Source organism: Halalkalibacter oceani, from assembly GCF_023715705.1.
GTDB lineage: Bacteria > Bacillota > Bacilli > Bacillales > Bacillaceae_D > Halalkalibacter > Halalkalibacter oceani_A.
Genome location: NZ_JAMBOS010000003.1, coordinates 1 through 57,671, shown reverse-complemented (window position 1 = coordinate 57,671; position 57,671 = coordinate 1). Strand labels below are relative to the sequence as shown.

The following is a 57,671-nucleotide window of genomic DNA, read 5'->3' as shown; positions in this document are numbered from 1 at the left end:
GATCGGCTTAAAGTGATCATACGCTTCATGGAGGAAATACAAGGCGTCCTTAATAAACGAGCGGTCGACCTTGTCACCTCCGACCAGATAAAGTGCATCGAACATTAGCGACTCCCCGGTCAAGAATGTATGATCCACTTCCAGCTCACTGCCGTCCGAGCCTGTTTTCTTTCCAAGCCGGTCACTGACAATCTCCGGCTTCGCACCCGCCTGCTTTAAGCGGTCAAGCACAGCCGTTACTGCCTGGCCATTAAAGCCATCATTAATAATGACGCCGACTTTACGTGTATCGACCTTTTTTCTCGTGTTCTCCTGGCTTAAAGCCGGTGATGACTTCGTGACAGAGGAGCCTCCGCCTTGCGGAGCTTCGACTCCAATCGCGGCGGCAAAGCCTTTTGCCAGATCAAGGCTGACATTGGCAAACATCTCGACGACCTGCCGCTGGATCGATTTGCTCTTCACTTTTCCAAGCTCAAAGCTGAACGCCTCAATAATATGCTGCTTCTCCGGCTCGCTCATGCTGTTCCAAAATAACGTCGCCTGTGAGAAATGATCCTTAAAGCTTTCGCTGCGCGCCCGGATTTTGCGCCCATCTATCTTTTCCTGATAGTGAACATAGCCACCCTCTTCCTCGCTTGCCGGCGCCGGCGTGTTCCCGGCGAGAGAATTTTTATGGTAGCTGACCTGTCCCTTGTTGATCGTCTGTCGGCCATAGCCATCACGCTGATTATTATGGAACGGACAGACCGGGCGGTTGATCGGCAGCTCATGGAAATTCGGCCCACCTAACCGGATAAGCTGCGTATCCGTATAGGAAAATAATCGTCCCTGCAACAGCGGATCATTTGTGAAATCAATGCCTGGCACGACATGGCCTGGATGGAAGGCGACCTGCTCCGTTTCCGCAAAGACATTATCAACGTTGCGGTTCAATGTCAGCTTGCCGATGATTTTGACGGGGATGTCCTCTTCCGGCCAGATCTTCGTTGGATCAAGAATGTCGAAGTCGAAAGAGAATTCGTCCTTTTCCTCGACAATTTGGACGCCCAGCTCATATTCCGGGTAATCGCCATTTTCAATCGACTCCCATAAATCACGGCGGTGAAAATCCGGGTCCTTCCCTGAAATTTTTTGAGCTTCATCCCAGACAAGCGAATGCGTACCGAGTACCGGCTTCCAATGGAACTTCACAAAAAACGCCTCGCCCTCCTCGTTCACAAAACGGAAGGTGTGGACACCGAAGCCTTCCATCATCCGAAAACTGCGCGGAATGGCGCGGTCCGACATCGCCCACATCACCATATGCGCCGACTCCTGATTGTTGGCGACGAAATCCCAAAAGGTATCATGCGCCGAAGCGGCCTGCGGCATCTCGTTATGCGGCTCCGGCTTCACGGCGTGAATCAAATCAGGAAACTTCATCGCATCCTGGATGAAGAAAACCGGAATGTTATTTCCGACTAAATCATAATTTCCTTCCTCGGTATAAAATTTTGTCGCAAAGCCGCGCGCGTCACGGACCGTTTCCGCAGAGCCCTTGGAACCGGCAACGGTCGAAAACCGGACGAAAACCGGTGTCTTCACTGCTGGGTCCTGCAGGAATTTCGCTTTCGTATATTTTTTCATTGATTCATATACTTGAAACTCCCCGTGAGCCGCAAAGCCGCGGGCGTGTACGATCCGCTCCGGAATGCGCTCATGGTCGAAGTGTGTCATCTTTTCACGGAAATGAAAGTCCTCCATTAATGTCGGTCCCCGTTCTCCCGCTTTCAGAGAGAATTCGTCTTCAGCCACTTTCAACCCCTGATTCGTCGTCAGCTTTTTGCCTTCATCTTCAACGCGAAACTGCTCCAGCTGTTCATCTTTTTTGTTCCGTTTGTTACTCATCACTTTTCCTCCTTTAGCACGCTTTGCAGGTTGAGTACCCGTTTTGCCAGCTGCTAAAACAAAGAGGAGATGTCAAAAAAGGTGAAAACCTTTTTATGACATCTCCCCATACACAAGACCCGAAACGGTCGCACCGCTAGGCGGTTCGCTTATTCAGTTCCGCCTTCTCCCGCTTCGTCTCGATTTTTCGGGCTATGAACGTTCCAACAAGCAACGACCAGACCGGAGCGCTAATATTAAACAATGTAATGCCGGAGGCTGCGATAATAAAAGCAAAAGCAGCGCTCATTTTCAGCTGCGGCTTCGAAAAGCTGGTGTGCAGGCTGTTTGCGAATACACCGAGCAGTGAAAGACCAACTAATATCGCGACAAAATTAGCAGGTAAAGCTTGAATAAACGGAACAAGCTTCCAGGAAAGAAGACCGAAGGCAATCAAAATCAGACCCGAGATGACAGCACCGATATACCTCTTCTCAAAAGGTCCCGCCTCCTCATCAGAACAAATCGCCGACATCATTCCGGCTACATTGGCACTGATTCCACCGAAGAAGCCGGCGAAAATCGTAAATACACCGCCAAGTGAGACCAATTGATTAACCGGTGGACGGTAGTCATTCTGTTCAACCGCGCCAATTCCGACAGCAGCATCGTTACTTAAAATTAGTAAAGCCAGCGGAATCGCCACTGATAAAAATCCTAAGACGCTGAAAACCGGCATTTGAACAGTTGGTAAAACAAAAGCCGAGGCTCCTCCGCTCACTTGGAGCGGATAGGTTACGAGCAGCAGAATAAAGGCCGTCGCCACGGCGGCGATTAAAGGCGGAACCTTCATCTTCTTATAACTGAAAACAAAAAACACAAGCAGTGAGAGAATTCCGATAAGCGCCATCTGGCTAATCGAAACAATGAAATTTGTCATGTACTTCATAATCATACCGGCAAGCATCGCGGCAATAATTTCCTTCGGCACATAATCAATCAGCTTTTTAAAAAAGCCGAAATAACCGACAATAAGCATTAAGAGGCCGGTCAGGACATAAGCTCCAACAAGCTGGTGATACGAAAATTGCGACGTGACCGTAGCTAAAAAGGCGACTCCCGTGATGGAACTGGCCCCGACAATCGGTATCCGGTAATAAAGAGGAATTAACACGCTGAACAGTCCGCCAAAAATGTACATCGTCAGCATCCATGAAATCGTTTGCGCATTTGTGAAGCCACCGTTTTCAGCCGCCTGGAGGATAATAACAGGCACACTGATAATCGCCAGCAGTCCGGACACACAGCCCGCTGTTATATTTTTTCCGTTAAAATCTGTAAATGGATTCGTGTTATTCTTACGTCCAAAAAAAGCATTCAATCCAGCCATAAAAACCCTTCCCTACTCTGTTGAAAGTTCGACTTTCTATCCCATTATCATGTTTCACATGAAACATTAGGAAACCGAAATATCGTCTGTTACACAGCATCCTTTTTCAAATAATTGTGTTAATTATATGCCGATCGACTGGTTGCGTCAACATCGTGATCAAACAGCTTTTTTCCATTTCTCTCTTGACTTATGATAATGATAATTGTTATCATTTGTTTATGGTCGTTTTCTGTTTAGTCAGCAAACTTATTGGATCACGCCAGGTTTTAAATTATGCTACATAATTTAAAAATAGATAAACTATATAATTAGGAGTGAGATGACATGAAGAAATACTTATCCTTTCTTATTCTTCTTCTCGTTCTGCTTGTCACATTAGCCGCATGCGGAACAGACGCATCGAATGACGCAGATACAGGCGAAGAGGAAAGTCCAGCTACAACTGAAGAAGCGACTGAAGAGGACGGCAGCGGAGCAGAAGCAGAGTCCGAAGCAGCTGAAATTACAGTTACTCATGATCTTGGCGAAACGATCGTCCAGAAAGAACCGGAAACGGTTGTTGTCTTTGATTACGGGGCTCTTGAGACTTTAGATACACTCGGAGTCGAAGTGGCGGGTGTCGCTAAAGGAAGCTCTTTGCCGGATTATTTATCAAAATATGAAGGTGATGAATATACAAATGTCGGAAGCTTAAAAGAGCTAGACTTCGAAACAATTTATGGGTTAAGCCCGGATCTGATTATCATCTCCGGCAGACAGTCTGAAGCTTATGAGGAACTAAGTGAAATCGCTCCTACCATTTTTGTCGGAGTGGATACGACGAACTACATGGAATCGTTCACCCAGAACGTTGAATTGTTAGGAGAAATTTTCAACAAAGAGGAAGAAGCACAAGCGGAGTTAACAAAAATTAATGATGCGATTGCAGCTTTAAATGAAGATGTTGCAGAGTTGGATGGAACTGGACTTATCGTCTTAACGACAAGCGGAAATATTAGTGCATACGGCAACGGCTCAAGATTCGGAATTCTCCACGATGTATTCGGCATCCCGGCAGCTGATGAAAATATCGAGGCTTCGACTCACGGAATGAGCGTTTCGTTTGAATACATTGCCGAAACAAATCCTGATTATCTATTCGTAATCGACCGTGATCAGGCGCTTGATGAGGCAGGCAACGAAAATCCGTTAATCAATAATGAAATTGTCAACAGCACAAATGCTGCGCAAAACGACAACATTATCTTCCTGAACCCAAGTGTCTGGTATATGTCCGGCGGTGGTTTAATCTCCGTAGCGGAAATGGTGAAAGAAATTCACGAAGGCATTCAATAAGAAAAGGCGCTTTTGGCTATCTCAGCCTGTCGACAAAGTCTCGTTTTACGGGACAGTCGACAGGCTTTTTGTTTACAGTCCGAGCGTTTTTATCCTCGCTCTATTTTGTCTCATTCTCATTGCATTGCGCATAAAAGGCGCCCCGAAAGTTGGGACGCCCTCATTTTAAAACAAACTACGCTTTCTGCTTCTGTTTTTTCTTCATTTGCTTACTGCGCAGCTGACCGCAGGCGGCATCAATGTCAGTGCCGTGCTCCATCCGGACAACGCAGTTGATCCCCTTTTTCTTCAACGTATCATAAAAGGTCCGGATCGCTTCCTTCGTGCTTCGCTGATATTGACTGTGCTCACTGACCGGGTTATACGGAATTAAATTGACGTACGCCAGCTTTCGTTTATCAGCAATCAGCTCAGCAAGCTCAAGGGCATGCTCCTTATGATCATTTACATCCTTCAGCAAAATATACTCCAACGTAATGCGCCGATTTGTCTTCTCGATATAATAATCGATAGCCTCCATCAGCTTCTTAATCGGATAAGCCCGGTTAATCTTCATAATCCGGGTGCGCAGCTCATCATTTGGCGCATGCAGGGACACCGCCAAATTGACCTGTGACTGTAAATCAGCAAACTCATAAATTTTGTTGACGAGACCACTTGTCGAAACGGTAATATGTCTCGCACCGATTGCCAGCCCCTTCTGATCCTTCATAATATCCAGGAAATCCACCATGTTCTCAAAATTATCAAATGGTTCGCCGATTCCCATGATGACAATGTGACTGACCCGTTCGCCTTTGCCGACCGAATCCAGATAAAGCTGAACTTTCATAATCTGCTCGACAATTTCTCCACTAGACAGATCACGATCCTTCGTCAACAGTCCGCTCGCACAGAAGCTGCAGCCAATGTTACAGCCAACCTGCGTAGTGACACAGACCGACAGGCCGTACTTTTGACGCATCAATACCGTCTCAATTAAGTTGCCGTCATTCAGCTTAAAGAGAAACTTAATCGTCCCGTCTGCCGACTCCTGCTTAATATGCTCGGCCAGCGTCTGGAATTCAAAATTCTCTTCCAGCAGTTGCAGGCATTCTTTATTAATATTCGTCATCTCAGAAAACGTCGTTACCCGCTTTTGATAAAGCCAGTCCCATACTTGAGAAGCGCGAAATTTTTTATGTCCATGTTCCATAAGCCAAGACGTCAATTGTTCAAAGGTTAATCCATAAATGGATTGTTTACTCATGTAATACCCTCTTTTCAAGCTTGAAATGTATCCCTTTATTCTACCCAAAGAAAGCAAAACAAGCAAACGGTTTGTTTCCCCAGTGTTTCCAGCCCGGTTGACCTTTAAACGCTCTCAGCTCTCTGTCCTGCTAAACGATCGATTCCATCACGACAACGGACCAGCCTTTTCCTTTATACGCATTGTAGCCTTCCGTTAAACAATAGGCGTAAATATGATCCTGCTCAATCGTATAGCCGCGTGTTTCTCGTCCTGAAAGCAGCAGCTCGACTGCCTTCAGATGGTTCAGCTTCGTGTTTAGCACTTCAGAGCGGTCCTTTGAGGCAATGACATAGCCCTCTGAATTAATGACATAAAGCTTGCTCGTTTCGTCAATCTTGACCCGGTCAATGATGTCATAAATAAATTCCCAGTTGAACCTCGTCGTAAAGACACCAATGATGTTGCCCTGATCATCATGAACAGGACTCGAATAGCTCATCGTATGTCCTTCCACGACATCCGAATAATACATGTCCGTTACATAAACCTGATTGGTGCGAACCGTTTCCTTAAACCATGTACGCTTTGACATATCCTTGCCTACCTGATTCGGGTGCTGTGCCGAGGCAACAATTTTGCCTGACAGATCCACGACAAATAGATCAAAATACACCTCATAAATCTTATGAATATTTTTCAGGAAGGCTTCAGCATTTTGGACAGTTTCTGAAGAGGGCGAGAGCAAGCATTGCTTAATCGCGTCAAACGTTGCCCATGCCTGGACATCACAGTTACGCTCAAATAAATTGCGGTCAATTTTATCGATCGTATCATAAGCAATGTCAACCGTCCGGACGGCAATAATTTCGTTTGCTTTGTTCTGGATGCTGGTAATGATCGCCTCACTTTGTCTGCTCGCCTGCAAGCTTTCCTCGGCAAACTTTTTTATTTCAGTCGCCACGACAGAAAAGCCGCGGCCCGCTTCTCCGGCCCGGGCTGCCTCAATCCCTGAATTCAACGCCAGAATATTTGACTTCGTCGAAATGTCCTGAATTTGTTTCATCACAACCTGCATTTCATCGTTATCTTTTTTTAACTCATTCATCAATACCGAAACATTCAGACTTTTTTCAGCTGTTTCCTCCACTAGTACAACCCCTTTTCTATAATATGACCCATAGGAATTATATCATAGATATTTGCCAGAAAAGCACAACCCGACCGACTCTTTCGTATTTTATTTTTGCAAGTCCTTTTCTTACAATTGACGAAAAAGCTGATACGCTAAGAAAACGGCCATCCCCCACATAAAAAAAGCTGACGCCTGATTCAATCTCCTTATTTTCCGTCCATCTTTATCGTAACGGCCAAGCTTTCGGCCCGCCCCGGCCAGCATGAAAAACCAAAAGAAGGAAACCGCTACGCATGCTCCAGCGAACATCAGCTTGTCGATCCCTTGATACGCGAGGGAACTTGTACCGACTATCCCAACCGTATCTAGGATGGCATGAGGATTAAGTAAGGAGACGGATACAGCAAAAAGGATTTGCTGCTTCGGTGATAACGGGCCGCTCGGCTTCTGCTCGCTAGTAGCCGGGACACTCTTCCATATCGACCAGCCCATATAGAGTAAAAACAAACAGCCAAACGCCAGTAATAATTGACTCATCCACGTAAATTGCAGAACGATCACCGATAGCCCGGCTATCGCCAGCACGATCAAAATCGCGTCACATACCGACGCCGTAATCACGACTGGCAAAGCCGCCCTGAAGCTGTGCTGTGTCACTCCCTGATTGAAAATAAAAATATTTTGAGCCCCCAACGGTAAAATTAATCCAAAAGATAAAAGCAGTCCGTGAATAATTGCTTCTAACATTGTCTCTCCTCCCTTAATAAAGATAGCATAATGGGTGGACAAAAATTTGTCTTCAACCAATTGGTTCGCTGACTGACCAACCAATTTACGGTATACTTTATCTGCAGCATAAATGAAGGAGGGAAGACCATTTGTCAGAAGTCAATTGGAAGCCTGTGAAATCATCCTCAACCCCTTTATATTTGCAAATTGTCAATTACATCAGAAATAAAATTATGAGCGGGGAATGGACGATTGGAACAAAGCTTCCCTCCCAGCGCCAGTTAGCTGCCTGTTTTGAAGTGAATAGAAGCACAGTCATTACCGCCCTACAAGAGCTGATCGCGGAAGGACTGCTTGAAGCAAAAACCGGCAGCAGCACATTTGTAGCCAATAATACGTGGAATGTCCTCGCCACATCATCGCCAAATTGGCCGGAATACGTCCAGGCCGGCATTCATCAGCCAAACAGGTCGCTTATCCAGCAAATCAATAAGGCAGAAGCGGAGCCTGCAACGCTGCGGCTCGGTACCGGAGAACTCGGCTCCGAGCTGATTCCGACTGATGAAATGAAGCAGATGCTGATCTCGAAGCAACACCAGTCGCTTTCCCTCGGCTATGAAGAACCGAAAGGAAATGCCCAATTGAGGGAAACACTATCCAGATATTTGCGCAAAAAGGGAATCCAGGCTTCCCCGTCATCGATTTTAATCGTATCCGGCGGACTTCAGGCACTGCAACTAATTGCCTGGGGTCTTTTACGAAAGGGCTCCGTTATCTTGCACGAAGCGCCGTCTTATCTTAATTCTCTTTCTATGTTTGAATCGGTCGGAATACGGGGAGTCGGCATTCCTCTTGATAGGCACGGATTGCAAATGGAAAGCCTTGTCCGACTGAAGCGCCAGCATGACGCTGCATTGCTTTATACGATCCCTTCTTTCCATAATCCTACAGGGGCGGTCATGTCAGAGGAACGACGCAAACAGCTAACCGAAATAGCCCACCGTGAAACGCTGCCTCTTATCGAGGATGACGTCTACGGCGATCTTTGGTTCGAGGATGCACCTCCGCCACCGTTAAAGGCTGATGACAGGGGTGGTAACGTTCTCTATTTAGGAAGTGTGTCGAAGGCATTAAGCCCGGGCTTGCGGATTGGCTGGCTCGTTGGCCCGGAGCAGGTGATTGACCGGTTAGCCGATATTAAGATGCAGACTGACTACGGCTCAAGCTCGCTCTCGCAGGCCGTCGTCAATCAGTGGATACAGAGCGGAAAATATGATGACCACCTGTCGCAGCTTAGAGTAAGCCTTCTAAAGAGGCGTAATCTTACTCTCGACATCCTGCGGCACTGCTTGTCTGATTGTTGCACGTGGAACATTCCGGCAGGAGGCTTTTATATTTGGCTGCGGTTGCAGAAAAGGTTCTCCGCGCGCAAGTTGTTTCAGCTCGCGCTTCAGAAAGGAATCCTGCTTAATCCGGGATCGGTCTATGATAAAATGGACGACAGCCATATCCGCCTTTCTTACGCCTATCCTTCAGAATCGGAGCTTGTCCAGGGTTTGCAAAGGCTGGCCCAGCTGATCAAAGAGGATTTTTGTCAATAAAGCTTCAAAAAATTTAAAACAATTCGCCACATTCTTGCTCACAATTTCACAAGAACCATGAGATAATAGGAGTATAAACAGCAAACGCTTTCTTTCGTTGTTAATCTTGGCTGTTTAAAGGAGAGGATCGGATGTATAAGCATATTTTAGTCGCAGTCGATGGTTCACAGCAATCAGAGCAAGCCTTGGCAAAGGCGATTCAAGTCGCGGAGTTTCACAAGTCCTCCTTGGTGATCGCCCATATTATTGACCTTCGCAATGTAACCGGAGCGGTCGGCTTCCACGATTCCTGGTTCGTCCGAATTGAAAATGACGCGAAAGAAATGCTGGCGCGCTACAAAGAGCTCGCGGAAGCAAAAGGACTGACCAAAGTTGAAACCGTACTAAAATCAGGCAACCCCCGTTTTTTAATTGCGGAAGAGCTGCCAAAGACTTATCATATTGATCTGCTCGTCACCGCGGCAACCGGCCGCAACAGAGTCGAGCGACTGTTAATCGGCAGCGTCGCAGAAGCCTCCGTCCGTCAGGCCCCTTGTGACGTCATGATTGTGAAGAATGCCGCTTCCGAATAAGCAACCGTCCCTTTAACACAGCAAGAGCTTGAGATCAAAGGTTGGCTTTCCCTTTATCTCAAGCTCCAAACCACTTTCACTGTTTCCAGGTTCAATCCCGTCCGTGCCGCTTACTCGACCAAACTAGTTAACACATGCTCAATAATCTGCTCATTGGCGATTGGTCCGCCATACAGCCAGCTCGTCGTACTGTCGAACTCATACAAATGATCATTTTTCACAGCCGGAATGCTTTGCCATAAAGGCTCCTGCAGCATCTCTCTGCCTTCATCGCCATCACTGTTGACCAAAAACAGGTGATCAACATCCATATTCGCCAATTCCTCCAGCGAAACAGGGTTCCAGTTTCCCGATCCTGTAGCCGACACTTCCTTGACTAAATCAGGAGCTGTCAATCCAAGATCCTCATACAAGACCGCCCCGCTGGAAAGGTCTTCACTTACAATATAAAATTGCTTCGAGACAAGCCAGATCGCCGCTACGGATTCCTCACCAATCGCTTCCTGCAGCGTCTGTTGCGCTTCTTCGGCGACCTCCGTATATTCAGTAAGAATCTGTTCCGCTTCCTCTTCTTTATTTAACACTTTTCCGACTGCCCGCAGCGCCTCGCGCCAGTCATCATTGACCTCATCGCCGAGTACATAAGTCGGGGCGATTTTCTCATACTGACTGTACTTGCCTTCTCCTACCGTGGACTCTGAACCAATAATCAATAAGTCCGGTTCATACTCCAGCACTGTTTCAAACGGTAAATCCCATGGAATCGTTGGTATCCCATCCAAATAATCCTGTAAATAATGCTGGATTCTGCCCTCTCCTACCGTCCACTGCGCGACGGGAGTATACCCAAGTGCGACAAGAGGGTCCTCCAAATAGGAGGCGATGATCCGCTGAGGATTCGCCGGTACTGTCACTTCATGACCCATTCCGTCTGTCAAAGTGAACGCTTCGTCGCCCTGCTCCTCCGCCGGAGTTTCGTCGGCAGGAGCTTCGTCGCTTTGCTCTTCTTCCGGTGCTCCACCTCCGCAAGCGCTCAAAGCCACTATCATAATTAGTAGGAAAACAAAAAGCAATCCGCCTTGCTTCCATTTACTCTGTCTTACATATGTTTTCATCTTCTTTTCTCCTTCGCGGTTAACAAACACCTAATTAAAGTTTATGCTCAATCAAATGATAACAATTCTCATTATCAATTTCAACTGTTTGTTTATTTTATAGGCGAATAAAAAGCCCTGTGAGGAGTTCGGGTCCTCCCAAGGCTGATTTCTATCTAGTTCCATTTCTTGACTCTAGCGTACCCAAATTGGCCCAATTAATCCTTCAGGCTCGATTCCCAGCGCCAGTTTGCTAAGATGGGCATAGCTAACCTGTCGATTTGCAGCAAGGAATTGCTTTAGCTCCTGAATTTTGCTGTCTGCTTTTAATTGTTCAATTTCCCGCTTATAAACAGCAAGTACATAGTCCGCCTGAGCCTGCGGCTGAAATTGCTCAGCTGCATTCTCCTCCATGATTAAGGCTCCCATATATTGATAGCCATATTGGAGCTGCCGGGTTAAATGGATGACATTGAGAAACTTTTGGAAAAGTCCCGGCTTCGCCTGACGGAATCGTTCGATCGCTTCTTTTGCCGTGTGCACTTCCTGATAACTTGATACGGTTAGCATGTTATCTCTCCTTTTTCTAAAATTAATCCCATGGTTTTTTCAACTCAAGGTTCGCGACCAGCTCTTTATTTTGCTGACGCTTCAGCTTGCGAATTCTTTCGCGTTCCTTTCCAGTTTCATAGAGGTATTTTTCTTCCTCTGATTCGGGAATGACGCCCGGCACTTCCTTTGGCCGTTTATTTTCATCCAATGGAACAAAGGTCAAAAAGGCGGTCGCTGCGATTTTACGTTCTGCTGTCTCAAGATCCTCGGCAATCACCTTACAGAAAATTTCCATAGAGGTTTTTCCTGTATAGCTGACAAATGATTCAATACAGACCGAATCACTCTGTCTGATCGGCTGAAGAAAATGGACAGAATCAGTTGAAGCGGTCACGCACTCCTTCACTCTCGAATGCCGGCGGGCAGATAGAGTCGCGCAGGCATCCATCTTTTTCATTAGAACGCCACCGAACAATGTATAATAGTTGTTCAAATCATTAATCAGGACTTGATCGGTTTGAACAACACGGGTTTCTTTCATTTTTTTTGCTTCCATACTCTCACCTGTTTCTATTTCTGCATGCATATTCTTGCTAGAATGTGCTCAGACCCTATTATAGGATAAGAACAGGAAGAAAATACAATGCCGATCCTACATACAACCTATACAGATCTAGTATGAAAGCGCATAGCCGCAACCGTCCATCCGCTTTGAACGTATAAGGGTGAGTAAGGCATTTATTGAAGGTATTGGAGGATATGATGGTAATTAGGAAAAGAGGTTTCTTCTTATTGACGATCATCATTCTATCGTTGCTTGCAGCCGCCTGCGGTACAGCAACTTCCTAAAGCAGAATGGAACTGGACGAGGCTGCTCTTCCTTATCATGAGTTAATCAGCAAAATAAAAGAGGACGGTCACAAAATCGCGATTGTCGACGAATCCGGCCAATATCAACCCCCTTCTACTTTTGAAGAGACGGTGGAATATGTTGACCTGGAACGTCTCGTAACCGGGAATTACCTTGCTGCTCTGATCATGGGGGAGGAACTGGCGAATCTTGAAAATATAGATGTCCTGCAATTAGTAGACAGCGGCACGACCGTTTTCTTCGAAAGGGCATCATTCTCGATAGAAGAGCTGATCAAGTGGATCGAAGATAAGGAAATCCCTGAAGAAATGGGGGAAAGCAGATCAAGAGAGGATGTATTCAGAGACAAGGAAGAAGAAATCCTGATTTATGGCGCCATCCTGGCACCGGAGGACGGTTCTGACAAGATAACCGCATTATATGAGCAGAGCAAATACTCCACGCCAGTTATCTGCATTAAAAAGCTGCTGAAAAAGTGAAAATCGTCCTTTTCAGCAGCTTCACAGGAAGTCCTCTTCTCTGCTTGCTTATAATCCCTTTTGATCAGGCCTGCTTTTCGGCAGCTTTCCTTTTGCAAAATGAATGAATTCCGTCGCGACATGCGATAAATACGCTTCTTTTTTCCAAATCATCGCCAGCCTCCATTCAATCGTCGGGTCCGTAGCCCCAATCGTCTGAATATCCCGTTTCAGCTCCATACATGTACTTTCAGGCAAAAGCGTAATTCCTAAATTATAGGCGACCATTTCTTCGATGAAATCCAATTGCGACGTCTCTGAGATAATGCCCGGCTCAAATCCGGCTTCGTGACACGCCTCAAGCACAAGCCTTCTCAGCTCGAATTCACGAGTAAACATAATAAATGACTCATCCTTCAGCTCTGACAGCGCCACCGATTCTCTGCCGACAAGACGATGAGAAGGCGGGACGACGAGCTTCAGCTTGTCCGTTTCAAACATATAGTAATCGAGCATATCATGCTTATCCGGCAGCACAACTACGCCAAAATCGAGCTTATCATTCGTAATCTCTTCTTCGATCTTCTTGGACCCGGCCTCTTCTAATTGAAAGGTAACTTCCGGGTACTCTTTATGAAAGGAAGCAAGCAGCTGCGAAAAGAAAAACGAGTTCACAATCGTCGGCAACCCGATCCGGATCTGCCCCGTCTTGACCGTTTTCATATTATCCAATTCCGCATAGAGCAGCTGGAGTTGCTTATCTATCGACTGCGCATGCTTATTCAAAACATGTCCAGCATCCGTTAAGATCACCTTTTTCCGCGAACGGATAAACAACGGAAGCCCGAGCTCATCCTCCATTGATTTAATAATCCGGCTGAGCGCAGGCTGCGTAATATACAGATTCTCGGCCGCATGCGTAAAGCTTCCCGTGCGCGCCACTTCAAGAAAAAACTGCAAATGCTTCATATCCAATTTAGATCCATCACCTTTTGCTTTTTTAGGAGACGTTGCTCTATCTTTAGTATGCCCAATGTTGATTCAAAAAGATTAGCAAAGCAACTGTACTCACCAAAACATACCCTTTTGGCAATTCCATTGTTACAGTTTACATGACAGTAGAGCGAATCGTCTAATGTATTCGACGCAGGCTAACTGAATTCCATCTGCAAAAAATTGGGGGGAGAGTAATTAAGAAGTCTTCTACGCTAACAAAGCGGTCATAATGACGGTTACCTTTTAAATAAGGAATAACTCTGGGAATATTGAAAATGCCATTCCCAGAGTTATTCCTTTTACTTCGGCTCGATTAATCTACCAGCAAAAGCCGCCTTATAAATCTCTCGTATTTCTTTCTCCCCTAAAGGTAAGGGGCTTCTTGCTAATAACCTCTTTTGTTTCACCCCATCTTCAGTCAAGGCCTCTAGCGCTGATTCTGGCACATTAAAGTCAGATAAAGTTTGTGGAATGCCCACATCACGTACAAGGCGTTCCAATTCCTTTACACATTTGTATGAGGCTTCTTCTTCTGATAGAAAGCCTGCGTTCCCTCCAAGCATATTAAGGATATCTGCCATACGCTTCGTGCAGTTTTTCCGAATATATCCCATTACATAAGGTAGTAGTACAGCATTTGATTCACCGTGAGAAATATGAAACTGACCTCCAAGCGGATACGCTAAAGCATGAACACCAGCAACCCCCGCATTAAAAAAAGCTAATCCAGCTAAAAAGCTACCATGACTCATATCACTCCGCGCTGCCTCATTTTGCCCATCCTCAACCGCTGCCCGTAAAGAGCGGCCGATGAGACGAATTGCTTGTAAAGCTAGCCCATCTGAGACAGGACTCGCATTCACCGACAGGTAAGCCTCTACAGCATGAGTCAAAGCATCAATTCCTGTCGCCGCTGTTACTCTAGCAGGCACGGAGATCGTTAATTGAGGGTCTACAATAGCAACATCAGCCAGCAGAAAATCATGCGTGACAACATCCTTAGTCGTTTCCAATGAAAGAACAGATATGTTAGTCACTTCTGAACCTGTACCTGATGTAGTAGGAATTAAAATTTTTGGTAAACCTTTAACCTGAAGCGCCTTCTCCCCTGTTAAATTTAAATAGTCAGCCACCATACCTTCGTGAGCTGATAAGACCGCCGCCAGCTTCGCCAGGTCCATCGCACTTCCACCGCCAAGGCCAATCACCAACTCAAATTGGTTTTCCCTGGTAAAAGAGACTAGCTTCTCGCCTGTCTCAAGTGGCGGTTCAGCCACCACTTCATTATAGACAGATACTTTATAGCCTTGTTGTTCAAGCGGCGAAATTACTTTTTTGACTATCCCAATTTGTTCAAGCAGAGGGTCAGTTACAACAAGTATCTTCTCTGGAGAAAAACGTTCTACTTCCTTAGGTAATTGCTCAAGTGCGCCCCACCCCGTATAGCTTAACGGGGCAAACACTAATTTTGACACACCCATCTTTTTCCTCCTTGTTTATTCATAGTATCCTTCTGATGATTTGCGAAATTGTTGAAATTGCTTTGCATCATGGCCAAACCAGACTTGAGAATTTGTCTCTTTAGCAATTCGACGAATCTTTTCAACCGCATTGGTATAACCGAGTGAATCATAAATAATTCCTGGCGGTTTAATTGGCGGCCCAAAACTTTCCGCTGTATAAATCGCGTCAGAGGCGAGAATAATGCCTCCAGTTTCCGGCATATCTAAGTGGAGGCCAATCATTCCCCAAGCATGTCCACTACCAAAGTTTAATACCTTTATTCCTTCTGCTAACTGAAGGTTATCCTCATCACGCTTAATCGTTTGCCATTGGAGATTATTTTTGATCCACGCATCAATATCCGCCCAAACGTAGGCTCCTTCCTTCTGATTACGCGCATAGGTTTGCAATGTACCATTCAATTCATCCTCATGAACAATAATTGTCGCATTCGTAAACAACTCTAAACATCCAGCATGGTCAAGGTGAAGGTGAGAAGCCACAACGAATTTAATATCCTCTGGCCGGACATTCAGTTCCTCTAGGCGATTGTGTAGATAACATTCTTCACTCATCTCAATCGGAAACATCCTCTGAGTTGCTTCTCCCCACCTTCCATCCGGTCCCATTGAATTCGGGTTACAGGCTGTGTCAAATAATATCTTTCCTTCCGGGTGATCAATCAAAACGGTGTAGACAGGAAATTCGACGAATTCTGTTGGCGCATTTGGATTATCTACTGTAGCTGGATTATGCATTGCAATCATCCAATTTTTATCCATTTTCATTCTTCCATTGTCCATAACGTACAGCTTCGGATGTGGCTTTATGATATTCATTCAAACTCCTCCTTAAAATGTAGTTTTTACAGTAATAAACTTTAGATCAGTCATTTCTTCAACAGCATACTTTATCCCTTCACGCCCGTAACCGCTTTCTTTCACCCCCCCATAGGGCATATGATCCACTCGGAATGTCGGAATATCGTTAATCACCACACCTCCCGTTTCGAATTTACGGGCAGCATGAAAGGCTTTCGTAATACTTTCAGTATAGATTGCAACATTAAGCCCATACACTGAATCGTTCACCATGTCAATCGCTTCATCGATACCCTTATAGGGAACGATTGAAACTACTGGAGCAAATGCTTCTTGACACGAAACCGCCATATCATTTGTAACATTAAGTAAAACCGTCGGCGCAAAAACTGAGTCCTCACGCGTGCCACCCAATCCAATGGTTGCTCCCTGCTCAACTGCCTCTTTAACCCACGATTCAATACGCTCAGCTTCCTCACTGTTAATCATTGCGCTCACATCGGTAGTTTCATCCAACGGATCACCGACTTTTAATTGTCTGGCCTTTTCAATAAATTGCTGACAAAATTCCTCGTAAATCTCTTCATGCACATAAAGTCTTTGTAAAGAAATACATACCTGTCCGGCAAAGGCAAAAGCTCCTTCCACACATCTCGGTATCACTTTTTCCAACGGTACATCGGGCTCAACAATTAAACCCGAATTAGAGCCCAGCTCCAACGTGACTTTCCGCAGTCCAGCCTTTTCTTTTATTAGTTTTCCAACCGAGGCACTGCCTGTAAAAGTAATTTTTTTCACTCTTTCATCCATTAGTAGAGCATTACTAAGCTCTCTACCACTTCCCGTGATCACGGACAGAGCCCCATCTGGTAGACCTGCTTCCTGAAAAATTTCCGCAATGCGATAAGCGCTGAGAGGCGTTTGACCTGCGGGCTTTAAAACGACCGTATTTCCGGCTGCAAACGCAGGACCAAGTTTGTGTGCAACGAGATTAAATGGAAAGTTAAACGGCGTAATTGCAGCTACAACCCCGAGCGGTTCCCTCCACGTGAACCCGAGCCGATTCTCTCCACCCTCGGCCGCGTCCATTGGGATTGTCTCACCATAAATTCGCTTTGCTTCTTCCCCGGCAAAATAATAAGTCGTGATTGTACGATCTATTTCAGTACGGGCCGTGCGGATCGGTTTACCGGCCTCAAGCGCTAGAAGCTGAGCCAGTTCTTCTTTACGACTCCGTAGAATTCTAGCAACCTCAAATAAAATTTCAGCTTTTTTATAGGCAGGCATATGTTTCATAATGCCAAAGGCTTCCTGCGCCCCGGCAATTGCTTCCTTAACATCCTCTTCATCAGCCATGCTAATATTCGCTATCAACTTCCCATTATATGGGGAATACAGCGGCAATACTCTCTCTTTGATGACAAATTTCCCATTTAGAAATATTCCTTTTGTTTCCATTATCTAATAACCTCCTCTGTCTATTTCTTATTGCAAAATTCATGCCATCTATGAAAACCTTACTATGCCCAGCCTTTTGTATTGCAGATTTTTAAATACGGTGATAAAATTCACCATATCAATAAAAAACAGTAGTGACAGCGCATTCATAAACGGTGATAAAATTCACCATCCTGGTGAATTTTATCCTTCGAAAGTAGGTATTTACATGCAGCATCGGAAGCTGGATGAAGCTTTTTTCAAGAATGTTCTTTCCTCTATCTCTAATGGAATAATTGTTGTTAACTACGAACAAAAGGTCTTATTTATGAATCCCTCTGCTCAAAAGCTGTTATGTGAGGGAAAAGAAGATTACATCGGGCAGAACATAAGAGAATTTATTCCTAATACGGAAATGTACAAAGTACTCGAAACTGGCAAAAGCATTATTGGTGTTAAAATGGAGATTTCCGGAAAGCAATATATGGTTAACCGCACACCTTTATCTCAAGATGGAGAGTTAATCGGCGCCATTGGCGTCATTCAGGAAATATCACAAATTGAGCATTACCGGCGTCTAATAAGGCAAATGGAGCAAATCATTGAGTTTGCAAGTGATGGAATCTACGTTGTCGATCACCATGGAGATACGTTATTTGTTAACTCTGCTTATGAAGAAATTACCGGATTCAAACGAGAAGAGCTTATCGGTAACCATATGGCTGATTTAATGAAGGAGGGCTACTTTGATCAATCTGTTTCCTTACTCGTTTTAGAAGAAAAGAAGCGACTTTCAATTTTACAAAAGATCGGAGGAAAAAAAGACGTTATCGTTACTGGTAATCCGGTCTTAGATGAATTAGGAGACATTCAACTTGTCGTAACAAGCGTAAGGGACATTACCCGGCTGACTGAAATGACAGCTGAATTAAAAAAAGCGAAAAGCTTTTCAGCCTTAAATCAAAATCGGTTTACTTTTTCGATGGAAACCTCAAACGAAGAAGTTGTCTTTCATAGCAGTCAAATGAATGAAGTGATCCACAAAGTAAAGCAGGTGGCTCCCTTTCCTACCAGCATTCTGCTTTCCGGGCCGTCCGGAGTCGGAAAAGAGGTTATCGCCAACTTAATTCATGAGTATAGCGACCGCAAAGATAAGCCTTTTATCAAGATTAATTGCAGCGCAATTCCTGAACAGCTATTAGAGTCCGAATTATTTGGCTATGAAAAAGGAGCATTTACTGGAGCACGTCAAGAAGGTAAAATCGGCTTACTGGAATTGGCTGATCAAGGTACAGTTCTCCTCGATGAATTAGGAGAGCTGCCGTTATCAATTCAAGTGAAATTGCTCCGTGTTTTACAAGAAAAGAAAATTCAAAGAATTGGTAGCAGTCAAGTAAAACAATTAGATATCCGAATCATTTCAGCAACTAATAAAGTTTTAAAAGATTTGGTCCAGCAGGGCAGATTCCGCGAGGATCTTTACTATCGCTTACAAGTTGTAGAAATTGCTATTCCTCCCTTAATCGAGCGACAGCAGGATATCGAAATATTACTCGATCATTTTCTCTCTTACTTTAGCAGAACATATAACGTTCATAAGGAGCTTTCTCCAGAAACAAGACAGCTTTTAAAAGAATACGGATGGCCTGGAAATGTCAGGGAGTTAAAAAATTTAGTAGAAAGTATGATTGTTTCCGTACCCTCGTTGAAGATTGAGCCTGATGATCTTCCACCACATATTAGTATGGGGATGAGTTCACCCGCTTCGCAACCGTTAACATTAAAACAACGTGTTGAGAAATTCGAAAAAAAGTTAATTATAGATGAGCTGAAAAAGCAACCTTCGATAAGAAAAACAGCTGAGCAGCTTGGAATTGATCATTCTACGCTTGTGAAAAAAATGAAAAAGTGGAAACTAAGCTCAAATTGATTGACAAAGAGAGTTCTCCCACTTTTTGTCTATCTACTACTACTTTCTTCAGTTGACACGACATAAGAGTGTCATTAAAAGTAGCTCAAACAAATCCAGGTTTCAAAAAGGACAGTGGTGGTTCCATTCGGCGTAAGAAAATATCCAGCGATTGCTTCACCCTAGTACAGAAAGGAAAATCAACTCTTTGTTGCAAATATGTTCAAAATGATGATAGAGAAGACGTGCCTGTTACGGTTAATATTCTTTCATAGCCACTTCTTCTCTATCTCTTTTGTTATTTTATTTTCGCTTCCAACAATAAACCTTTCGGATCAATTTCTCTGATAAGAGACAACTCTTGTTCAGTAGGTTCTGTTGTCATTGGCACATTTTCTGGAATTATTAATTCAAAACCGGTATTGTCCTGCACTTGCTCAACCGTGACTCCGGGATGAACAGACGCCAAGCGCATTCTCTTTGTGTCCGGGCAAAAGTCGAGAATCGCTAAGTCCGTAAAAACTTTATACGGCCCCTTTCCTCTCAGGCCCTCCGCTTCCCGCTCATCTCCGCCACCGAGAAAGCCAGTTCCAGAGATAAAATCTACCCTTTCGACAAAGGATCTCTTTTCATGCTCCTGGAAGATAAAAACTCTATCCCCGAATGCCATATGGTTCGTTTGTGCAATTGGTCCGACCAGCCGAACTTTGGGGTTGTTATAATCTCCAATTGATACAGTATTTACATTGCCATACATATCTACTTGTGCCCCGGATACAAAGCCGACGTTTATTTTGCCGCGCTGCCAATAGTCTAAGCAATCCATCACTGATATTTGAGCACGGCATGGCCAGGTTAAAAGTTCATGATCCGTGTAGGATTCTGGAATATGACTTAAATCAGGGTCCACAATCGGTCCCAGCATCGGAACAAAGTCAGGAGCGTGAGTCATTTGTGCCAGCCTTGAAGCCACGGTAGGTACTCCAACAGCTAACACAAACGTTCTCCCACCTGTCCCTAGACCAATGAATCCAACTTCTTCATCCTTTAATTCTCTCGCCAGATTAGCTACCAGTAACTCTTCGAGCGTATACCTCGATTGATTAACCATAAAGAATCACCTCAGGCCTTTTAATTTTATTCAAATTCTTTAAACCAATTTTCTCTAAATATTCATAATGGTCCTTGCAACCATAAACATATTGATCAAGATATCGGTTAAAGTCCGTCTCTACTTTCGTTGCGTTATGATATTGTTCTAAATGGGTTAAATCATAGTCATAGCGGCTATCACACGCTGTAGGATGCGCGCCGTATGGTGCCTCTACAACAGCATCGATATAAATACCAGGAACAAAGGTCAAATGAGCATTCTTTTTTACAAAGTCCTCACTTACAATTTGTTCAACGCTGGCGATCACCTTTTTAGCAGATTTTGCAATTAACGCATCCATCTCGTTCTCCATCAGTCTTCTTTGGTCAACGCCGATATTTCCATATTCATCAGCAAAATGTCCATGTATGATGGCCACATCAACATCCGCCGCTTTTACAGCGGCATATTTTTGATTCGTAAATGGACAATTCATTTCTTTTATACGTGGATTCGTCCTGAGAACATCAGAACCTAATGATGCTTTTGTCGGCATAAAATCAAGCCCAAGGCTTCCCGCTCGAAACATATCAATCGCTGTTGTTTCTGAATGTTCAAACACCTTGATACGATTGGTTTCAACAGCATTTCTAAAATGGGTTGCCAAGCCAAACATCGACATGCCCACATAGGATGTTTCTACACTTTCGACATTTCCTGCCCCAACTAAAATATCAACGTCATTGGCATTATTCCAACCCAATAGCTTCAATCCGGCCTTTTTTTGTCGTATTATTTCATAAACAAGAGCCATCGGATGACGACGAAATGTATGGCCGCCTATTGCCAAAGTACTGTTATCTTCTATAAGAGAGACAGCTTGATTCAATGAAACTACTTTACTTTTCTTTTTCAACATTTTATTCATCCTTTCGATCCACCTATACAGGCTGCTTTCCTATTTCTTGCGGACCTGTAAATGTGATTATGCTAAGTTTTTATTCACATATATTCCTTCCTTATCAAGTTCCCTGATAATCGATAGTTCTTCTTCGGTCGGCTCCGTAGTCACTGAGATATCGTCGGAAATGAGTAACTCAAACTCTGTTAACTCTTGCACTTCCTCTGTCGTTACACCTGGATGCACAGCGAGTAACCTCATTTTTTTACTAATCGGCTCAAAATCCAAAATTGCCTTATCCGTAATAACTCGAGAAGGACCGCCCCCTATTAAACCCGCTTGAGCTCGACTATCTCCTCCCGTTAAAAAACCAGGCGTCGTCAAATAAGAGAGATTTCTTTTAAACTTCCTTTTTTGATGGGGCATAATGACCAAAGTTCTTTTAGCATTGCTTGCTATGTCATTTGCTCCGCCGCTTCCAGGAAGCCTTAATTTTGGAGCTGTATAGTTACCACCAATAAAGGTTGAGTTAATATTTCCGTATTGGTCAACCTCGGCAGCTCCTAAAAATCCAACATCAATGTACCCCCCTTGCAACAAAGTAAGAACATAGTTAAGGCTGGTCCTTTTTGTAGCGCCTTTAAGAAGCCTAAAATCACCTACCCCCTTCGCTAAGTGCGAAGGTTTCGGATCAATAATTCCAGATTCAAAAAGCATAAACAGATTTGGGGCATGGGTGGCTTTAGCAACCAGGCAGGCTAACATTGGCAAACCCGTACCAACAAAAACAACTTCCTCATCGTCCAGCTGTTTGGATGCGGCTACAATCATCAATTCCTCAGTTGTATAATTCATATGTTCCTCTCCTTATTACTTTTTTGGTAGTTGATAGCCAAGATAAGGATCGGCCTTTAACCTTTGTATGTTTTCAATTCCAATTTTTTGAAGATACTCCCAATGATCTTTTACGTTAAATACGTACTCATTTAAGTATTGCTGAAAACCTTCTGCCGTTTTACTTAATTCCATAAAATAATCGATATGTTCGTAATCTTCGGAATAATATTTATACATTCCGGTTGGGTGAGCTCCATAAGGAACCTCTACTACATAATCAACTAAGAAAGCCGGTAACGTATTAACTTCTGATAGTTTGCTGATTTCTTCCTCATTAACGATTTCTTCTACTGTGACTATCACTTTTTTTGCTGCTCGAACTTGTTCATCTACTGAAGTGGAATTACCAAGCAGCTGAATATTTCCATTACGATCAGAGCGATTAGCATGAATGACTGCATAATCCGGTTTGACTGCGGCTACAGCAAGAACGATTTCTTCTGTAAATGGACACTTCAATTTATGAGTACGATCGCTATTTTGTGTCTCCGTTTCCAAGTCCGTTCCCAGCATACTTCTGATAGGCAAAAACGGCACATTTGCCGCTCCCGCTGCAAAGCGGCTGATTTGACCATAGTGACTGAAATCTTCTACTTTTATAGAACCGTCTTCTACCTTTCTGCTAAAGTTCTTGCATCTACCGTATCCCTCAAACATAAAATTAGATAGCCAGACGTGGGAAAGCATGTTTGCACCAGCAAGCATGTCAACAGCCCATGCCTCACCAATTCCGATCAAATGTAGATTATTTATTTGTTGGCGAATCATCTCCCTAATAAACGCCAACGGAGTCATGGAATGCCCAAAACCACTAAATGTGATCGTACTGTTTGGCTTTATTACACTTACAGCCTGATCTAATGCTATGAATTTTTCACTTAATCTCTCCATGTTTTCATCCTTTCTATACCTATCTAAAACAGGCACTCCTACTCCTACCTGATTAACCATCCACCATCCACTACAATTATTTCTCCAGTAATAAAGCCCGAGGCCTCGGACGCTAAAAACACAACCACACCGTCAAGATCTTCCGGCTTTCCCCAACGCCCTAAAGGAGTCCTACTTAAAATATACTGGTTAGTCTCCGGATTTTGTCGATAAGGTTTGGTAATATTCGTTTCCATATATCCAGGTGCAATCGCATTCACCCTGATTCCAAACTCCGCCAACTCATTGGCTAGAGACTTTGTGATCGAAGCAACTGCCCCCTTGCTTGCTGAGTAGGAAACCACATTTGTCCCGCCTTGAAAGACTCGTAATGAAGCAATATTTATAATATTTCCCTTTATATTCTTAGCCTTCATAAGCTGCCCCGATTTTTGGCTTAGAAAGAACAGGGCTTTTGAATTCAGTTCTATTACCTCGTCCCATTCCTGTTCTGTAAATTCCAAAACAGAGTTTCGTTGAATTGTTCCTGCATTATTAATTACGATATCAATCCGCTCAAAAGCTTTAACCGCCTGGTTAACAACATGATCAATTTCCTCTTTTTTAGTCAGATCAGCCTTGACACTAACAAACGCTCTTCCTCGTTTTGCAACCTCTGCCTTTGTCTCTTCTAACCCTGCTGCGCTGGAGTGTGCCGTGCCGACTATATCAGCGCCTGCTTCTGCTAAGGCGATGGCCATTTGCTTGCCTAACCCTTTACCGGCACCGGTGACTATCGCTACTTTTCCATCTAATTTAAATTTTTCTAAAGGCATTATTATCCCTCATTTAATGTTTATTAAAATCAGTGCCATCAACAACAATCATCTTTTCCCGCAGAATACGCATTACTTGTACCAGACATCCATTATTTCAATCAATTTATTATATTTTTCTACGAATGGTTGGTATTTGTTGACCTCCTCTCTGTCAGGTTCAACTGTAAATTCAACTGGATTGAGATTGACGACAGCGTCTTCTATCGTCCTGTACCAACCGATATTTATACTCGCTAAAGCAAAAACACCAAAGCTACTGGCTTCAATCTCTTTCGGTATCCGAAATGTGCAGTCGGCTATAGCTGCTCTGGTTTTGATAAACGTCCTGTTTTTTGCTCCTCCGCCGATTGCCGTTATAGAGGATACAGTACCTACTAAAGATTCCATTCTGTCCATTATTCTTCTTGTGTTAAAAGCAATCCCTTCTAAAGTTGCTTTAAAGACCTCTTTAAATTGATGCGAAGGATTTATACCGACAAGGGTCCCTCTCGTTTCAGGGTTCCAATCCGGCACTCTTGCTCCGGTTAAAGAAGAAATGGAAAACAGGCCTGATTCAGCAGATTTTATCTCTTCCCAGCTGCTGCACATTTTTATAAACTCGGCATGCTCATAACCCCAATTGTGGTTCTTCATAAGCCATTCAAGTGATCCGCCTGTCATGCCGGTTGGACCCCCTATACAAAACAAACCAGGTAAAATGTGACTATTCTGCACTAAACCACTTTTGACTACCGCTTTTGTATTAATAGAGTCTACAACACGGAATATAACATCTGTTGTTCCCATCACTTCAATGCTGCAACCAGGATTCACTCCCCCACTTCCTAAAATAGCAAGCGTGCCATCCGGTCCTCCTAAAATTACTTTAGTGTCACCAGCTAAATGTAACCTGGACTGTATCACCTTATTAATTTTGCCTACAATATCGCTACCATAGCCCAGATTCGGTACAACTGATAACGGAAGGTTGAACATTTGTAATAAATCATTATCCCAGTTACCATCTCCAATGGAATATAAACCGGTGTAGCTTGCATGGGACCTGTCCATCATAAAAGTATTGGTCAGTTTAAAATTAATAAAATCTTTTATGCTTAATACGATAACTTCTTCATTCGCCGTTTTCACCGTATTTGCCCAATAAAACACCCCTAATTGTTCGTTCAATTCTCTTCCTATTATTTCATTTATATTGTTCTCGCTTCGTCTTGCTTTTTTTAGTTCATTTTGATCTCCATAAGCCATCCAGCTCCATGCCTTCTCTACTGGTTCACCGTTTTTTTTTACAATCACCCATCCTAAGAAAGCACTTACCCCTATTGCATCAATGCTTACGTTCTTTGTGGCTTGCGTCACCTCTTGCATAAGTGTCAAAATGGCTTCCCACAGCTTATGAATATCAAATCTTTCTTTTAATTGCTGTTTTACCGCTAAAGTATGCTTAACTCCTTCATCTTTTATATAGATAGATGCACGAATCGAGCTTGTTCCTACATCTAAAGCCAATATGCCGCTTTTCTTCATTAATTACACCCCAAAGATCACAATGTGATAGATTCACCTTATCGTAAAGAACCACCATCAGATGATGAAAGCAATCGACGGCTTTAATACCGTCGATTTATAAAAAAATTAAAAAGGCTTCGTCCAAACGCTTACGTCCGGATCAATTTGAACATCAATTAAATATAAATTATTCGCTTTTTTCGCTCTTGCAAATGCAGCTTTCAAGTCTTCCACATTAGAAACTCTTTCTCCGTCACCGTTTAGAGCTTTAGAAACAGCTGCAAAATCCCAATCTACAAAATCGACCCCGATGTGACGCTTACTAGGTCCAAAATCTCTAATTTGTTCCTGTTTGATATTTCCATATGCCCGATCGTTCATACACACGACAATGATGTTTGCATTGGTTCTTTTAGCCGTTTCAAGTTCACCTAATGACATTCCAAGTCCCCCATCCCCTACTAAACAGACAACCTGCCTCTCAGGTTGTTCTAACTTGGCCGCAATAGCAGCCGGGATCGAGAAAGCCATATTTCCAAAACCAACCGGTTTCATATAAGACTGCTCTTTTTTCAGTGGCATAATGTGTGTCCAAATCCCGGGGTTTCCTGCGTCTACTGAAAATATGGCATCATCGTCAGCTACATCAGCTATCGCTTGAACAACAGTTTGAGGGTAAACAGGTGTCGCCACGTTATTATGGAACGGCTTTACATACTCTTCATGCCATGCCTCGTATTTATTGTTGCAGTGTTCTAACCACTCCATCTGCGAAGATGAAGCGGAGTCACTTGCCAATTGCTCCAATAAATAGGTAAAGCAAACTTTTACATCTCCCCATACTCCTACTGTGTTAGGGTAATGTCTACCAAGCATGGATGGATCAATGTCCATTTGATAAATCTTTTCTGGTAATTTCATTGTCCAGCGACCGGTGGAAGGTCCATTCAGGCTGTTTCCAATAGCAAATAATGTATCTGCTTCAGCCAATATTTCAGCGCCTAACATACTGCCGCTCCGGCTCAAAGGCCCGTAAACTTGTTTATGACTCATATCTACCGCTGTAATTCCATTAAACGTTGTAATAATAGGAATTGATAATTTTTCAGCTACTTGTAAAATTTCTTCTCCAGCCCCCGAAATTCTCGCTCCATTTCCGACCCAAAAGACTGGGCGCTCCGCTTTTAATAAAGCCTCTTTAAATTGATTTAAGCTGTCAGGATCTCCTAATATTCTATTTGTTGAACGATGCGGCTTTAAATGTTCATCCCACGAGATAACCTCACTTAGTACATCCCGGGTGAAGTCAACATGAACTGGTCCCGGATTCCCGGAAAGTGCCACATTAAAAGCTTCATTTAATAATGATTCAACATGCTCGGGATGACTAATAAGCACACTCCATTTCACCAAGCTTTCAAACAATGCTTTATGATCAGCATTTTGTGCATCATCATGAAGCATATCTTTACGATTATTGTTAGCTGTAATGACAATGACAGGGCTTGAGTCCTGAAAGGCTCCCCCTACACCCGTAATTAAATTAGTTGCTCCCGGTCCAGTTGTCGCCAGGCAAACACCGGGGATTCCTGAGATTCTGCCTACAGCATCCGCTGCATGAGCGGCACCGTTTTCATGTCGTGTTGCGACAAAGTCAATATCGTCCCGATCATAGATGGCATCCAGAATCGTTAAAGGCTGCCCACCTGGTATCCCGTATACTGTTTTCACTCCTTCTCTTACTAAAAAATCGGTTACAAATTCTGCTACTTTTCCTGTTTTCATTTTATTACTCCTCCTAATAATTTAGATAACACCCTTCGTTTTCAACTCTTCATATTCTTCTTTATGAAACCCCAGTTCTTTAAGGTAAATGTCTTCATTGTGCTGTCCTATTATCGGCACCCCATACCTTATTTCCCCAGGTGATTCAGATAATTTGATTGTTATTCCACTCAGTGCCACTTCCCCGACTTTGGGATGATTGACCTTAACAATCTGCTCTCTTGCTTTTAAATGCTCGTCCTGCATGATATCGCTGATATTCTGAATTGGAGCACAGGGTATTCCTTTTTGGTCCAACAAATTCACTAATTCATCTCGTTCAAAATTCATTGTCCATTCCTGCACAATCGCGTTAACGTCCTCTTTTTGTTTTAAACGCCGCGGAACCGAGTTAAGTTGATCGTTCTTCAACAGATCTTCCCGCCCCATTAATTTACATAGCCTCTCCCATAAATTTTGAGTAGATGCTAATAGATAAACCCAACCATCTTTCGTTTCAAATGCATTGGCCGGTGCTGCATAGCGGTCACCATTCCCAACCCGTTTATGAATTGTTTCGGTTTGATCGTATGTAGGAATCATGGACACAAGCATAGAGACGGCACTCTCATAAAGGGAAACATCGACTGTTTGTCCCTTTCCTGTTTTTTCACGCTCATGTAATGCCGACAAAATTCCAATTGTTGCGTGCATTCCCGTTACATAATCAATTACATATGTTCCTGCTAATAATGGCGGGTCTTCCTCTCGTCCCGTCACGCTCATAATTCCTCCCATGGCCTGGGCAATCGCATCAAACCCGGGACGATGTTTATAAGGTCCTGTTTGTCCAAAACCAGAGCAGCGGGCGAGAATAACTTCAGGATTAATTTCCTGTATTAACTCAGGTGAAAAACCCATTTTCTCTAACGTGCCAGGGCGAAAATTCTCAATAATAACGTCTGCCCATTTAAACAGTTTTGTTAGTACGTTTTTCGCCCCAACCTCCCGAAAATTCAAGGTTATCGCTCTTTTGTTTCGATTTAAGGCGGCAGTATAATGACTATCCCCCTCGATATCATTAAAGAATGGAGGAATGCTTCTCGTTTCTTCCCCCTCGGGCTTTTCAACCTTAATCACTTCAGCTCCCATATCAGCCAGCAGCATACCGCAATATGGACCTGCGACGAACCTGGATAAATCTGCCACCCTTATTCCTTTCAAAGGCCCACTCACTTCACACTCTCCTTTTTTAACCTTCTTGATTTGCAGCAACGTCCAATCTTACTTGTTTATGAAAGTAAATTTGGTAAAAACATTGTAACTTGCGGCAAATATGTAAGAATTAATAACACTAAAACCAGTACCGCTAAGTACGGCCAGGATTCTTTAATGTAATCTTCTACTTTCGTATTAGTAATAGAAGTCGTAACAAACATCATACTTCCAAACGGTGGAGAGAACCCGGCGATCGCTAAGTTTATACACATAACAATTCCAAAATGAACCAAATCAATGTCCATAGCTATAGCGGTAGGTACTAATAATGGTGCGAGTAAAATCATTGCAGCTCCACCATCGAAGAAATATCCAATAACAATTAACATAATATTTACGATCAGCAAAAACATCCAAGGATCGCTAATATTCGCCGTTAAAGCCTCAGAAATCATCATCGGAATTCTTTCCCATGTTAAATAGCTGCCAAATACTTGAGCAGAGGCTAAAATAAACATGATTCCTGCGCTAATGGTCGTTGATTCTAACAAGATGTACTTAATATCTGAAATTTTTAATTCCTTGTAGATAAACTTACCTATGATAAAGGCATATACAATTGAAATAGCACCGGCCTCCGTAGGTGTAAAAATACCAAAACGTAAACCCATAATGATTCCGAGCGGCATCATCAAAGCCCAAATTGATTTTTTAAGCTCACTAAGTAACTCTTTAACTGTTGCTCTCTTTTCTACAACAGGCTTATATTCACGCTTTATTGAAATTCTCCGGGTTAAAATCATTAAACCTGCCATCATCACTAAGCCTGGAATATAGCCTGCATAAAACATTTGCTCAATAGAAACGTTTGCCGCTGTTGCATACAAAATAAGTATGATGCCCGGCGGGATGATCGGTGTAATAACTGATGAAGCGGAGGTTACGACAGTAGAAAACGACTTGCTGTACCCAAGCTTAGTCATTTCTGGAACGATCACTTTTGATTGCATAGCAGCATCAGCATTTGCAGAACCTGAAAGCCCGCCCATCATAGTAGATAACACGATGTTGACATGTCCCATTCCTCCCTTCAAATGCCCGACTAGCGCAATAGCAAGCCTGATAAGACGGGAAGTAATACCCGAGTAATTAAACACAACTCCTGCACAAGTGAAAAAGGGGATGGCCAAATATATAAATGACTCCATTGTAGCTACAAGACGTTGTGTTAAAAATTGAGTTGACATTGCTTCAGCATTAAACAAAAAATATGTTAATGATGAAATAAGCATCGCATAAGCTACCGGGACCTTAATGATAAAGAGAAAGAAAACAACAACCAGCGGGAATATTAACCAAAAGTCCAAAGTACCACCTTCCTTACAAGGATTTAAATCAAATTAACTTTGTTGCTCAATTGGCACTTCCTCAATTGCCTCGCCTTTCATTTCTTTTATAAAAAAACGAATTGAATAATAAGCTAAAATCAGAAATGCCAAGGTAGGTGATAAATAATTATAGAAATATGGTATTCCCAGACTGGGTGTAACACGATTCCACGAGTTAATGGACAGCTCCCAACTAAACCAAAGTAAAACGAGATTGACTACAAATAACAGTAAAAATGTAAACAAAGTGACCGACTTTTTCAGTAGTTCGGGTAATTTATCCACGACAATATCAATTGCAATTAATCCCATCCGCCTATATAGCACACAAACTCCGAAAAACACACTATATATGAAGAACATAAAGCTTAACTCTTCTGTAAACAGTAATGACTTTGATAGCACAGCACGCATGAAAACATTGACGACAACAACCAGGACCATGCATGCAAATGCTGTACAGCTAATATATATTGATGCTTTATCGAAAAAGCGATCAATTGAATGGTTCATAAAAGCACCCTCTTTCAAAAGCACTATAGTGGGCAGGTTAAATCTTAAGATTTAACCTGCAAAGTAAATGCGAAAGGATTAATAACCAAGTGCAGCGCTGATCTCCTCATATAAGCCTGGCGTCCATTCAGGGAACTTTTCCGGCAACTGTTGTGCCGCTTCAATAAATGGCTCCTTATCCACCTCAGTAAAAACGGCACCGGATTCCTCCATGGCTGTGCGCAATTCAGCTTCAATTTCTCCTATTCTTTCTATGAAAATCGGCATATACTCACGCGACACTTCATTAATGGCAGTCTGGGCCTCTTCAGGTAATGAACGATAAACATCTGCGCTCATAATTAAGACTGTTGTTGAAAGAATATGTTCAGTCTCTGCGATATAAGGGGCGACTTCAAACCATGATAGACTCTCAATATAAGATGTTGACATTTCACCACCATCAGCTACTCCTTGCGAAAATGCTTGATAAGCTTCTGTGATCGGAATGTTCGTAGGCTCTCCTCCCAAAACACGCCCAACCTCAGTCCACATTTTTGAAGAGGCAGTTCGTAGGGTCATGCCCTGTACGTCATCACGACTGTTCACCTGCGTAGTAGTGATTAGATTTCGGGGACCAACATAGAAGTTAGCCATAATTTTCATTCCTTCATTTTCAACTTCTGAAAAAAGCTTTTGGCCAACTTCCGAGTCCCATAATGAGGTCCAGTCTTCCGGATCTCTAATAAAATATGGTGCAGTCAATATTCCAAAATCAGCATTATACTCCCCTAGGTATGCAAAATCGCCATCGTTAATAATCGGTTCTCCTTTGGAGGATGCCTCAATCATATCAGCGGTCTTTCCGAGAGACTCACTTGGATACATTTCAAACTTTACTGTCCCGTTCGACCTTTCTTCAACCTCCTTAAAAAATTCTTCATACCATGCATACACTGGATCAGTAGCGGGTCTTGAGCTGTTGTACTTAAGGACTGTTGTATCAGCTGCCTCCTGCCCTGCTTCCTGAGCATTATCTCCCTGTGTAGTATCTTGACTATTTCCACACGCCCCCAACATTAATACCGCTGTTAAAACAATTGAATTAATGAGCATTTTTTTGATGTTCATCGTATTCATCCCCTTTTCGTTGTTTATTAAAAAAATTAATAGCGACGTTTTTTTAAGCTTTTAATAATATTCCTTTTGGGTCTACCTCTTCTCTTAATATTCTTAATTCTTCACTTGTAGGTTCTTTTGTAAATGGCACATTATCGAGATTTCCGATGTCAAATCCGGTGCTTTGAATTACATCATCCTTTGAAACACCTGAATGAATCGATTTTACAAATATGCTTCCATCCTCCTTAAAAGAAAACACGCATTTCGGTGTATATATGTAAGCTGGCCCACCTCCTGTCAATCCAAGCCTTTTTCGACCTTCTCTCCCCCCCGGAAAACCGACTCCGGATATATGATCAACCTTTTCGACAAAGTTTCTTCTTTCATGCTGTGGCATCATAATATATTCTCTACCGAAATGAGCCATATGCTCCGGGAGAAATATCGGCCCTACAAGCTGCACTTTTGGCGATTCAACTTCTCCTATACAAGTGCTGTTTATATTTCCTTCTTTGTCAACTTGAACTCCAGATCCAAAACCAAAGCTTATATCCCCTGCTTTATGTGACCAAGTACCAGGGTATTCTGTCATTTGTGACTCACAGGAAAGCTCCATCATATGATTATCATATTCCGATTCAGGCAATCGATCTAACTTACTCCAATCGGGATTAAAGAGCCATCCGCAGAGTAAAATAGTTAGATTCGGAGCATGAGTGCGCTTTGCCAATTCCATAGCGGCAAGCGGAATACTACTAATATAGATCGTTGCTGAACTGCCTGTGGCAAGACCTGTAAAACCAAGCTCGCCATCATTTATCGTACGAGCGATATCCACGATTAAAAGTTCCTCAATTGTGCAATTCATTCAGCCCCCTCCTTAAATGATTCAATTTGTTTTTTTTCAACTAAATTTAAATACTCATTAAAGTTCCTAGTTCCGTAAATATATTTATCAAGAAACTCTTTGAACGATTCTTTAGTTCGAGATGCCTCTACATATTCGCTTATAAATTTATCGTCCATTTGTGATGCTGATAGTGTTGAGGTGGGATGAGAACCATTTTTCACATGTACCACACAAGTTGTTTTGTAAGAAGGAATTACTGTGAGGTGAGGATTTTCCCGTATTTCCCGATTCTCAACAATCTTTTCAACTGTTACAATCAATGTTTTACAAGCAAAGGCGATCGTTGTATTCGTAGATTGAGGCAGTGAGTGTCTCTCTTGAATTTGAACATTTCCATATTTATCAGCAGCATGAGCATGGATAATCCCTACATCGATCTTAGCAGCCGGAACTGCCCAAAGTGGTCTCCTAGAGACCGGACACTTAAATGGAATTATTTCTGGATTATTATTAGCTACATCATTCCCCCCTAAGCTATTAACTGGCCAAAAATCAAGTCCCTCCCGATCTGCCCGAAAGCGGTCTATTGCCATTAGTTCAGGAAAATATACCGTTTTTAACCCCCCTTGCTCCATTTCTCTTCTAAAATTCCTCGCCAGTCCAAATTTTTCCAATCCAACATAAGATGTTTCCAGCTTGGATAAACTTCCTGCGCCAATCAACATGTCTGCATCTAAAGCATGCGCTGAACCAACTAAAGTCAAATTCCTTTTTCTTTTTCGAATTAACTCCTGCACAAACGCCATCGGCTTTTGGTAAAGTACAAACCCTCCTAATCCGATGCGCATCCCATCATGTATGAGTGCCGATGCTTTTTCCATACTCCATACTTTCTCAGCTCTTTGAATCATTAGTTCACCTCTTAAACATCAAATTTAGTAATAAATGTAATAATAAGCGCTTTCAAAATCATCGTTCAGATCATATCCGTCTAATAACCACCCAAATAGGATTGCTATTATTTCTATTATCGGAATCTTTTTTCTATAATCGAATGTTATAACCTGCATTATCGACTGTCAAGACAATCCATTAAATTCATAATATTCAGATTTATTAGCTGATTCTAATTTACTTTTAAGTGTGTTATCATTACATGTAAACTATTACGATAATTGAAAATTAAGTAAACCCTAGGTTAATAAAATATTCTTTAATAATAATTATCGATTGTCATGTTATTATCATTGGAGAGGTGTAATGATGAAATCTAATAAAGGCTCTTTAGTCGCTGAAAGAACATTAAAGGCCCTCATGCTATTTTCCAAAAACAAATACATTCTTGTTGCTGACGTTGCAAAAGCGTTGGATATTAGCTTAACAGCTGCATATAGAATTATGGATACGTTATATAGCATGGGCTTTGTGAAACGGAATGATAATAAAACTTATTCTTTAAATCCATCTAAAATTATTCAATTATATCAAATGGTCGAACAGGATATCCGCAGTGCCTCGCGCCCTGTTTTAAAAAAATTAGTTGAAGAAATCAAGGAGTCTGTTTATATAACAGTGCTGTACGATGATAAAAGTTATATATATATAGAAAAAGAAGATAACCCTTCTCCATTTTTTAGATGGTCAACGAATTTGGGAGAGATCCTTCCTTTACCAGCTGGAACGGCTGGAAAAACCCATTTAGCTTACTTGATTAAAGACTTAGATGAATCTGAAAAAGGTAGGATTATTTCTGGACTTGAATTGAAGCCATTTACTAAAAATTCTATTACGAATCCTGATGAATTAAAAAAATCACTTAACAAAATTTTGAAGGATGGTTATTGTTTTACAAATAGTGAATATAGTCATGGAGTCGTCGGATTTGCTGTGCCTATTTTTAATTTCGATCAAAGCGAATTAGTCGCCGTATTAGGAATGCATATGTTAGAAGCAAAATACTCTGAAGAGAAATTACAAGAATACGTCACCCCATTAAAAAAGGCTGCCAAGGAAATCAGTGAGAATATATATTAATGGACCTCTCCAACTCATTACTGGTGCATAATTCACGTTCAGAGTACGAAAATAGTTTTATTTACAGCTTTGCATCATAATTTAAGAGAACAATAAAACCACCCGCGCTCTCACGGGTGGTTGCAGGTGACTGCACACTTTATTTTAGTATCCATTTACAGTCAGATGAATACTCCTTTAACTGTATTTCCCTTAAAATGATGCCCACTAGGAGAGGAGAGAAACCGAATCAACAATCCCTAAGCCCGTTCCTGCTCACGCCATAATAAAGTCAGTAAAACGACGAGGGCAGTAATAAAATGCTGCCAGCTAGCCTTTCTGTCTCCCCCATACTGGGTTCAATGCTTTTAATGTCACATCCATATTTTCTTTAACTCTCGTTGTATCAACACCTTTACAATATCCGACCTCCATAATCGGCTTGTGTTCAGTACTTCTACATAAACAATTTTGACAGACGAAAGGTGAGCCAACATCTCCTGTAAGCCCGCCCTGTCAATTTCCCATGCATCTTCATTTAGTTTGGCACCACTTATGCCTTCATCTCTAAAAATGTGTATATCAAGCTAAATCCTTATTCCTCACAATATGCTTTAATTTCATCTTCTTGCTATTTCAAGCTGGATCCATCTTTCGCTTGCCCTTGTGTAGAGACTCGTATATACCCGACAACGTTCAACTTCTCACCCTCCCGTTACGAAAATTTCAATTAACGTAACGCTTAGTCGCTATATTTAATATAAATTTATTGCATGCGGCTTTAGCGATACAACCAACCCCTTTACCAATACAAATTTATTGTGTATCGTAAAAGAACATGAAAAAGAGGCAGGGAACTATCATGCCAATATCAATCAAACTAAAGAAAATCTTGAAAGAACGTGACCTTTCACAACGTGAGTTAGCACGAATGACAGGGCTGCGACCAAATACAATCAGCCATCTTTGCTCAGACAACGTGGACAGGGTTTATTTATCGACATTAGAAACGGTATACAAAGTGTTAGACATCGACATTCAGGAGTTAATCGAGGTGGAGTAGTCCTCACTCTAGTAATCGTTCCATGTACGTCAAAGTTGCGAAAAAATTTATAATGCTATGGGAAAACAAAGGTATAGTATTGGAGAATATAGATGGTGGTAACTGATGGTTTTGTGATTACTTTTAAGAGGTAGAATACATTAATTAGGTTATCCGTTTTATAGGTTTTGTACGTACTAATATAGTTCGTACAACATAATAAAGGACTTGCAAGGGTTACTCATATTCTCTGCATAAAAATTGAACTATTCGTCACTGGGTAGCCCCACAATAAAAAAAACCTTGAAAGGCATTAAGCCAATCAAGGTTAAATTAATTTCACTTAAATCCTACTCTTACTTCACCATCATGAAATATTTCAATAACATATCCTGTAGATGGCGAAAATATCCATGTATCAAAACTTACAGCAGTTACATCATCTATCTCTTTAAGTACTTTATCTAAAGTAGTTTGAATAATAGGTAAAGTCCCTTCGTCCCAAATTACATAAACAACATTACTGTATTCATTCGCGTTTTGGTCTAAAAAGGAGATTATCTCATCAACTGTATTCACTTCAGCATGATTAGACACTTTCTCCCATTCAATACGCCCCCACTTAAACGGAAATGAACTTTCAAAATTACTTAATATTTGCTCTCTATTATTATCAGAAAAGACATGTACATCCTCACCTAGTGCTTCAATACACTCATCAAATAAACTCATCTAAAGTCCCCTTATCTATTCAAATGTTTTAATAAAGATTTAAAGGTGCTTTCGTTACCCTCAAACGGTACAGCGATTTTTCGGGCATTAGCCCCTTTACCATTACGAAAATCCTCAATATTTATATGCGGCCCCTTATTTGGGTCATAATCTAATCTCCATCTTACTTTTCCGTCAGCAGACTGCCTACCAACAACTTGACCATATCCAGCACTTGACTTAAGAGTACCTGTATATGGCTGTGAGTTTGGTCCTAAATCTCCAACTAGGTCTATTGCCTTGTTTCTAGCTTGTTCATATGTTTTGACCTTATCTAATACTTGTTCCCCTTTTCCTATACCCTTATCAACACCACCAATAATCTTCGCCCCACGCGACCCAGCCTTAACCAGACCACCACCGACAATCGCAGCTGCCGCCAACGCTTGTTCCCAGTCTTCGAGCTCCCTACCTGTAATCGGATCTCTGCCGTCGATGGCTTCATATCCAGCCTTCGCATTGCCGGCGAATGGGATGAAACCGACAACGGTTGATGCCAGCTCCTTCCACCAGGGAATTTTTTCTTGTACGGCGTCAGGCCCCTCTGACTGTGATGGAGCTAAGCATGCTTGAACGTGGTTGGTATAGAGATAGGGATTGACCCATCCGTTATATGTAAATGTATAGGTAAAGCGATAAGCAGCGAATTCGTCATCGAACGTCTCGCTCCTTATCATCAGAAGCTCTTGTCTTCGCTCTTCTAGTTGTGATTGTACCATAGTATAGGTGACGTTTTGTTCGAATTGTTTGATGGTTTCTAAGGTGAAGGGGGCGCTCATAAACATTCCTTCAAGTTCCTTTAGGTACTGCCGCATAAGGGTTAGGCTATTGGCAAGTGGTGTAAGGGCAGCTGTCTGCACATGGTCAAATTGCAGAAGTGATTCGATGGTGTCGTCGCGGAACTCTTTTGCTTTTCTTGCTTCATGAAGGACGCGTTCATCGGTAATAGAAGGGAGGAAGACGATATCCCGTACTCGTTCGATCGCTTGATTGGCGTTGTTTGTTAACGCCATCGTCGTTTCTTCTAGTTGGCTAAGCCCTTGTTGGATCTCATTTTCGAGAAAGCTTTGTCTGATCAGGCCATCAGCTGCCGGTTCAAGTGAACGTAAGGCGGTTTTTGTCTGTTCTAAGCTGGTTTGGTAATCACGAAAGAAAAGCTGGCAGAACTGAAGAAAGGGGAGGTGGCACTCGCGGTAAAAGCGGCGAATCGCTTCTCCGCCAGCACCGGCAAACGAATCATCTAAACTGGCAAGGCTGGTGAGTGCTTGTTCTAGTTGTTGAAATTGCTGGATTTGCGCATCAATCTTTTGATCAATACTTGTGATCCCTTCTTCCAATTCATTTACAACTAACAGTTTCACGAATAAGAGTCACCTCAATTATCATTTTGCTTATGACTTTAGTTTAATCGAGATAAAGTTAGCGATAAATGGTTCAATAAGTATAATTTGGAATTTTTTAATTGAGAATATAGTTCAAATGTCTCGTTTTAATCCTGTACCGGCCCGTCAGTGTATTGATCGCAAAGATTTTTTCCCATGCTTCATCCTGAATGTCGGCAGCAGCTTCGAAATTATCCATAATGCCGGCGTTATTGACTAAAATATCAAGCGAGCCGTAACTGTTCACAGCGGTGTCAATCAAAAAATGAGATTTATGTGTCTGCAAGTTTACGTGTTTTTCAACCCGGCTTCTGCTATTTTAGTAGTAACACCTCTGCTTGTGCCCGTCGCGCAAAACATGGGGGATTGACCTGATCCGTTTAGGTTTGATTTTGACAATGATTACCGCAAATCTACCTATCGATCTTAGAGATGGTTACTAAATAGAACCTGACAGTAGGAGGAAACTATCCGTTGCAGCTATCCGTCATTCTTATCGCTCTTTTTGTTTTTCTGTTAGCCGGGGTATCAAAAGGGATCAGTGGGATGGGTCTCCCTCTGGTCGCCACTCCGATTTTAACGGTGATGTTCGACCTGCCGACAGCAATTGCCTTAACCGTCCCGGCGACGGTGGCGACCGACTGCTTTATGCTCGTGAAAACATTTGAGAAGTGGAGCACATTAAAAAAAGCCGCCGTCCTCACCTTAACGGGAATCGGCGGTATGATTATCGGTTCAACCATTTTAGTCATGACCGACTCCAACCTTCTGGCCGGCCTGCTTGGCGTCGTCATTATTTTCTTCGTCATCAGTTCACTGACGTCCTTCCTGCCGCAATTCACCAAACCGCCGCTATGGGTTGATGGCGCCGTTGGTCTTGTCGGCGGTACTCTTCAGGGAGCAGCAGGAGCGAGCGGACCGTTGATCAGCTTATATTTTTTGCAGATGAACGTCAGCCGCTATCAGTTTTTATTTTTGATTAACTGCTATTTTGTCGTTATTGATATCACCCAGCTGATTACGATTAGCTCGCTTGGCTTTTATCAAGGAAACACGCTTTTCCTCTATGCGCTTCTGGCGATCGTTCCGTCATTTCTCGGTCTCGCTCTGGCAATGAAAATCCAGAAATTTATCACCGATAGCGTCTTCAAATATTCCGTGCTGTCATTAGTCGGGATTAGCGGCGTGCTGCTTCTTTATAAAGCCCTCTTTTCATGAGGCTGCTGAAAAAGTACGATTTTAACTTTTTCAGCAGCTTTTTCGTAATGAGCGTAGCCGTTGCCTGATTTTGAAAGTCTTGCTACGATTGGATTTCTCGAAGCAAGGCGCGCAACGCGCGGAGCCATTACTCTTCTTCGAGTTACGAAAAAGGAAGCTTTTCAGTGGTCTTCTTTTCATAGGCGTCTGATTGCAAAAACAGCCTCCCGCTTCCGGGAGAGCCGGCTTTTTTCACGATCAGGATTGCGTCGACTCTCCACCGTCAACATGAAGAACCTGACCGGTGACGTGGCGCGAATCGTCCGAAGCCAGATAGACAAATGTCGGCGCCACTTCAAACGGATGGGCCATCCGATTAAAAAGATTCCCGCCGTGGAGCGCATTTTCATCAGAAGAAAAGCTGGCCGGAATAAGAGGAGTCCAGATCCGGCCGGGAGCGATCGCATTGACGCGGATTTTCCGCTTGGCAACGTTTCTCGCCAGCGCGCGGGTCCAGCCAACAATCGCTGCCTTTGTCGCCGAATAGTCCATTAATAGCGGCTCCCCTTCATAGGCCACAACGGAGGCCGTCCCAATGATCGAACTGCCGGCTTCCAAATACGGCATCGCTGCCCGTGTCGTATAAAAATGTGAATAAACATTAAGTTTAAACGTTTCATCAAACTGTTCATCAGTAATTTCCGTTATGTCATTTTGCTGGAACTGAATGCCAACATGGTTGCACAGTACATCCAACCGGCCAAATGTGTTGATCGTTTCATAAACGATATGTTCACACTGCTCCTTTTCCCTCAAGTCGCCCGGCAGTACTAAACATCTTTGCCCAAGCTCTTCGACCCGGTCTTTTGTCCGGTTCGCATCTTCATGTTCATCTAAGTACGAAATTGCTACGTCCGCGCCTTCCTTCGCAAAGGCAATTGCCGCCGCAGCACCCATACCGCTGTCTCCTCCGGTAATGAGAGCTGTTTTGCCAGTTAATTTCCCACTGCCGTGATAATGCGGATTTTCAATAATCGGTCTTGGAACCATCAAGCTCTCAAGGCCCGGGTGCCGGAGCTGTCTTTGCTCAGGCTGAGCCATAGGGACTTCTTCCGTCTTTGTGATTGTTCCGTAAATCGGGTATTGAGGATACGGGTCATTCTTCTTGTTTTCCTCAAACCACTGCTGATACGCTCTGATTCTTTCAAGCTCTTCATTCGTTGGCTGATTGCGCTCATCTTTATTTTTCATAACGTCTCCCTCCCAGATAACATATGCTATGTCTAGGCATTTGCTTATGTGAAGAATGCTACTAAAAAAGGTCGGGAGGAATGACATTTGAATATTGAATTTTTTCCAGAAGCGACAAGGCTTTTGCAAAATGAGGAAGAAAAGGTGACAATGGACTATATGACATACAGCTGGGATCTGCCAACGATCGCTGTGCGACCGCCTTATTACAGCAACCCTGTTTACAAGCCTTATTACCCGGCATTATAGGCAGGACAGTCAGAGGCCTGGTCAGAAGGTTGTTTCATTACCTTTTGTCCGGCCTCTAAGCAATGAGCGGAACCGCCTTGGTCTGTAAGCGGTTTTGTCTCAGGGCCCTGACTCTCTTTTTCACCCGCTGCTCCCGGCAAATGGTCTACACTTGATCTTCCTGTCTGCCATTCGTTATAGTGACAATACCGGCTTTAATAAAAGAAATAGACATCAACATGCAATTCTTGAAGGAGAGAAACAATGACAATCTTAATTATTTTTGCCGCTATCGTTTGCGTGGCAGCCCTTGTCATTACATTATCACTGACAAAAACGGAGGACTCGAATTATAGCAGCCAACGCAGTATTGGCAATCAATTAATTATTTATCTCGGTCTCATTCCAGCTATCGTAATTGTGTTAGTTCTCGGTTGGTTCTTTCTATTTTAAAACAAGAAACATGCCTGATTTTGCAAGCCTTGCTACGAGTGAGTGTCTCGAAGCAAGGCGGCAACGCGCGGAGCCATTACTCTTCGTTTTTCAGTGGCCTCGCTAATGCTAACAAGTTTTGTCTCATCCTTATCATAAAAAAGGACTTGTCCCAGGGGAACAAGTCCGAAACAGCGATACAATGCCGCTGCCTTCCTCTCTTCAAACGATCAGCTGTGAACCAGTTCTTTCTCGATTAAGCCAAGCGTCTGCGCTGTTGAAGTATGAATGTCGCGGAGAAGCTCCGGATTTTCCGCGAGCGACACTCCATAAGAAGGAATCATTTCTTTGATTTTCGGCTCCCACTGGGCCAAATGCTGCGGGAAGCATTTGTTGATCACTTCAAGCATGACATGAACAGCTGTGGAAGCCCCCGGTGACGCCCCTAATAAAGCGGCAATCGTACCGTCAGCGCCAGTAATCACTTCGGTACCGAACTGAAGAGTGCCTTTCCCGGCTTCCGTATCTTTAATCACCTGTACGCGCTGGCCCGCTACGACTAAATCCCAATCCTCATCTTTCGCGTTCGGAATAAACTCGCGCAATTCTTCCATCCGCTTCTCTTTTGAGAGCATCACCTGTTCGATCAGGTATTTAGTCAAGGAGAGATTTTTCGCGCCTGCCGCCAGCATCGTCACAAGATTGTTCGGTTTTACCGAAGTAAGTAAATCAAGCATTGAGCCCGTTTTCAAAAACTTCGGCGAGAATCCGGCAAACGGACCAAACAGCAATGATTTCTGTCCATCGATAAAGCGGGTATCCAGATGCGGAACCGACATTGGCGGCGCTCCAACCTTCGCCTTGCCGTAGACCTTTGCGTTGTGCTGATCGATCACTTCGGGATTATGACAGACCATGAATATACCGCTTACCGGGAATCCACCAATATGTTTTCCTTCAGGGATACCGGATTTTTGCAGCAAATGCAAACTGCCGCCCCCACCGCCGATGAAAACGAACTTTGCCGTATGCCGCTCCACTGTTCCGGTCTCGACGTTCCGTACATGTAATTCCCACGAACCGTCCGCTGTACGATTCAAATCATCTACACTGTGCTTATAGCGGATTTCGACATCCTGACTTGCCAAATGGTCGAACAGCATCCGGGTTAACGCACCGAAATTGACATCGGTTCCAGAATCGATTTTCGTTGCAGCCATCGGTATATCCGTTCCCCGATCCTCCATAATAAGCGGAATCCATTCCTTTAATTTTTCTGGATCCTCAGAAAATTCCATCCCCTGAAAAAGCGGGTTATTTGTGAGCGCTTCAAACCGTTTCTTTAAAAATGTCACATTTTGCTCCCCTTGGACCATACTCATATGGGGCAATGGCATAATAAAGTCCTGCGGATTCCGGATCAGCTGGCGGTTGACCAGATATGACCAGAACTGCATCGAAAGTTGAAATTGCTCATTCACTTTAATTGCTTTGCTAATATCGATCGATCCGTCCGGCTTTTCCACTGTGTAGTTTAGCTCGCATAGTGCCGCATGCCCTGTCCCGGCATTATTCCATTCATTGGAGCTCTCCTCACCTGCCTTTTCGAGCTTCTCAAACACAGTAATTTCCCACTCTGGTACCAGCTCCTTCAAAAGTGTCCCCAGCGTCGCACTCATGATTCCAGCACCAATTAAGATGACATCTGTTTTTGTTTCTCCGTTGCTCATGTTTACCATCCCTATACTCTAAAATTTGCAGGAAGGATGTATACGCTCCTGCCTAGGTGTCACACCAAGCAAGGCGCGACCTATCACAAAACTATTCTCACTTATACCTTATCATCATGCATCACAATTATCTATAGATGAATCAATCTACCTCACCTAATAATTATAAGCTATTTTAGGCTAGTAAAAAAGTGGCTTCGTTCAGTCCGATTGATTTCGTTCATCCTTTCACATAGATTGTACAACTCCATCTCCTAATTTTGCTCAAATGAAAAAGGAGTGTATCAAAAGGGTGATGCTCCCTTTCATACACTCCCTGAAACATTATTCTTCAAGACCGGGCAAACTTTGAGTTACGCCGAAATTTCCTGCTTTTGGCTCGCAATTTGATAAAAACTGTAAAGTAAGCCAGCAAAGATTTCGTCCCATGACAAAGTTAAGGCAAAAGCGCGCGATTTTTCCGAGAAGGAACGGCGCAGGCTTTTTTGCTCTAAAAGAAGGGTCGTATAGTGGGCAAACGACTTTGTGTCTTTCGCTTCGCATAAAAAACCGTTCACTCCGTGGGAAACAAGATGCTGCACTCCTCCTGCCCTGGCGCCGATGACCGGCAACCCTGAAGATTGGGCTTCCAGGACGACATTGCCAAATGTTTCAGTCGGGGATGGAAAAAGAAAAAGATCAGACGACGCATACACTTCGGATAAAGCTTCCCCTTCTAAGAAACCGGTCCAAGTAATTTGCGGGTGAGCTTTGGCTGACAACGACTGAAATAACGGACCGTCGCCGACAAGCAGCAGATGCGTTTGCTTTTTAATATGAGCTGGCAGAGCGTGAAATGTCTCCAGGACGATATGGACATCTTTTTCCGGAGCGACACGCCCGACATAGAGCAGAATGTTCTTTTCTTTGATCCGGTATTTTTTTCTGACGTGATTCGATTTCTTTACCGGTGAAAAGAACTGGTGGTTCACTCCCCGGCCCCAGATGTCAATTGAAGGGTGAAAATCGCGGTCGATCAGTTTTTGTTTTGTGCTCTCTGACGGAACATACACACGGTCGAACGAGTGATGAAACCAATGTAAGTATTTCCAAATCCATTTTTTGAACAGGGTGGCATGATAATAGGCTAAGTAATCATCGAAGTGAGTGTGATAGGAAGCGACCATCGGAATATGATGCTTTTTGCCATAATGAAGGCCAAAGAGCCCAAGATTAAACGGAGTTGCGACGTGAATCAATGTCGGCTTGAATTCATCGAGCGCCTGCCGGATGTAGAGCGGATTCGGCAGTGCCAGGCGACAGTCCGGATAAAATAAAAACGGGATGCTCATAAACCGCTCAATATGAGGAACCTTCGGCACAGGTGTGCGGCTTTCCGGGACGAACAGACGGTATTCGATTCCTTTCGTGTCAAGATAGTTCGTGTAGCGCTTCAACGTCCGGGCGACCCCGTTCACTTCCGGCGCGTATGTGTCAGAAAAAATCGCGATTCTCATCTTATGACTCCCCCTATCTATATTTCCTGCCTCTCTCATTGCTTCAACAGCTGACTCGGCTGCTGCTTATTGACCGCCGGCCGGCCAATGGAGTAATACTCGATCCCCGCCTTTTCAGCCTCTGCCAGCGGGTAGCAATTCCGGCCGTCGATCACGACAGCTTCTTTCATCAGCCCTTTATAGCTGGCAAGCGGAAATGCTTTAATTTCCTCCCACTCCGTAACAATGACGGCGACCTCGGCCCCGGACAGCGCTTCGTCGATGCTGCCGGCAAATGCTACTTGTTCAAGAACGCGGTTCCCACCAGGCTGATCGACGACTGGGTCATACACGATCAGCGACGCTCCCGCCGCCTGTAATTCCTGCAAAATGACAAGCGAGACAGCTTCACGAAGATCATCTGTATTCGGTTTGAAGCTCAATCCCAATAAGGCGATCCGCAGCCCTCGTAATGATGAAAACCGTTTTTTCAACCTCTCGACAACGACGTAAGGCTGGCGCTCGTTGACGCTTCTGGCAGCGTCGAGCAACCGCAAATCAGACTGAGCCGTTTCCGCCATATGAAGAAGTGCTCTTGTATCCTTCGGAAAACAGGAACCGCCGTAGCCAAGTCCCGCCTGTAAAAATTGCGCGCCGATCCGCCGGTCCAAGCCGATGCCATGCGCGACAGCGTCGACATTTGCTCCAAGCCTTTCACATAGATTCGCAATTTCATTGATATAGCTGATCTTCGTCGCCAGAAAAGCGTTCGCTGCATATTTGATCAGCTCGGCACTGCGAGGATCGGTATGAAAAATCGGCGTACCAAACGGCTTGTGCAGCATCGCCACCGTTTCAGCAGCCCGCTCATCTTCCGCGCCAATGACGATCCGGTCGCCATGATAAATATCATAAATCGCTGAACCCTCCCGTAAAAACTCCGGATTGGAGACGAGGTCGAATGGACAGCTTGTATGCTCGGTGATCAGGGCGCGAACACGTTCATTCGTTCCGACAGGTACAGTGCTTTTAATAACAATGACCGTATATTCTTCAATTGCTTTCGCGACGTCAACTACGGCCTGCTCCATATAGCTCACATCCACTGCGCCATCCGCCTTTGAGGGCGTTCCGACCGCTACATAAATCACATCTCTCAAGCGATACGCTTCATCGCCATCAGTCGTAAACGTCAGTCGGCCGTTTGCGAGATTATGAACAAGAAGCTGCTGAAGACCTGGCTCATAAAATGGCACCTCGCCCCGTTTCAGCATCTCGATTTTCGTACTGTCAACGTCGATACAAATGACTTCATGACCAATTTCAGCAAAGGTGACGCCGGTGACTAAACCGACATACCCAGTCCCAACAACGGTAATTTGCATAAGGACCTCCTCCCTTCATCGCCTCTATGCGATTGTGACGTTCATCAATTCCTCCATGTAGGCTCTTAACTCTTGACTGATCTCCTTCCGCTCCAGGGCAAAGTCCAGCGTTGCTTTCAGAAAGCCGAGCTTATCGCCAATGTCATAGCGTTTTCCCTGGAAGTGATACGCAAGCACATGATGAGATTGATTCAGTTGTTTCAAAGCGTCAGTTAACTGGATTTCGCCTCCTGCACCAGGTGTGATCGTGTGTAGAAGTGGGAAGATGTCGGGTAAGAGGATGTAACGTCCCATAAGTGCATAGTTCGATGGCGCGTGGTGGAAAGAAGGTTTTTCAACAAGGTCTGATACGCCGATCACTCCTTGTTCGATTTCCAAACCTGCCGGTGCGACGATTCCGTATCTCGATACTTCTTCGTCACGGACAGGCTGAACGCCGACAACAGGAGATTGATAGCGCTCATAAATCGTCATTAGTTGCTTCGTACAAGGGATAGCCGAACGGACAATATCATCCCCGAGCAGTACAGCAAACGGCTCATCGCCAATAAATGACTGGCAGCACGCAATCGCATGACCAAGTCCTAACGGCTCTTTTTGACGGATATAATGAATGTTGGCCAGGCTCGAAATGGTTTTCACTTCTTCAAGCTGCCGCCATTTTTCCTTGCCGGCGAGCACGCTCTCTAATTCGTAGGAGCTGTCAAAGTGATCCTCAATCGCTCTTTTGCCGCGTCCACTGACAATAATAATATCCTCGATGCCGGACTCAGCAGCTTCCTCGACAATATATTGAATCGTAGGCTTATCGACGATCGGCAGCATTTCCTTCGGATGGGCTTTCGTAGCAGGTAAAAACCGGGTCCCCAATCCCCCCGCAGGGATGATCGCTTTTCGCACTTTCACCTCATTACCCCCATTCCATACGTCTGATAGGTTTTAGTGTAACAGGTGAATATTAAGGGACTGTACAGCTTTTTTAAAGATCCAGGCCCCGCTTTTTACCCGACTTTTACGAAAACTTTAGACTAAATTGGTTCTACATGTATACCTTACTATATCCGTCACAACATCAAGCGGCTTTTCAATCGAAAGCAGATGACCTGTGTGCTTGTAAGTAATCAGCTCCGCTTCAGGCAGTTCCTTCACAAGGCGTCTGCCAACCGCCACAGGGACGACCTTATCCTCTTCGCCCCACAAAAGCAAGGTCGGTTTTCTAATGTCGCGCAGCTGTTCCGTCGTCAGGTCACCCTCACGATGGCGCGCCAGCCGGACGAGTGATTTATAGAAGTTTCTTTCCTTAAGCGGTCGGCCGAACTCCTCAACCATATCGGCGGTAATTAGTGCTTTGTTATATAGCACATTTTCCAAATAGTCCTTTACTTCCTTCCGTCCGACATACCACTGAACGAAAGCAGGAAAAAAGGGCATATATGAACTGTACATCAGGGATTTCTTTACTTTTTTCAAATAGCCGGAACTATTTAGCAGCACCAATTTATCGACTTGATCCGGAACTAATTTCGCCGTATACAAGGCGATCTGCCCGCCCATCGAATGACCGACAATAATGACCCGCTCTAGGCCGAAATATTTCAGGCACTTCGCTACAAGTTGCGCATAATTTTGAAACGAATAGGTAAATGAGGTTGATTTGTCACTCCGGCCAAACCCCGGAAGGTCAATTGCGAAAATCGAAAAATGCTCCTTAAGCAGAGGAATCAAACGGTGAAACGTATAGGTGGAAGAGGCAAAGCCGTGAATCAAAAACATCGCCGGCTTGCCCTGATCAATGCAATACTCACAATAAACGCGAAGACGGTCTATGACCAAATATGTACGTTTTAGTTGGTTTTCCACCATTTTCCTCATCTCCGCCCAGTCATTTATAAGGATAGTATGTACGCAGAAGAAGAGATCATGCGTCATCAAGGGGAGCCTTGGACTTGCATTTGTTAGTTATTTTATATTTAGAACATATCAAAGAAAAACGCTTATAACTTCCTATTCAACCCTCTATTTCTTCTTACTTAAAGCGTATTACCCCCTTTCTTTTTTAATAGTTGGAGTGTATGGGGGGATGTATAGGGTGTGGTATAATTTAACCAGATAACCAACGTGATAATTCTAAAATGAAATAGAAAGTAGGTGGTCTGTTGTTTTACGAAAAGCTCCTAACCATTTCAGAAGCTGCCAAAGTTCTAGGGATTTCAACTAGTACATTGAGACGACTAGAACGAGATAACGGGATAGTGGACGGATACGGATTGAAAGTAATATACACACCCGGAGGTCAAAGAAGGTATCTGTTAGATGAAGTTCAACAATTATACACCAATCAGGGATTTTCTGGAAAAGTCGGCTTCGGTAAAAAAGCGGCGCTATTAATTAGAGACTTTACAATCGCTTTTTTCGAACCTCATTCGTTATTCTCTATTCAAGTGGAAGATCAAGCATCTATGGCGATAAAGCTTATTGAGGCAGCTAAGGAAAGTAATATTCCTGTTGTTTTTAGTAAGACAATCTATAATCCAGAGATTGAATCATCTAGGTTATGGTGCAAAAAGTTCCCTTCTTTAGAAATTCTAAAAGAGGACAGTCACTGGATTAGCACGCTTCCTGAATTACAGGATTATGAATTTGATTTGGTTGATAAAACACCATATATTACAAGTTTTCATACATCACCGGTATTAAATTTCCTAAAAGAAAAAGAAATAGATACGTTAATTTTAGCAGGAGTTACAACGAGCGGCAGCATTCGGGCAACCGCTGTAGAAGGTCTTCAAAGGGGTTATAAGGTTATTATAGCAAAGGAAGCTGTTGGCGACCGGAGCAATTCATTGCACACGTCTACTTTAATTGATCTTAATGCCAGATATGCAGATGTATTAAGTGTTAATAAAATCCTTACTTATCAAAAGTCAGTTAAGAATCAACAATAAAATGGATAACCTTACATTTCATTGAAGCCTTTACAACCACCATGAAATCATTTAAGGAAAAAAATAAAAGTAGCACATTATTTCGAATTTTCACATGATTAAAGGTGAAATTCAGAATAAAATAATGTGCTACATGATAAACAATTAATCCGTTTTAGTTCTCTCTTTCCCTACTCGATATGTTTATTGACAAACCCTAGAATACTTTGTACCACCTTATCGGGTGCATCCTTATAAATCATGTGACCAACCCCTTTAACACGTTCTGCTTCTAGATAAGTGTTAAGGCTACTAATTAATTCCAGCTCCTTCTCTCGGATCGTATCCCCAAATTCGGCTGCCAGTAACAACATAGGAACGGTTACATTTTTTAAATGGGCATGAAATGGCTCATATAGTAGAGATTGGTATGACTCTATAATAGCTTCCCTGGAATTATTTCGATATTCTTCAGCTCTCTGCAATACTTGTTGTTCCGTCCAATTTTCAGGAAAGTATGTCCTGAATAAATCCAGCTTACCTTCGTCCACTGCTTTCTTTTGTGTTAAAAACATTTCCTCTAGTGGATTAGGATATACATCTCGTTGACCAGGACCATTTATTGGCGGGTCAATTAATACTAAGCCTGAAACTAAAGTAGAATAATGACTGGCAAAAGCAACTCCTATTCTGGCTCCCATGGAATGACCTATAATTACAGGTTTATGAGGATTATCTATAAGATAATTGATCACATACAATAAATCCTCAGCATAATCACTAAGTTTATATCCACTCGTCGGCCACGAAGATTGTCCACGCCCGCGTACATCCAAAGCTAAGCAGTAATATTCATCAGGAATTTTTCTTAACACTTCCGCAAAGGAGTATGAGTAACTGGTGATTCCCGGTATAAAAACTAAAGGGATGCCTTTTTTATCTCCCTTCGTTATCATATGCAAGTCCACATCCATCCCTTTAATAAAAACATCCTCAAACTCCGGATTTTCTAAGAATATATTCATGTAATACCTCCTATGGAATGTTATAAATATATAGGGAACAATCCCCGACAACTAGTTATAGAAGTCGGGGGCAATCATGAGCAAGAATAAGTAGGAGAGAGAACATATACATGGTATTCGCTTTTTACACTGCCATGGCAAGGATACTATAACGTGTTTGCTTTACTTCCTTGTATCGATACCATATCCTTAATAATTTCCTCTGTTTTTTTAACGTCCGCATATTTTTGTTTCATATCAAATAATGATTGTTCATGGGTCTTTTGTGCCCGATCGCCTACAGCATCCTCCGCAACTATTGGGGTAAACCCGTATTGCAGAGCATCAACAACTGTTGCCCTTACACAGCCACTCGTTGTGGCCCCTGTTACAATGATCGTATCGATTCTTTTTTTAATTAGTTTTGAAACTAAATCTGTACCGAAAAAAGAAGATGCATATTTCTTTACTATTAAACTATCTCCTTTTTGAAAGTCTAAAGATGGATCCACCTTCACTGCCTCTGTTCCTGACCGTAATGTTTTTAACCCTTCCATTTTATTCACCCAAATACCTGCATCAGCTACATCTTCTTCGTCATATGAAATAGTAGTAAAATAGATAGGAAGTCCACTTGTTCTAGCTACTTTAATCAGTTCGTTGGTTTTTTCAATCTGCTTCGTTAGATCAGAGCCCATTGGCATGTCGGCACGTGTAAACCCCACTATCAAATCTACAACGACCAATGCCACTTCTTCTCCAATTCCAAGCTGTTTACCGAAACCTCTTTCTTTAAACAGATTCTCATCGTCATAAGGCATCAACATAATCTATATCTCCTTTATCACACGAATGTTTACATCTACATCTCTTTATTCTGAAAAATTACTTATCTAATACCCCTGAAAGTAATTTCCCGGCATTAGGTACAACTGGTTCCAATTTTAATTGAGTTAATATTTTATAAACTGTCGCTGTTGCTGCTGAGAGAACTGGTATGCCTAAACGGTTTTCCACTTCCTGAATAGATGGAAGGGATGGCATTTGGACACAAGCCGATAGCACTACAGCATCAGCATTTTTAATGTTAAGCTTTTCCGCGTGTTCAATGAGATTCTTAGGGTCTAATCGACCAACCTCTAAATTATCCGCGACCTCTAAGCTTATGGAATCTACCACTTCTATTCCACTGGCATGTAAGTATTCAATAACTTGGTTCGTTAAACTTTTCATATATGGCGTAATGATGGCCACTCTTTTTGCCCCGATTTTTTCAATTCCTTCTATTAATGCACCCGCACTACTTACAATTGGGGCTTTTTCGGCATTCTCTTCTACAACCTTACTTAACCGCTCTTCTGAAACATGATGGTAGCCTGCACCTTGGCACATAATCGCTACAAGGCATGCATAGGCAAGAACATCACACCTAGCGTCCGACAATTCTAATGCACAGCGGTCACTATCCACATCCATTTTTTTTAATTCTTCCGGGTTTACATGCATCATCCGCATCCTGGCTGAATGAAACGTAAATGTTTCAGGCTTCATTTTCATTCGTTCTTGTAACATCGCTGGAATTTCGGTTTCCATTGTTGTATTTGAACTCGGAACAATAAGACCTACTCGATACCTTTTATTCATGTTATCTCCTCCAAAGTTACGCTGATCTTCCCTGACTACCCCGCTAAATATAGTCTTTTGCTAGTAATATTCATATAAAATGCGCTAAAACATCCAAAACTTTCCGTTCCTTTGTAAGATTTATATTTTTCAAACTATTAAAGGGGCACCAATAGCTTTTACCATTTGCCGGATACCCCTTCCATTCCTATAATTATTTACATTACGAGCTAAAGGGAGTTGTACAATCAAAGGCACGCTAATACTGTTTTCATTTTATTCACCGTGAAGTTCAGATCTGATCCCTTTCTGCTTCACGAGGTTGCTATAGAGTTAATGGGTTTCATTTCTTCAATGACGACATCTCCGTCTTTTACGATTAGCTTTCCATCAAGATATAACGTGCAATTTTTCATTGGCAAATCAAGATGGCATGGTGTGTCATTATCTCCCCCTAATTCAGAATTAGGACCTAAGGAGAATAAGACATTTCCGTAAAACGCTCTTCCATCCATTCCAAAAACCTGATCATCTAATGCCAGACTATGCCATTTCGCCCTTTCATTAAGTCCCCACCCAATATGCGATACAGCGTAAGCTCGTGGATCATTAAAACTTTCTATATAATCTTTCATTAACATCGCATCAAATCCGCCTTCAATAGTTGTTACAAAGCCGTCTTTGATCGTAAGAGTTACCGGGTCCTGAAAATATCGGTTAAAAGGAAAGAAAATATCTCCTTTATCTAAGACTACAACCCCGTTTACACCACGATCATTAGAAGTTGCCGCAGCAAAACAACTCGGTAAATGATCCCATCTGCCGGGCTCATCTGCAAAAGCATATTCTGTTAAGATCGGATATTGCCCAAGCTCGTACACAACATCAGTTCCAGCTTTATTTGTGAATCTTAATTCCTTCGCATTTTTCAATAATTCTGTTGCATGGAGTACTCTATCCTTATCACTTTCCTGAGGGAACATTCTTTTAATTACATCAAACGGTTCTACAACCATTAAAATTCTTACGCCGGAATTTTGAAGTTCTAGCTGTTCCTTGGAGAATAATAGGAGAACGAGATCAATCACCAGATCTGCCTTTTTTAAACATTCCACCGCCACCCGGTTATCAGTCAAAGGGGTTACCCCAAACGATCCTGATATCCCGGCTTTAACAGGAGGCAATTTTAATTCAAAGGCATTTGCCCCAAGTTCACTCGCAGCAGTCAAAAAAGCCTGAGCGTAATCTTGTCGAATGTCTCCAGAAGTTAGGACCGCCATAGTTTCAGTCGGCTTTAATTTACATAATTCAAGCTCCTTTTTAAACAGACTCACCATCTCTTCAAATTCTACTGTCATAACAAACACCTCTCCTTTTTACTTTTTATATGTGAAGATGTATTTCCTACTTTGACGTTACAAAGCATTACTAAGTAGCCATTATTTATGTTTAAATTAGACAGATGTCTTAGATGGATCAAAACGCTGACGGCAAGTTGTTGCATCATATTCATAAACCCATTCAGAACTAATGCCTACAGCATTAGGATTTTCCTTCTGCCTTTCTTGAATCGCTTGATTTCGCTTGTATTGTTCTTCAGGCGACTCCAAGTGATACGTACGCCCTCTTTCACGAGATTGTAATTGTACGTTTCGAGTTCGACTCCGACGCTCCCCTTCATATGCCTCCAATGCCAAACAGATATCCCCTTCAAAATGGTCCAAAGCTTCAGACAGCACATAAGCATCCTCTATCGCCATAGCTGCACCTTGAGATAGATATGGAAGCATTGGATGGGCCGCATCACCTAGTAGGGTCGCGTGTCCTTTCGACCATCGCTCCATAGGATCACGATCATATAACCCCCATTTAAATACTTGTAAATTATCTGTTCTTTCAAAAAGACGAATTAAGTCAGAATGCCAACCTTCATATGCTTTCAATAATTCACTTGTGGAGCTTGGTTCTGTCCACGACTCCTTAACCCATTCATCTGTCTCTTTACACGCAACAATATTTACGGCGTTACCACCTTTTACATAGTAAGTCACGACGTGTGCTTTAGGACCAAACCAGAAAGAAGCAGCTGGCTCCACAAAAGGCAACGGATGCTGATCGACTGGAACGAGTGCGCGCCAACACATGTCCCCCGTAAATTTTGGATCATCCTTGCCCCACAGCGCTTCCCTTACAACAGAGCGTATTCCATCTGCCCCAATAATAAGATCAGCTTCGAATTCATCTCCATTATCAAATATTGCTACTGCTTTATCTTCTTTGAGCTTTACATCAACACATTTAACATTAAAAGTTATATTACTTTCCGGTAATCTTTTTGTTAATATCGCGTGTAAATCCGCCCGATGCAAATGATAATACTCGGCACCGAAAATTTTATTAAATGTATCCTTTATCGGTGTCCGAAATAATTCATCTCCCGAGTCCCAGCTACGCCCTACCATCGCTTCAGGTAAAAAGCCAACCTTTTGGATTTCATCTTCTAATCCAAGCGCATTCAATATCTTTACAGCATTAGGTGTCATTTGTATTCCAGCTCCGACTTCGCCAAACATTGGCGCCTGTTCAAACAAATGAAAGGAAATGCCGCGCTGTCTCAGTGATTCTGCCAAAGCTACTCCGCCAATACCTCCGCCGATAATGCCAACAACTAAAGATTTTTCCATCTTTTTAATCACCTCAATTATTATTTTTGTGAGCAAGCTCATTAACTGGCTCATGCAGCTTGAGCACTAGAAATTCAGGAAGACTGATTATTCTGAATTACAGGTATTGGTTGGGGGCTTCAGGGCCAACATTTAGATACGTATGTCATTCCCCCTTCGCAACGATAATAGAATCGAAATCTTCCTAAGTTTATCAAACTTATCAAACTTACCATTTTAGTATAAAACAAGAAACCCTAATCGTCAATTTTCTTTGAAAATTTAAACTCTGGAACGGCTTAAATTTATCCATTCATAATGTTTGGTAATAATAGAACCACATCAGGGAAAATGACAAGGAGAACCGTAAAAATAAGCATCGTAACTAACATAGGGATGACCCCTCGGAATATGGTAGGAATGGGTATATCACGCGCTACCCCATTTATGATAAAAACATTTATTCCTAACGGAGGGGTAATTAAGCCCATATTTATGACCATAACAATAATGACGCCAAACCAAATGCCATTAAAGCCCAGTTCCATAACTAAAGGATAAATAATTGGTAATGTCAGAACCAATATGGCAATTCCCTCCATAAACAATCCAAGGATGAATAGTACAAAAAGAATCCCAAATAGAATGACATATGGTGATACCTCTAATGACGTAATCGTTTGAGTAATCCCTGTTGGTATTCTCGACTTTGCAAGAAATTGTGCAAATAAGTTTGCTCCTATTAAAATAAGAAAAATCATTGCCGTTAAGCGAACGCTTTCCCCTAATGACTCAACAAAATTCTTCCAATTCATTCTCTTGGTCATAATCGAAACCACCAGTGCCCCTAGTGCACCAACCCCACCTGCCTCAGTTGGAGTGAAGATGCCCAAATAAATTCCACCAATACTCAGTAAAAAAATAAGAAGGAAAGGCCATATCGTAGACAGAGACTTAAATCTTTCTTTGAATGGCATCACATCCGCATTGACAGGTGCTAATGATGGGTTGCGACGGATTTGGATATAAATGGTTACCATAAACATGAAGGCCATGATGATGCCAGGTAACAATCCAGCAATCAATAAAGGGCCAATTGGTTCATGGGTCAGCACGCCATACAGGATTAAAATAACACTTGGAGGGATAAGAAAGCCTAACGTCCCTCCTACCGCTACTGTTGCCGAAGACAACTGGGGGTGATACTTATACTGACTCATTTCAGGAATCGCAATCCTCGCTAAGGTGGCTGTCGTGGCACTGGAAGATCCGGAGATAGAGGAAAAAATAGCAGCTGCTCCGATCGTGGCCATACCTAAACCACCCCGAAAGTGGCCAACCCAACTATCAACCGCTTTAAACAGTTCTTTAGCTAAGCCACTAAAGGACAAAAATAATCCCATTAAGATAAACATAGGCATAACACTCAAACTATGGCTACTGGCCGTTCCAAATCCACTTATCCCAAGTTGTGCGTTCGCGACTGATAGATTTGAAATGGCGATATATCCTAAAAAACCTACTAACAGCAAAGACATTCCAACTGGTACTCTAAGCAAGAGCAGCACAAAAAGCAGGATTATACATAACAAACCGATCAATTCAGGACTCATGATTCTTACTCACCACCCTTTGTACAGCTTTTACGAAATCCAATAAAATCGCTAAAGCAAATAAGGAGATACCTATACCACCTATATTAATAAATAGATAGACAGGTATGCCTAATTCACCTGTTACATTGGCACTGCTTCGCTCTGCATAGATAAACGTTTGTTGAGTCATTAAAATAAGCATAATTAAAATAACGAAATAGGTAATTACATCAACAAAGGCTTGAATTTTTGGCGGGAATCTATCAACAAGAACCCCTATTGATATATGTCCTTTTTTTATTTGCGTATAGCCTAAGCTTAAAAAGACGATCAGAGACAAAAGGATACCCGTTAACTCATAAGTACCTGTAACAGGGCGTATAAAATAACGCCCTGTTACATCACTAAATGTCAAAATCATTAAGCAGAATACTAAAAAAGAGGCTATATAAAACGAAACTTTATTGATTGTTGCAATAATTCTTTCCAAATAAGTGATCATATTGGTCAAAAGTAATCACTCCTTTCAATTGATGGTAGTTATCGACGATTATGGATTACGAAGTTCAATGGCAGCATCATAGATTTCTTGGCCTGGCAGTCCCTTACTTTCTGTTTCATCAATCCATTCTTGAACCATTGGCTTTAAGGCTTCTTCCCATTCTGTTTTCTCCTCATTAGACAGCTCTATAATCTCTACTCCATCTTCTTCTGCTTTTTCCCAGCCGTTTTGACCATCTTGATCATAGACTTGGCCGGCTTTAATAGCCATTTGTTCACCAATCATACTTTCAATGATTTCTTGGTCTTCTGCTGAAAGCCGTTCCCACGTATCAGGGTTAAATACCCCGTAAAAACTTTGCGTCCAAAAATCTCCCTTAGTAATATATTTGGTTACATCTGATAATTGGAAGTTTACGATTACCGATGCCGGTGCCAGAGCACCATCAATGACTCCTCGCTGCATGCCCTCATAGACATCTCCCATCGGAATATTAACAGGTGTGGCTCCCACCAGTTCTAATAATCGATTGCCCGCCGGGGATGGGGTTCTAATTCGAAGCCCTTTTAAATCTTCCGGAGTTCTTACTGGCTTGTCCGAAGTAAAAATTTGATAGGTATCTGTTTTAAAAAGCCAGCCAATCTTAGTCCCTTCATGCTCCTCTGCAATACCAGGGAACTGTTCGTGCAAATTCCACAATATACGTGAGGCGTCTTCCGCCGAATTTCCCATGAATGGTAAATCAGCTATGCTAGTCAATTGGAACTGTCCAGGTGAATAACCGTGATTACTCAGCACAAAATCGGCAACACCAGTAACAGCCATATCATATTGAGCATCTGCAGCACCTAACGCATTAGATGGATAATAATTTGCAGTGACCCGCCCTTCCGTCTTTTCTTCAATCTCGTTAAAGAAAGGTTCCAATACATCAGTTACTTGACCATGGCCAGCAGTTAAGTATGTAGAAACTGACAATTCGACTTCTTCACCTGTAGTTTGCGAGCCTGTAGTACTACCTGAAGTTGCAGATCCATCACCACAGGCAGCTACAACCACAATCAAAAAACTAATGACTAAGGAATAAAATAAGCACTTCCATTTTCTATTCATAAATTCAATCACTCCTCTTAAAAATTAATTTACCTACCCACAAGCAGCTCTGTTTAAAATAAAATGCGAATCTTTTACTCATCACCCCTAGTATTTCGAATATTCAGTCACCTGATTTTGGAAATCAACAAAACAAAACTTATCAAACATATCAAAACCAATCTTTCTTATCTTCAATATATATTATTTTCATTTCTATTGTCAATAACAGAATTCCGAAATTTGATATAATTCAAACTATTGTGAGGAAACCTGTCATTTTTACATGGAAGTGATGCGAATTTCCTTTATACTTAATTGGTAAACCTAGTTACAGCGTTTCGATTCTATCACCTCAGCTATCTAATTCATTAAAGTTCGTAAAGAAATATGACAAGGAAAGATCAATTGCTTACACTTTTGTACGTTCATCTTTTGTAAGATCGAAACGGTTAAAGCTTGAATTTTTTTTATTAAAATGAATAATTTCTAAGCTTATAAATTTATTGAATTTCCATATGAGATCTGAAAATTGAAGAGGGAGAAAGAATCACGATTACCCAAGTTAGGTAGACATTACCTGCCAACCCTGTAGATATAGTGGAGTTTCGCTTAAAGGTAAATTTGGAACACTTAATGGAATTTTTGAAGTTTACAGCTTGGGAAGCTGTGGAAGAGCTGCCGCACAACACAAACGGCGAGGAAACAAGAAAGCGTGTCCTTCAAATTTATAATGCCGATATGAAGTCCAAACAAGATATGGGCTGGTACCGAAAGAACTCGATCTCGCCCTGATTACCGAGCACTGAAAGACTTGAAAGGCTTTTAAAAGCCCTAAGATTCTTAACAGAGGAGAACCCTAACATTCTGAATTCGCTTACACCTATGAGAATGGAAAATATTCCTCCCACAAAAGGTTGAC

At 42.7% G+C, this 57,671-nt stretch carries 52 protein-coding genes and 2 pseudogenes (1 of these 54 running past the window's edge); 11 read left to right on the top strand and 43 right to left on the bottom strand.

The features are described 5' to 3' along the window. On the bottom strand, positions 1-1,887 hold the 5' portion of the coding sequence (locus M3212_RS03875; RefSeq protein ID WP_251192638.1) for a catalase. The gene continues 153 nt to the left of window position 1, outside the view; the window shows 1,887 of its 2,040 coding nt (coding positions 1-1,887); its start codon is at positions 1,885-1,887; its stop codon lies beyond the left edge, outside the window. 136 nt (positions 1,888-2,023) lie between these two features. Further along, on the bottom strand, positions 2,024-3,256 hold the full coding sequence (locus tag M3212_RS03870) for a benzoate/H(+) symporter BenE family transporter (protein WP_251192637.1): 1,233 nt from the start codon (positions 3,254-3,256) through the stop codon (positions 2,024-2,026). A 327-nt stretch (positions 3,257-3,583) separates the two neighbouring features. On the opposite strand from M3212_RS03870, the gene M3212_RS03865 reads away from it, so the two are divergent. Beyond that, entirely contained in the window at positions 3,584-4,594 is a 1,011-nt protein-coding gene (locus M3212_RS03865; RefSeq protein ID WP_251192636.1) for a siderophore ABC transporter substrate-binding protein, read from the top strand. A gap of 175 nt (positions 4,595-4,769) precedes the next feature. Here M3212_RS03865 and rlmN read toward each other — a convergent pair whose 3' ends face one another. The 3 genes from rlmN to M3212_RS03850 all read right to left on the bottom strand — a co-directional run bounded on the left by rlmN (position 4,770) and on the right by M3212_RS03850 (position 7,704). Further along, positions 4,770-5,843: a 23S rRNA (adenine(2503)-C(2))-methyltransferase RlmN gene (gene rlmN, locus M3212_RS03860; RefSeq protein ID WP_251192635.1), complete on the bottom strand. Its 1,074-nt coding sequence runs from the start codon at positions 5,841-5,843 to the stop codon at positions 4,770-4,772. A gap of 130 nt (positions 5,844-5,973) precedes the next feature. Then, the gene (locus M3212_RS03855; protein ID WP_251192634.1) at positions 5,974-6,972 is read right to left on the bottom strand and encodes a methyl-accepting chemotaxis protein; all 999 of its coding nucleotides are present in this window, start codon (positions 6,970-6,972) and stop codon (positions 5,974-5,976) included. Between the two features lie 111 nt (positions 6,973-7,083). Beyond that, positions 7,084-7,704 carry a LysE/ArgO family amino acid transporter gene (locus M3212_RS03850; protein WP_251192633.1) on the bottom strand — a complete coding sequence of 207 codons (621 nt, stop codon included), beginning with the start codon at positions 7,702-7,704 and terminating at the stop codon, positions 7,084-7,086. A gap of 131 nt (positions 7,705-7,835) precedes the next feature. On the opposite strand from M3212_RS03850, the gene M3212_RS03845 reads away from it, so the two are divergent. After that, complete coding sequence (locus tag M3212_RS03845; protein WP_251192632.1) at positions 7,836-9,287, top strand: PLP-dependent aminotransferase family protein; 1,452 nt, start codon at positions 7,836-7,838, stop codon at positions 9,285-9,287. A gap of 131 nt (positions 9,288-9,418) precedes the next feature. Beyond that, on the top strand, positions 9,419-9,859 hold the full coding sequence (locus tag M3212_RS03840) for a universal stress protein (RefSeq protein WP_251192631.1): 441 nt from the start codon (positions 9,419-9,421) through the stop codon (positions 9,857-9,859). A 110-nt stretch (positions 9,860-9,969) separates the two neighbouring features. On the opposite strand, the gene M3212_RS03835 is transcribed toward M3212_RS03840, so the two are convergent. The 3 genes from M3212_RS03835 to M3212_RS03825 form a co-directional block, all read right to left on the bottom strand. After that, the gene (locus M3212_RS03835; protein WP_251192630.1) at positions 9,970-10,974 is read right to left on the bottom strand and encodes an iron-hydroxamate ABC transporter substrate-binding protein; all 1,005 of its coding nucleotides are present in this window, start codon (positions 10,972-10,974) and stop codon (positions 9,970-9,972) included. A 174-nt stretch (positions 10,975-11,148) separates the two neighbouring features. Beyond that, positions 11,149-11,523: a hypothetical protein gene (locus M3212_RS03830; RefSeq protein ID WP_251192629.1), complete on the bottom strand. Its 375-nt coding sequence runs from the start codon at positions 11,521-11,523 to the stop codon at positions 11,149-11,151. Between the two features lie 22 nt (positions 11,524-11,545). After that, entirely contained in the window at positions 11,546-12,061 is a 516-nt protein-coding gene (locus M3212_RS03825; protein ID WP_251192628.1) for an acyl-CoA thioesterase, read from the bottom strand. Positions 12,062-12,360: 299 nt separating this feature from the next. On the opposite strand from M3212_RS03825, the gene M3212_RS03820 reads away from it, so the two are divergent. Continuing rightward, entirely contained in the window at positions 12,361-12,855 is a 495-nt protein-coding gene (locus tag M3212_RS03820; RefSeq protein WP_251192627.1) for a hypothetical protein, read from the top strand. Positions 12,856-12,903: 48 nt separating this feature from the next. Here M3212_RS03820 and M3212_RS03815 read toward each other — a convergent pair whose 3' ends face one another. The 4 genes from M3212_RS03815 to M3212_RS03800 form a co-directional block, all read right to left on the bottom strand. After that, entirely contained in the window at positions 12,904-13,809 is a 906-nt protein-coding gene (locus M3212_RS03815) for a LysR family transcriptional regulator (protein ID WP_251192626.1), read from the bottom strand. A 320-nt stretch (positions 13,810-14,129) separates the two neighbouring features. Then, on the bottom strand, positions 14,130-15,311 hold the full coding sequence (locus tag M3212_RS03810; protein WP_251192625.1) for an iron-containing alcohol dehydrogenase: 1,182 nt from the start codon (positions 15,309-15,311) through the stop codon (positions 14,130-14,132). Positions 15,312-15,326: 15 nt separating this feature from the next. After that, complete coding sequence (gene ahlS / locus M3212_RS03805) at positions 15,327-16,172, bottom strand: AhlS family quorum-quenching N-acyl homoserine lactonase (protein ID WP_251192624.1); 846 nt, start codon at positions 16,170-16,172, stop codon at positions 15,327-15,329. Between the two features lie 12 nt (positions 16,173-16,184). Continuing rightward, positions 16,185-17,612: an aldehyde dehydrogenase family protein gene (locus M3212_RS03800; protein ID WP_251192623.1), complete on the bottom strand. Its 1,428-nt coding sequence runs from the start codon at positions 17,610-17,612 to the stop codon at positions 16,185-16,187. 208 nt (positions 17,613-17,820) lie between these two features. Here M3212_RS03800 and M3212_RS03795 point away from each other — a divergent pair, with 208 nt between their 5' ends. Continuing rightward, on the top strand, positions 17,821-19,521 hold the full coding sequence (locus M3212_RS03795; protein WP_251192622.1) for a sigma 54-interacting transcriptional regulator: 1,701 nt from the start codon (positions 17,821-17,823) through the stop codon (positions 19,519-19,521). A gap of 277 nt (positions 19,522-19,798) precedes the next feature. On the opposite strand, the gene M3212_RS03790 is transcribed toward M3212_RS03795, so the two are convergent. The 13 genes from M3212_RS03790 to M3212_RS03730 form a co-directional block, all read right to left on the bottom strand. Then, positions 19,799-20,611 carry a CoA-transferase subunit beta gene (locus tag M3212_RS03790; protein WP_251192621.1) on the bottom strand — a complete coding sequence of 271 codons (813 nt, stop codon included), beginning with the start codon at positions 20,609-20,611 and terminating at the stop codon, positions 19,799-19,801. Beyond that, positions 20,604-21,521: a CoA transferase subunit A gene (locus M3212_RS03785; protein WP_251192620.1), complete on the bottom strand. Its 918-nt coding sequence runs from the start codon at positions 21,519-21,521 to the stop codon at positions 20,604-20,606. Before M3212_RS03785 ends, M3212_RS03790 begins: the two co-directional genes overlap by 8 nt. Positions 21,522-21,578: 57 nt before the next feature. Then, entirely contained in the window at positions 21,579-22,349 is a 771-nt protein-coding gene (locus M3212_RS03780) for a CoA-transferase subunit beta (protein ID WP_251192619.1), read from the bottom strand. Positions 22,350-22,364: 15 nt separating this feature from the next. Continuing rightward, complete coding sequence (locus M3212_RS03775) at positions 22,365-23,342, bottom strand: CoA transferase subunit A (RefSeq protein WP_251192618.1); 978 nt, start codon at positions 23,340-23,342, stop codon at positions 22,365-22,367. After that, on the bottom strand, positions 23,327-24,097 hold the full coding sequence (locus M3212_RS03770) for a glucose 1-dehydrogenase (RefSeq protein WP_251192617.1): 771 nt from the start codon (positions 24,095-24,097) through the stop codon (positions 23,327-23,329). Before M3212_RS03770 ends, M3212_RS03775 begins: the two co-directional genes overlap by 16 nt. Positions 24,098-24,169: 72 nt before the next feature. Next, positions 24,170-25,624 (bottom strand): xylulokinase, encoded by a 1,455-nt coding sequence (locus M3212_RS03765; RefSeq protein ID WP_251192616.1) that lies wholly within the window; start codon positions 25,622-25,624, stop codon positions 24,170-24,172. 108 nt (positions 25,625-25,732) lie between these two features. Continuing rightward, a complete protein-coding gene (locus M3212_RS03760; protein WP_251192615.1) occupies positions 25,733-27,391 on the bottom strand; it encodes a thiamine pyrophosphate-binding protein in 1,659 nt (552 codons plus the stop codon). 21 nt (positions 27,392-27,412) lie between these two features. After that, positions 27,413-28,645 (bottom strand): CaiB/BaiF CoA transferase family protein, encoded by a 1,233-nt coding sequence (locus M3212_RS03755; protein ID WP_251192614.1) that lies wholly within the window; start codon positions 28,643-28,645, stop codon positions 27,413-27,415. A gap of 17 nt (positions 28,646-28,662) precedes the next feature. Beyond that, the gene (locus M3212_RS03750) at positions 28,663-29,955 is read right to left on the bottom strand and encodes a TRAP transporter large permease (RefSeq protein ID WP_251192613.1); all 1,293 of its coding nucleotides are present in this window, start codon (positions 29,953-29,955) and stop codon (positions 28,663-28,665) included. Positions 29,956-29,988: 33 nt separating this feature from the next. Beyond that, complete coding sequence (locus M3212_RS03745; protein WP_251192612.1) at positions 29,989-30,489, bottom strand: TRAP transporter small permease; 501 nt, start codon at positions 30,487-30,489, stop codon at positions 29,989-29,991. 78 nt (positions 30,490-30,567) lie between these two features. Continuing rightward, positions 30,568-31,599 carry a TRAP transporter substrate-binding protein gene (locus M3212_RS03740; RefSeq protein WP_251192611.1) on the bottom strand — a complete coding sequence of 344 codons (1,032 nt, stop codon included), beginning with the start codon at positions 31,597-31,599 and terminating at the stop codon, positions 30,568-30,570. A gap of 52 nt (positions 31,600-31,651) precedes the next feature. Next, entirely contained in the window at positions 31,652-32,458 is an 807-nt protein-coding gene (locus M3212_RS03735) for a hypothetical protein (RefSeq protein ID WP_251192610.1), read from the bottom strand. After that, positions 32,455-33,351 carry a CoA transferase subunit A gene (locus M3212_RS03730; RefSeq protein ID WP_251192609.1) on the bottom strand — a complete coding sequence of 299 codons (897 nt, stop codon included), beginning with the start codon at positions 33,349-33,351 and terminating at the stop codon, positions 32,455-32,457. Before M3212_RS03730 ends, M3212_RS03735 begins: the two co-directional genes overlap by 4 nt. A 352-nt stretch (positions 33,352-33,703) precedes the next feature. Here M3212_RS03730 and M3212_RS03725 point away from each other — a divergent pair, with 352 nt between their 5' ends. Beyond that, positions 33,704-34,474, top strand: coding sequence for an IclR family transcriptional regulator (locus tag M3212_RS03725; protein WP_251192608.1), 771 nt, complete (start codon positions 33,704-33,706; stop codon positions 34,472-34,474). A gap of 337 nt (positions 34,475-34,811) precedes the next feature. On the opposite strand, the pseudogene M3212_RS03720 reads toward M3212_RS03725, so the two are convergent. Then, positions 34,812-35,153: pseudogene (locus M3212_RS03720) on the bottom strand (recombinase family protein); the annotation flags it as partial. Between the two features lie 162 nt (positions 35,154-35,315). On the opposite strand from M3212_RS03720, the gene M3212_RS03715 reads away from it, so the two are divergent. After that, entirely contained in the window at positions 35,316-35,516 is a 201-nt protein-coding gene (locus tag M3212_RS03715) for a helix-turn-helix domain-containing protein (RefSeq protein WP_251192607.1), read from the top strand. A gap of 318 nt (positions 35,517-35,834) precedes the next feature. Here M3212_RS03715 and M3212_RS03710 read toward each other — a convergent pair whose 3' ends face one another. The 3 genes and pseudogenes from M3212_RS03710 to M3212_RS03700 form a co-directional block, all read right to left on the bottom strand. Next, positions 35,835-36,227, bottom strand: a complete 393-nt coding sequence (locus tag M3212_RS03710) for a CDI toxin immunity protein (RefSeq protein ID WP_251192606.1) — start codon at positions 36,225-36,227, stop codon at positions 35,835-35,837. A gap of 11 nt (positions 36,228-36,238) precedes the next feature. Further along, positions 36,239-37,627 (bottom strand): T7SS effector LXG polymorphic toxin, encoded by a 1,389-nt coding sequence (locus tag M3212_RS22230; RefSeq protein WP_251192605.1) that lies wholly within the window; start codon positions 37,625-37,627, stop codon positions 36,239-36,241. A gap of 133 nt (positions 37,628-37,760) precedes the next feature. Further along, positions 37,761-37,910: pseudogene (locus M3212_RS03700) on the bottom strand (SDR family NAD(P)-dependent oxidoreductase); the annotation flags it as partial. Between the two features lie 212 nt (positions 37,911-38,122). Between M3212_RS03700 and M3212_RS03695 the strand changes: the two are divergent. Continuing rightward, positions 38,123-38,866 (top strand): sulfite exporter TauE/SafE family protein, encoded by a 744-nt coding sequence (locus M3212_RS03695; protein ID WP_251192603.1) that lies wholly within the window; start codon positions 38,123-38,125, stop codon positions 38,864-38,866. A 237-nt stretch (positions 38,867-39,103) separates the two neighbouring features. Here M3212_RS03695 and M3212_RS03690 read toward each other — a convergent pair whose 3' ends face one another. Beyond that, positions 39,104-40,096: an SDR family oxidoreductase gene (locus M3212_RS03690; protein ID WP_251192602.1), complete on the bottom strand. Its 993-nt coding sequence runs from the start codon at positions 40,094-40,096 to the stop codon at positions 39,104-39,106. A gap of 87 nt (positions 40,097-40,183) precedes the next feature. Here M3212_RS03690 and M3212_RS03685 point away from each other — a divergent pair, with 87 nt between their 5' ends. Further along, positions 40,184-40,345 (top strand): hypothetical protein, encoded by a 162-nt coding sequence (locus tag M3212_RS03685; protein ID WP_251192601.1) that lies wholly within the window; start codon positions 40,184-40,186, stop codon positions 40,343-40,345. 243 nt (positions 40,346-40,588) lie between these two features. Then, on the top strand, positions 40,589-40,777 hold the full coding sequence (locus M3212_RS03680; RefSeq protein ID WP_251192600.1) for a BshB3 potential contributor to bacillithiol synthesis: 189 nt from the start codon (positions 40,589-40,591) through the stop codon (positions 40,775-40,777). Between the two features lie 209 nt (positions 40,778-40,986). On the opposite strand, the gene M3212_RS03675 is transcribed toward M3212_RS03680, so the two are convergent. From M3212_RS03675 to M3212_RS03655, 5 genes are all read right to left on the bottom strand, one after another. Continuing rightward, positions 40,987-42,486, bottom strand: coding sequence for a malate:quinone oxidoreductase (locus M3212_RS03675; protein ID WP_251192599.1), 1,500 nt, complete (start codon positions 42,484-42,486; stop codon positions 40,987-40,989). A gap of 353 nt (positions 42,487-42,839) precedes the next feature. After that, on the bottom strand, positions 42,840-43,982 hold the full coding sequence (locus tag M3212_RS03670) for a glycosyltransferase family 4 protein (protein ID WP_251192598.1): 1,143 nt from the start codon (positions 43,980-43,982) through the stop codon (positions 42,840-42,842). A gap of 35 nt (positions 43,983-44,017) precedes the next feature. Next, complete coding sequence (locus M3212_RS03665) at positions 44,018-45,346, bottom strand: UDP-glucose dehydrogenase family protein (RefSeq protein ID WP_251192597.1); 1,329 nt, start codon at positions 45,344-45,346, stop codon at positions 44,018-44,020. 24 nt (positions 45,347-45,370) lie between these two features. Then, on the bottom strand, positions 45,371-46,252 hold the full coding sequence (gene galU, locus M3212_RS03660) for a UTP--glucose-1-phosphate uridylyltransferase GalU (protein WP_251192596.1): 882 nt from the start codon (positions 46,250-46,252) through the stop codon (positions 45,371-45,373). A gap of 117 nt (positions 46,253-46,369) precedes the next feature. Continuing rightward, on the bottom strand, positions 46,370-47,209 hold the full coding sequence (locus tag M3212_RS03655) for an alpha/beta fold hydrolase (RefSeq protein WP_251192595.1): 840 nt from the start codon (positions 47,207-47,209) through the stop codon (positions 46,370-46,372). Positions 47,210-47,502: 293 nt separating this feature from the next. Here M3212_RS03655 and M3212_RS03650 point away from each other — a divergent pair, with 293 nt between their 5' ends. Then, entirely contained in the window at positions 47,503-48,291 is a 789-nt protein-coding gene (locus tag M3212_RS03650) for an isochorismatase family protein (RefSeq protein WP_251192594.1), read from the top strand. A gap of 170 nt (positions 48,292-48,461) precedes the next feature. On the opposite strand, the gene M3212_RS03645 is transcribed toward M3212_RS03650, so the two are convergent. The 8 genes from M3212_RS03645 to M3212_RS03610 all read right to left on the bottom strand — a co-directional run bounded on the left by M3212_RS03645 (position 48,462) and on the right by M3212_RS03610 (position 56,770). After that, positions 48,462-49,295 carry an alpha/beta fold hydrolase gene (locus tag M3212_RS03645; RefSeq protein ID WP_251192593.1) on the bottom strand — a complete coding sequence of 278 codons (834 nt, stop codon included), beginning with the start codon at positions 49,293-49,295 and terminating at the stop codon, positions 48,462-48,464. A gap of 146 nt (positions 49,296-49,441) precedes the next feature. Continuing rightward, a complete protein-coding gene (locus tag M3212_RS03640) occupies positions 49,442-50,101 on the bottom strand; it encodes an isochorismatase family protein (protein WP_251192592.1) in 660 nt (219 codons plus the stop codon). A 58-nt stretch (positions 50,102-50,159) separates the two neighbouring features. After that, the gene (locus tag M3212_RS03635; protein WP_285874018.1) at positions 50,160-50,918 is read right to left on the bottom strand and encodes a maleate cis-trans isomerase family protein; all 759 of its coding nucleotides are present in this window, start codon (positions 50,916-50,918) and stop codon (positions 50,160-50,162) included. Positions 50,919-51,211: 293 nt separating this feature from the next. Next, positions 51,212-52,255: a leucyl aminopeptidase gene (locus tag M3212_RS03630; protein ID WP_251192591.1), complete on the bottom strand. Its 1,044-nt coding sequence runs from the start codon at positions 52,253-52,255 to the stop codon at positions 51,212-51,214. Between the two features lie 96 nt (positions 52,256-52,351). Next, a complete protein-coding gene (locus M3212_RS03625; protein WP_251192590.1) occupies positions 52,352-53,581 on the bottom strand; it encodes an FAD-dependent monooxygenase in 1,230 nt (409 codons plus the stop codon). Between the two features lie 284 nt (positions 53,582-53,865). After that, entirely contained in the window at positions 53,866-55,173 is a 1,308-nt protein-coding gene (locus M3212_RS03620; RefSeq protein WP_251192589.1) for a TRAP transporter large permease, read from the bottom strand. Then, positions 55,163-55,657 carry a TRAP transporter small permease subunit gene (locus M3212_RS03615; RefSeq protein WP_251192864.1) on the bottom strand — a complete coding sequence of 165 codons (495 nt, stop codon included), beginning with the start codon at positions 55,655-55,657 and terminating at the stop codon, positions 55,163-55,165. Before M3212_RS03615 ends, M3212_RS03620 begins: the two co-directional genes overlap by 11 nt. Positions 55,658-55,705: 48 nt before the next feature. Further along, on the bottom strand, positions 55,706-56,770 hold the full coding sequence (locus M3212_RS03610; protein WP_251192588.1) for a TRAP transporter substrate-binding protein: 1,065 nt from the start codon (positions 56,768-56,770) through the stop codon (positions 55,706-55,708). Positions 56,771-57,671: the final 901 nt, after the last annotated feature.

Coding starts and splice junctions, on each gene's coding strand:
- M3212_RS03870 (WP_251192637.1), bottom strand. CDS start 3,256: ATGGCTGGATTGAATGCTTTTTTTGGACGTAAGAATAACACGAATCCA.
- M3212_RS03865 (WP_251192636.1), top strand. CDS start 3,584: ATGAAGAAATACTTATCCTTTCTTATTCTTCTTCTCGTTCTGCTTGTC.
- rlmN (WP_251192635.1), bottom strand. CDS start 5,843: ATGAGTAAACAATCCATTTATGGATTAACCTTTGAACAATTGACGTCT.
- M3212_RS03850 (WP_251192633.1), bottom strand. CDS start 7,704: ATGTTAGAAGCAATTATTCACGGACTGCTTTTATCTTTTGGATTAATT.
- M3212_RS03840 (WP_251192631.1), top strand. CDS start 9,419: ATGTATAAGCATATTTTAGTCGCAGTCGATGGTTCACAGCAATCAGAG.
- M3212_RS03835 (WP_251192630.1), bottom strand. CDS start 10,974: ATGAAAACATATGTAAGACAGAGTAAATGGAAGCAAGGCGGATTGCTT.
- M3212_RS03830 (WP_251192629.1), bottom strand. CDS start 11,523: ATGCTAACCGTATCAAGTTATCAGGAAGTGCACACGGCAAAAGAAGCG.
- M3212_RS03825 (WP_251192628.1), bottom strand. CDS start 12,061: ATGGAAGCAAAAAAAATGAAAGAAACCCGTGTTGTTCAAACCGATCAA.
- M3212_RS03820 (WP_251192627.1), top strand. CDS start 12,361: ATGGAACTGGACGAGGCTGCTCTTCCTTATCATGAGTTAATCAGCAAA.
- M3212_RS03810 (WP_251192625.1), bottom strand. CDS start 15,311: ATGGGTGTGTCAAAATTAGTGTTTGCCCCGTTAAGCTATACGGGGTGG.
- ahlS (WP_251192624.1), bottom strand. CDS start 16,172: ATGAATATCATAAAGCCACATCCGAAGCTGTACGTTATGGACAATGGA.
- M3212_RS03800 (WP_251192623.1), bottom strand. CDS start 17,612: ATGGAAACAAAAGGAATATTTCTAAATGGGAAATTTGTCATCAAAGAG.
- M3212_RS03795 (WP_251192622.1), top strand. CDS start 17,821: ATGCAGCATCGGAAGCTGGATGAAGCTTTTTTCAAGAATGTTCTTTCC.
- M3212_RS03790 (WP_251192621.1), bottom strand. CDS start 20,611: ATGGTTAATCAATCGAGGTATACGCTCGAAGAGTTACTGGTAGCTAAT.
- M3212_RS03785 (WP_251192620.1), bottom strand. CDS start 21,521: ATGAATAAAATGTTGAAAAAGAAAAGTAAAGTAGTTTCATTGAATCAA.
- M3212_RS03780 (WP_251192619.1), bottom strand. CDS start 22,349: ATGAATTATACAACTGAGGAATTGATGATTGTAGCCGCATCCAAACAG.
- M3212_RS03775 (WP_251192618.1), bottom strand. CDS start 23,342: ATGGTTAATCAGGTAGGAGTAGGAGTGCCTGTTTTAGATAGGTATAGA.
- M3212_RS03770 (WP_251192617.1), bottom strand. CDS start 24,097: ATGCCTTTAGAAAAATTTAAATTAGATGGAAAAGTAGCGATAGTCACC.
- M3212_RS03765 (WP_251192616.1), bottom strand. CDS start 25,624: ATGAAGAAAAGCGGCATATTGGCTTTAGATGTAGGAACAAGCTCGATT.
- M3212_RS03760 (WP_251192615.1), bottom strand. CDS start 27,391: ATGAAAACAGGAAAAGTAGCAGAATTTGTAACCGATTTTTTAGTAAGA.
- M3212_RS03745 (WP_251192612.1), bottom strand. CDS start 30,489: ATGAACCATTCAATTGATCGCTTTTTCGATAAAGCATCAATATATATT.
- M3212_RS03740 (WP_251192611.1), bottom strand. CDS start 31,599: ATGAACATCAAAAAAATGCTCATTAATTCAATTGTTTTAACAGCGGTA.
- M3212_RS03735 (WP_251192610.1), bottom strand. CDS start 32,458: ATGAATTGCACAATTGAGGAACTTTTAATCGTGGATATCGCTCGTACG.
- M3212_RS03730 (WP_251192609.1), bottom strand. CDS start 33,351: ATGATTCAAAGAGCTGAGAAAGTATGGAGTATGGAAAAAGCATCGGCA.
- M3212_RS03725 (WP_251192608.1), top strand. CDS start 33,704: ATGAAATCTAATAAAGGCTCTTTAGTCGCTGAAAGAACATTAAAGGCC.
- M3212_RS03715 (WP_251192607.1), top strand. CDS start 35,316: ATGCCAATATCAATCAAACTAAAGAAAATCTTGAAAGAACGTGACCTT.
- M3212_RS03710 (WP_251192606.1), bottom strand. CDS start 36,227: ATGAGTTTATTTGATGAGTGTATTGAAGCACTAGGTGAGGATGTACAT.
- M3212_RS03690 (WP_251192602.1), bottom strand. CDS start 40,096: ATGAAAAATAAAGATGAGCGCAATCAGCCAACGAATGAAGAGCTTGAA.
- M3212_RS03680 (WP_251192600.1), top strand. CDS start 40,589: ATGACAATCTTAATTATTTTTGCCGCTATCGTTTGCGTGGCAGCCCTT.
- M3212_RS03675 (WP_251192599.1), bottom strand. CDS start 42,486: ATGAGCAACGGAGAAACAAAAACAGATGTCATCTTAATTGGTGCTGGA.
- M3212_RS03670 (WP_251192598.1), bottom strand. CDS start 43,982: ATGAGAATCGCGATTTTTTCTGACACATACGCGCCGGAAGTGAACGGG.
- M3212_RS03665 (WP_251192597.1), bottom strand. CDS start 45,346: ATGCAAATTACCGTTGTTGGGACTGGGTATGTCGGTTTAGTCACCGGC.
- M3212_RS03655 (WP_251192595.1), bottom strand. CDS start 47,209: ATGGTGGAAAACCAACTAAAACGTACATATTTGGTCATAGACCGTCTT.
- M3212_RS03645 (WP_251192593.1), bottom strand. CDS start 49,295: ATGAATATATTCTTAGAAAATCCGGAGTTTGAGGATGTTTTTATTAAA.
- M3212_RS03640 (WP_251192592.1), bottom strand. CDS start 50,101: ATGTTGATGCCTTATGACGATGAGAATCTGTTTAAAGAAAGAGGTTTC.
- M3212_RS03635 (WP_285874018.1), bottom strand. CDS start 50,918: ATGAATAAAAGGTATCGAGTAGGTCTTATTGTTCCGAGTTCAAATACA.
- M3212_RS03630 (WP_251192591.1), bottom strand. CDS start 52,255: ATGACAGTAGAATTTGAAGAGATGGTGAGTCTGTTTAAAAAGGAGCTT.
- M3212_RS03625 (WP_251192590.1), bottom strand. CDS start 53,581: ATGGAAAAATCTTTAGTTGTTGGCATTATCGGCGGAGGTATTGGCGGA.
- M3212_RS03620 (WP_251192589.1), bottom strand. CDS start 55,173: ATGAGTCCTGAATTGATCGGTTTGTTATGTATAATCCTGCTTTTTGTG.
- M3212_RS03615 (WP_251192864.1), bottom strand. CDS start 55,657: ATGATCACTTATTTGGAAAGAATTATTGCAACAATCAATAAAGTTTCG.
- M3212_RS03610 (WP_251192588.1), bottom strand. CDS start 56,770: ATGAATAGAAAATGGAAGTGCTTATTTTATTCCTTAGTCATTAGTTTT.